The following is a 55,546-nucleotide window of genomic DNA, read 5'->3' on the forward strand; positions in this document are numbered from 1 at the left end:
GGTGGGTGGGGGGGGGCGGGGCTACTTTCTGCTACACTCCGCCCCCCCCCCCCCCCCCCCACCGGGCAGGAAGGCCTGTTTCACGTGAAACCCATCGATCCGCGTCTTCTGCGGTACGCCCGCGCCACCCGGCTCTTCCTTGCGGCCGTCGTCGTCCTGGGAGCCGTCGGCGCCGGACTGCTCGTCGCGCAGGCGATGCTCATCGCCGAGGTGGTGGTGGGCGCCTTCCAACAGGGCATGACCGCAGCCGAACTCCGCACTCCTCTGCTCCTGTTGGTCGCCGTGGCCTGCGGTCGCGCGCTGGTCGGCTGGCTCACCGAGCTGGCCGCCCACCGGGCGAGCGCGGCGGTGAAGTCGGAGCTGCGTGGGCGGCTGCTGGAGCGGGCCACCGCGCTCGGCCCCGGCTGGCTGAGCGGTCAGCGGACCGGTTCGCTGGTCGCCCTGGCCACCCGGGGCGTCGACGCCCTCGACGACTACTTCTCGCGCTATCTGCCGCAGTTGGGTCTCGCGGTGGTCGTACCCGTGGCGGTGCTGGCCCGCATCGTCACCGAGGACTGGGTCTCGGCGGCCATCATCGTCGGGACGCTGCCGCTCATCCCGGTCTTCATGGTGCTGATCGGCTGGGCCACGCAGTCCCGGATGGACCGCCAGTGGCGCCTGCTGTCCCGGCTGTCCGGGCACTTCCTGGACGTGGTCGCGGGGCTGCCGACGCTGAAGGTCTTCGGCCGGGCCAAGGCACAGGCCGAGTCGATCAAGCGCATCACCGGTGAGTACCGGCAGGCGACCATGCGGACGCTGCGGATCGCCTTCCTGTCGTCCTTCGCCCTGGAACTGCTCGCCACCCTGTCCGTGGCCCTCGTGGCGGTCACCATCGGCATGCGGCTCGTCCACGGGGACATGGCCCTGTACGACGGCCTGGTCGTCCTCGTCCTCGCGCCCGAGGCCTATCTGCCCCTGCGGCAGGTGGGGGCGCAGTACCACGCGGCCGCCGAGGGACTCGCCGCCGCCGAGGAGATCTTCGAGGTACTGGAGCGGCCCGTACCGACGTCGGGGACTGACCCGGTTCCGGTGGACGGCGCCCTCTCCTTCGAGGGCGTCACGGTCCGCTATCCTGGACGTTCCGTAGACGCCGTCACGGATGTGAGCCTCACCGTCGAGCCCGGGGAGACGGTCGCGCTCGTCGGTCCGAGCGGAGCGGGCAAGTCGACGCTGCTCAATGCCCTCCTCGGCTTCGTGCCCTCGAGCGCGGGACGGATCCGGATCGGCGGAACCGACCTCTCCTCGCTCGACCCGGCGCGGTGGCACGCCCACGTCGCCTGGGTGCCGCAGCACCCGCACCTGTACGCCGGGACCATAGCCGAGAACGTACGCCTGGCCCGGCCCGACGCCGACGACCTCGCCGTACGCCGGGCGTTGCGGGACGCGGGCGCGCTGGAGTTCGTGGACGCGCTGCCCGACGGCACGGGGACCGTCCTCGGCGAGGACGGAACGGGGCTGTCCGCCGGGCAGCGTCAGCGGCTCGCGCTGGCCCGGGCGTTCCTCGCGGACCGGCCGGTGCTGCTGCTCGACGAGCCGACGGCGGCCCTGGACGGGGCCACCGAGGCCGAGGTCGTGGCCGCCGTGCGCAGGCTGGCGGAAGGACGGACGGTGCTGCTGGTCGTGCACCGTCCGGCGCTGCTGGAAGTGGCCGACCGGGTGGTGCTGCTCGCGGAGCCCGCGCCTGCCGCCGTATCCGACGGCACCCCTCCGGTACCGGCCGCGCGCGGCGCCGAGGAGACCGCCGTATCCGCTGCTTCCGTCGCTCCGGACGTCCAGGCGCCCGTGGTGGAGGCCCGGGGCGGTGGCCTCGCCAGGGTCCGTGCCATGTCCGCCGCCCGGCGCGGACGGCTCACCCTCGGGCTGCTGCTCGGCAGCCTGGCGCTGGGCAGCGCCGTGGGCCTGATGGCCACCTCCGGGTACCTCATCTCGCGGGCCTCCGAGCAGCCGCCGGTGCTGTACCTGATGGTGGCCGTCACGGCGACGCGCGCCTTCGGGATCGGGCGGGCCGTGTTCCGCTACGCGGAGCGGCTCGTGACGCACGACGCCGTGCTGCGGATGCTGGCCGACACCCGGGTCGCCGTGTACCGGCGGTTGGAGCGGCTGGCGCCCGCGGGACTGCGCCGCACCCGCCGGGGCGACCTGCTGTCCCGGCTCGTCGCCGATGTCGACGCCTTGCAGGACTACTGGCTGCGGTGGCTGCTGCCCGCCGGTGGCGCGGTCGTCGTCTCCGCCGCCTCGGTCGGGTTCACGGCCTGGCTGCTGCCGGAGGCGGGTGCGGTCCTCGCGGCCGGCCTGCTGGCGGCCGGGGCCGGTGTCCCGCTGGTGACCGGGGCCGTGGCACGGCGGGCCGAGCGCAGGCTCGCCCCCGCTCGGGGCGTGCTCGCCACCCGGGTCGCCGACCTGCTGACCGGAACCGCCGAGCTGACCGTCGCCGGAGCCCTGCCCGGCCGGGCCGCGGAGGCTCGCCGGGCCGACGGCACGCTCACCCGGATCGCCTCGCGCGCCGCGACCGCCACCGCGCTGGGCGACGGGCTGACCGCGCTGATCTCCGGCCTGACCGTCGCGGGCACAGCCCTCGTCGGGGTACAGGCGGTGGCCGACGGCCGGCTCGCCGGCGTGGCCATGGCCGTCGTCGTCCTCACGCCGCTGGCCGCATTCGAGGCCGTACTCGGGCTCCCGCTGGCCGTGCAGTACCGGCAGCGCGTGCGCAGGAGCGCCGAGCGCGTGTACGAGGTCCTCGATGCCCCCGATCCGGTAGGAGAGCCGGAGACGCCCCGGCAGGCTCCCACCTCGCCGTCCCCGGTCGTCCTCAGGGGACTGGCCGCACGGCACGCCGGGCAGGACCGGGACGCCCTGGCGGGCCTGGACCTCACGCTCGCCGAAGGCCGCCGCATCGCTGTGGTCGGGCCGTCCGGCTCCGGCAAGACGACGCTCGCCCAGGCGCTGCTGCGCTTCCTCGACGCGGACGCCGGTTCCTACACGCTGGCCGGGGTGGACGCGTACGCCCTGGCCGGCGACGACGTGCGGCGCCTCGTCGGGCTGTGCGCCCAGGACGCGCACCTCTTCGACAGTTCGGTACGCGAGAACCTGCTGCTGGCCAGGAAGAACGCCACCGAGGGCGAGCTGCGGGACGCGCTGGCCCGGGCCCGGCTGCTGGAGTGGGCCGACAGCCTGCCCGACGGCCTGGACACTCTGGTCGGCGAGCACGGGGCCCGGCTGTCCGGGGGACAGCGGCAGCGGCTGGCCCTGGCCCGGGCGCTGCTCGCCGACTTCCCGGTCCTCGTGCTCGACGAGCCCGCCGAACACCTCGACCTGCCGACCGCCGACGCGCTCACCGCCGATCTGCTGGCCGCCACCGAGGGCCGGACCACCCTGCTGATCACACATCGGCTGGCGGGTCTGCGGGCCGTGGACGAGGTGCTCGTGCTGGACCGGGGCCGGGTCGTGCAGCGGGGGACGTACGCGGAACTGGCGGCCGTGCCGGGTCCCCTGCGGGAGATGGCCGGGCGCGAGGCGGCGACGGAACTGCTGGTGCCACAGACGCGGCCGTAGGCACGGTCAGGGTCACGGGCAAGGTCAAGGTCACGGTCACGGTCACGGTCACGAAATTCTTCGGTAATCCGACTTTCCTGAACAAAAAGGTCTCATTAGGCTCGGGCCATGCACCCAGCACCGCCTCCCGGCCCTCCGCCGCCCCGCGAGGGTGCCTCCGCCGAGCTCCTGGCACGGGTGCCGAAACTGCTGGACGCGATGCGGTCCGTCGGCAGCGGGCTGGAGCTGCACTCCACGCTGAACCGGATCTGCGAGACGGCCGCCGACCTGGCGAACGCCCGGTACGCGGCCATCGGAGTCGTCGACGAGGACGGGGACGGACTCGCCGACTTCGTGCACCGCGGCCTCGACGAGGCGACCGTCCGGCGCGTCGGCCACCTCCCCGACGGCCGCAAAGGGCTGCTCGGCGCCCTCATACTCGACCCGGAGCCGGTCCGGCTCGCCGACCTGACCGAGGATCCGCGCGCGTGCGGCTTCCCCGAGAACCACCCTCCGATGCGGAGCTTCCTCGGGGTGCCCATCCGGGTGCAGGAGGAGATCTTCGGCAACCTCTACCTGACCGACAAGCACACGGGCGAGCCGTTCAACGACTACGACCTCGCCATGGTCCGGGTCCTGGCCACCGAGGCCGGCATCGCCATCGGCAACGCGCGGCTGTACGAGGCCGCGCAGCAGCGGGAGCGGTGGATCGACGGGTCGGTCGCCGTCACCACCGCGCTGCTGTCCGGCGGTGACACCGACGACGCCCTCCAGACCGTCGCCGAGCAGGCCCGCCGGCTCTCCGGAGCGGCCGCCGGCATCGTGCTGCTGCCTGCCGACGGGGGCGGCCTGGAGATCGTGGCGGTCGCCGCACCGCACCGCACGAACGCCCTCGGCAAGGTCATTCCCCCGGAGAACGGCATCGTCGCCGAACTCCTCGCCGGCCGTCCCGTGTTCGTGGACGATGCCGCCACCGACCCGCGCCTGGACGCCGGACCTGTGCGCGCCTACGGGCCGATCATGCTGCTGCCGCTGTGCCGGGACGGGCGAATCCTCGGCGGCCTCGTCATGCCCCGCGCCCGGGGGGAGCGCCCGTTCACGCGGACGGAGCGCGCGCTCGGCGACCAGTTCGCCGCACAGGCCGCGCTGGCGCTGATGATGGCCGACGCCCAGCGCGACCGGGAACGGCTCGCCGTGTACGAGGACCGCGACCGTATCGCCCGGGACCTGCACGACCTCGTCATCCAGCGGCTGTTCGCGACGGGGATGATGCTGGAGAGCGCCCGGCGCAGGGCGCCGGCGCCCGAGGTGCGCGACGGGGTCGGCGGGGCCGTCGACGAACTCGACGTCACCATCCAGGAGATCCGCTCGGCGATCTTCGCCCTGCAGCAGCCTGCCGAGGCACCCGCGGGCCTGCGCACCCGCATGCTGCGCGAGATCACCATGGCCGCCGTACCGCTTGGCTTCACGCCCGCGCACCGGTTCGTCGGGCCGGTCGACACCGCCGTCGGCGAGCTGACCGGCAAGAACCTCATCGCCGCGCTGCGCGAGACCCTGTCCAACGCCTTCCGGCACGCCCACGCCACCCGGATCGAGGTGGCCGTGGACGCGACGGCGACCCTGCCGGACGGCCGGCGCGGCGTGCGGCTGACCGTCGCGGACGACGGTGTCGGCATCCCCGAGGGCGGGCGGCGCAGCGGCCTGCACAATCTGGAGCGCCGCGCCGAGACCGTCGGCGGGACCAGCCGGCTCGGACCGGGCATCGGGGCGGACGGCGGTGGCACGACGGTGTGCTGGGAGGCGCCGTACTGAGCGGTGCCGAGGCGCCGTTGCCCCGGTTGCAGCAGTCGCACTGAGCCGTGTGCAGCAACGGTTCCCCCACTCGTACGACGTGAACGAGACCGGACGGCCCTCCACGGTCCACGATCGCTGACATGCGCTCATCCCGCCGGCACCCGCTGCTCGTTCCGGTGTTGCTGTGCGCGCTCGCCGTGCTCGCGGCCCGCCCCACCGACGGCACGGACGCCGACGCCGGATCCGGTGCCGGCCTCGGCCCGGAGGTGGCACGCCTGTACGAGGACGCGGCCAAAGCGACGCAGCGGTACGAGGAGGGGCGGCGCGAGGCCGAGGCACAGCGGTCGAAGGCGCTGGAGTACGAGAAGCGGCTGGACGAGCAGCGGCAGAAGATCGACGCCATGCACGAGGACCTGGGCCGGATCGCCCGCGCCCAGTACCGCGGTGGCGGCGGACTCCCCCTCACCGCACGGATGTTCCTCGCGGACGACCCGGACGAGCTGATGCGCCGTCAGCGAGCGTTCACCCGCGCGGACCTGGCGGTCAACAAGGCCATCGGCAAGAGTCTGCGGGCCGAGGCCCGGCTCGCGGCCGACGAGGCGAAGGCGCAGGTGGCCTGGCAGGCCCTGGAGAAGCGCAACGCCGATCTGGCGGCGCTGAAGACCAGGATCGAGGGCAAGCTGGAGGCGGCGCGTGTGCGGCTGGAGGGACGGGCGGACGCCTCCGTCGCGGCCGGCTCGTGCCCCGGCGCGGTCCGCCTCGACCAGCAGGACCTGCCCGTCGGCCGGTCCTGGGTGGCGCCGGTGGAGGCGTACGAGCTGTCGGCGTCCTTCGGCAGCGGCGGCTCGCGGTGGGCGAACCGGCACACCGGCCAGGACTTCGCGGTGCCGGTCGGGACGCCGGTGGGGTCGGTCGGTACGGGCCGGGTGGTGCAGGTGTCCTGCGGCGGCGCCTTCGGCATCCAGGTCGTCGTCCAGCACGCGGGCGGCTACTACACGCAGTACGCCCATCTCGCCTCGGTCGCCGTCGACCAGGGCGACCGGGTCCGTCCGGGCCAGTGGATCGGGCAGTCGGGCAGTACCGGCAACTCCACCGGGCCGCACCTGCACTTCGAGGTACGGGTGACGCCGGAGATGGGCTCGGCGCTGGACCCGGTGCCGTGGCTGTCGCAGCGCGGAGTGCCCCTCTGACCTGAGGCGGGAGCGGCCGTCAGTCCAGGTCGGCCAGCATCCGCTCGATGACGACCGCCACCCCGTCGTCGTTGTTGGCGACCGTCCGCCCCGACGCGGCGGCGATCACGTCCGGGTGCGCGTTGCCCATCGCGTACGACTGGCCCGCCCAGGTCAGCATCTCCACGTCGTTCGGCATGTCGCCGAAGGCGACGACCTCTTCGTGCGAGATGCCGCGTTCGGCACAGCACAGGGCGAGCGTGCTGGCCTTGGACACCTCCGGCCCGCTGATCTCCAGCAGGGCGCTGGGGCTGGAGCGGGTGACGTTGGCGCGGTCGCCGATGGCGAGGCGGGCCACGGTGAGGAAGCCGTCGGGGTCCAGATCGGGGTGGAAGGCCAGGATCTTGAGGACCGGCTCGTCGGCGGCGCGGCCGCCCGGGGCCAGGATCTCCTCGGCGGGCAGGAGGTCGTCGGGCACCTCCATGTGCAGCTTCGGGTACGTGGGCTCCTGGTGGAAGCCGTACGTCTGCTCGACCGCGTACACCGTGCCGGGCGCGGCCTCGCGCAGCAGACGTACGGCGTCCACCGCGTTCTCCCGGGCCAGCTCCCGCACCTTCACGAAGCGGTGGGCGCCGGGGCCGCCGTGCAGGTCGACCACGGCGGCGCCGTTGCCGCAGATGGCGAGCCCGTGACCGTGGACGTGGGCGCTGACGGCGTCCATCCAGCGGGCGGGGCGGCCGGTGACGAAGAAGACCTCGATGCCCGCCTTCTCCGCGGCGGCCAGTGCGGCGACCGTGCGCGGGGAGACCGACTTGTCGTCGCGCAGCAGTGTGCCGTCGAGGTCGGTGGCGATGAGCCGCGGGCGGGTGGCGGCGGCCGGGGGCTCGGGCTGTCGGGTCGCTGAGGTCACCGGGTCATTGTCACGCATATGCGTGCACGCCCGTGCGGCGGTCCGCACATCTGTGAGCTACGGCTCTCACTGCTTCAGCTGTGCCGGTGCCTCCATGGCGATCCGCTCGAAGATCTTCTCGTCGGCGGTGAAGTCCGAGTCGGCGATCGGCCAGTGGACGACCAGCTCGCTGAAGCCCAGATCGCGGTGGCGGCCGGCGAAGTCCACGAACGCGTCGACGGACTCCAGCGGCCGGCTGCGGTCCGGGGTGAAGCCGGTGAGCAGGACCCGGTCCAGTTCGCTCACGTCGCGGCCGATCGCGGCGCAGGCGTCGGCCAGCTTGTCGCTCTGCTGCCGCAGGGCCCGGTCTGACTGCTCGGGGGTGCCGTTCTCGTACAGCTTCGGGTCGCCGGTGGTCACCCACGCCTGTCCGTACTGTGCCGCGAGTCGCAGCCCGCGCGGACCGGTCGCGGCCACCGCGAACGGCAGCCGGGGCCGCTGCACACAACCGGGGATGTTGCGCGCCTCGTGGGCCGAGTAGAAGTCGCCCTCGTACGAGACGGCGTCCTCCGTCAGCAGCCGGTCGAGCAGGGGCAGGAACTCGCCGAACCGGTCGGCCCGCTCACGCGGCGTCCACGGCTCCTGGCCGAGCGCGGTGGCGTCGAAGCCGGTGCCGCCCGCTCCTATGCCCAGCGTGATCCGGCCGCCGGAGATGTCGTCGAGGGAGATCAGCTCCTTGGCGAGCGTCACCGGGTGCCGGAAGTTCGGGGAGGTCACCAGGGTCCCCAGCCGCAGCCGCTCGGTGACCGACGCGGCGGCGGTGAGCGTCGGCACGGCGCCGAACCACGGGCCGTCCCGGAAGCTCCGCCAGGACAGGTGGTCGTAGGTGTACGCGGTGTGGAAACCGAGTTGCTCGGCACGCGTCCAGGACGAACGTCCGCCTTCGTGCCAGCGGCGGTACGGAAGGATCACGGTGCTCAGACGCAGACTCATGCCCCCGAGCCTAAGCGGCCGACCCCGTTTCACGTGAAACATCACCCGCCGTCACCGCATGCGACCGCTCAGCCACGGGGTGAGGAGGATCACCGGCACGACTTCCTTGTGCGTGCGGTCCCCAGGCAGCGGCACGATCAGACGGTAGCCGGGAGGGAAACGGCGCCCCTTCACGAAGGCGAGTCCGGCATCGGTGGTCACGTCGGCAGCGCTGCGGCGCGAGGTCTGGTCGGCCCCGATGTCGTCGGTGACCTCGACCTCCAGCGCGTACTGCGCGGCGATGGCGCGGAGCGCGGTGACGACGGCCTGGGTGGTCGGCAGGTGCTCCATGCCACCGATCATGCGGGGTCAGTGTCCGGCAGGAAAGCGCAGGTAGCGCGGGGGCACGGTCCGTGTCAGCCAGACGCCGTTCGCGCTGACGTGGAAGGCATGGCCGTCGCGGTGCATGGCGGCGGTGTCCACCGAGAGTACGATCGGCCGGCCGCGGCGGGACCCGACCCGGGTGGCGGTCTCTCGGTCCTGCGAGAGGTGCACGTCGTGCCGGTTCATCTGCCGCAGTCCCTCGGCCCGGATCGCGTCCAGGTGGCGGGCCACGGTCCCGTGGTAGAGGTACGGCGGCGGGGTCGCCGCGGGCAGTCCGAGATCCACGTCGACGCTGTGCCCCTGGCTGGCGCGGATCCGGGTGCCCTCAATGGCGAAGCGCCGCTTGTCGTTCGTGGCCACCACGTGGTCGAGCTCTTCGCGGGTGAAGCGGAAGCCGTGCGCGGCCGCCGCGGCGATCAGTGTGTCGATCTCGGTCCAGCCGGCCTCGTCGAGGGTGAGCCCGATGCGCTCCGGCTGGTGGCGCAGATGCTTCGACAGATACTTGGACACCCTCACGGCGCGTCTGTCGTCCATGTGTTCGCGTCCGTGTTCGCGTCTGTGTTCGCGTCTGTGTTCGTGTTGCATGGAGCCAGCCTGCCGACAGAGACACGCTTCACGCGATCGATTTTGCCGCCGAGGTTTGATTCACAGTCAAGTCAGGTTATCCACAGGATGGTTGGAGGCCCCTGTGGAAACTAGAGCGGCGGATTCACCCGTGCGAGGCGCCTCAACACCCGCGGGGCGAAGCGGGACATGAGGTGTGCTCCGCGGGCCTCCGGCGTCACGGGGACGACCGCCTTGTCGTGCACGACCGCCTCCAGGACCGCGTCGGCCACCTTCTCCGGCGGGTAGTTGCGCATCCCGTACAACCGCGCACTGCGCCGCTGACGCCGTCTCTCCTCCTCGGCGTCCACGCCCGCGAAGTGCGCCGTCGAGGTGATGTTGGTGTTGACGAGGCCGGGACAGATCGCCGTGACCCCGATCCCCTGCCCGGCCAGTTCGGCCCGCAGGCACTCGCTCAGCATCAGCACGGCCGCCTTGGACGTGCTGTACGCGGGCAGTGCCCGGGAGGGCTGGAAGGCGGCCGCCGACGCGGTGTTGACGATGTGGCCGCCCTGCCCGCGGTCGGCCATCTGCCGGCCGAACAGACGGCAGCCGTGGATCACGCCCCACAGGTTGACGTCGAGGACCTTCCGCCAGTCCTCCGCGGTGGTGTCGAAGAAGGAGCCCGACAGTCCGATACCGGCGTTGTTCACGAGCACGTCCACCACGCCGTACTCGGCGGCGACCCTGGCCGCGAGCTTCTCCATGGCCTGCTCGTCGGAGACGTCGACGGTCTCGGCCCAGGCGTCCGGCGCGCCGATCAGCCGGGACAGCTCCGCGGTGCGGGCGGCGGCCTCGGCGTCCCGGTCGACGGCCACCACACGTGCTCCGGCCTCGGCGAACGCGAACGCCGTCGCCCGCCCGATGCCGTTGCCCGCCCCGGTGACCAGCACCAGCTGTCCGCCGAAGCGGTCGGCGTGCCTGCCCTTCGGCGCCGTCTCGGGCCGTCCGTCCTCGGTGGAGGTGACGAACTCCGTGATCCAGTGCGCCAGCCGGTCCGGCCGGGTGCGCGGCACCCAGTGCTTGGCGGGCAGCGTACGGCGGGTCAGCCGGGGCGCCCACAGCTCCAGTCCGTCGTAGAGCCGCTCCGACAGGAAGGCGTCGCCGAGGGGCGTGATGAGCTGCACGGGCGCGTGCGCGTAGGCGTCGTCGCGCGGATGCCGCAGCCGGGGCCGGACGTTGTCCCGGTACAGCCACGCCCCGTGCGCCGCGTCCGTCGGCAGGGACGCGGTCGGGTAGTCGCCACCGGGCACCTTCTCGACGCGCTCCAGGATGCGCGGCCAGCGCTTGCCGAGGGGGCCGCGCCAGGCCAGTTCGGGCAGCACGGGCGTGTGCAGCAGGTAGACGTACCAGGACTTGGCGCCCTGGCCGAGGAGCTGCCCGACCCGGCGCGGGGTGGGGCGCCTGAGCCGTGTGTTGATCCAGTGCCCGAAGTGGTCGAGGGACGGCCCGGACATCGAGGTGAAGGAGGCGATGCGCCCCTCGGCGCGTCCGACCGTGACGAACTCCCAGGACTGCACCGAGCCCCAGTCGTGGCCCACCAGGTGCACGGGCCGGTCCGGGCTGACCGCGTCCGCCACGGCCAGGAAGTCGTCGGTCAGCTTCTCCAGGGTGAACCCGCCGCGCAGCGGGCTCGGCGCCGTGGACCGGCCGTGGCCCCGGACGTCGTAGAGCACCACGTGGAAGCGGTCGGCGAGGCGGCCGGCGACCTCGGACCAGACCTCCTTGCTGTCCGGATAGCCGTGCACCAGGACCACCGTGGGCTGCCGCGGATCGCCCAGCTCGGCCACGCACAGCTCGACCCCGCCCGTGCGCACCCAGCGTTCCCGCGCTCCGTCCAGCACCGTCATTTCGCCTCCGCCCAGCGCCGCACGTGCGGCAGATCGTCGTCCAGCCAGAAGGCGCTCTCCTCGGGATCCGTGGAGTCGGTGACGACCAGGATCTCCTCGAACTTCGCGCCGGTACCCCGGAAGCCGAGGTGGGGTTCGACCGCCCACAGCCCCGGGCGGGGCGGGTGGTCGGAGAAGCGGTAGGGCGACCACAGCGGGGACCAGCCCTCGCGGTGGCCGTGCAGCGCGTCGCCCGCCAGCCCTTTGAGCGACTGCGTGCCGAAGCCGAACAGGCGTGGCGACAGCCGCCGTTCCCGGACTCGGTCCATCTTGTGGGCGATGACGCCGAAGGGATAGGCGCGATGCCGGTTGGCGTAGCCCTGACGGACCATGAGCCGGTCCACGTCCTCGTAGATCTCCCGCAGCGACCGGCGTGCGCGCACCTCGCGCAGGATCAGCTCGCGGTGCGCCGCCAGGTCGGCCGCCAGCCGGTGCCGGACCGGGTTGGGGCCGAGCGCTCCGGAGTAGCCGATGTCGGCGGTGAAGCCGCGGTACACCGGGGCCATGTCCAGGATGAAGGGCATCCCCGGCTCCAGTCGGCGGCCGGTGGGGAAGAACTGGAGCGGCACGCGGAAGTCCGTGAACGCCGTGCGGTCGCCGAACCAGGCGAAGGGCAGGTGGAACCAGTCCCGCACGCCCCGCTCCCGCAGCCACTCGCGCTGCATCCGGGCCGCCTCGCGCTCGGTCACCCCCGGCGTCAGCCGGGCCGCCACCGCCTCGGCGCACTCGTAGGCGAGACGCTGCACCTCCCGGAATCCCCGCAGCTCCGCACGGAGTTCCGCCGCCACTGCCGTCGCCATGCCACCCCGTTCCAGCCGTCCGGACGCGGTCCGCGCCGACGGTGCTACTCGCTCGTAACGTGACGCCGCCGAATCTCCCAGTTGTTAGACCCAACGTCAATAGGGTGGTGGGCGCGGGCCCTCGGAGCCCCGTTCCGTGGCTCTCAGGTACGGCATCCCCTACGGGCCCGTACTACTCGAGTCTGACTCCAAGACGGCTCTGCGGTCTGACGACCTCAGTGGCGCGCGTCACTACTGTCATGGATGTGACTGTGATCGCGACCGAAAGCCTGAGCAAGCGGTTCCCCCGGGTGACCGCGCTCGACCGGCTCTCCGTGGATGTCGGACCCGGTGTGACCGGACTCGTCGGTGCCAATGGCGCCGGCAAGTCCACTCTGATCAAGATCCTTCTGGGTCTGTCTCCCGCCACCGAGGGCCGGGCCGAAGTGCTCGGACTCGATGTCGCCACCAAGGGCGCCACCATCCGCGAGCGGGTCGGCTACATGCCGGAACACGACTGCCTGCCACCCGACGTCTCGGCCACCGAGTTCGTCGTCCACATGGCACGCATGTCCGGCCTGCCGCCCACCGCCGCGCGCGAGCGTACGGCCGACACCCTGCGCCACGTCGGTCTGTACGAGGAGCGATACCGGCCCATAGGCGGCTACTCGACCGGCATGAAGCAGCGCGTGAAGCTCGCGCAGGCCCTGGTGCACGACCCCCAGCTGGTCTTCCTCGACGAGCCGACCAACGGCCTCGACCCGGTCGGCCGCGACGAGATGCTCGGCCTCATCCGCCGCATCCACACCGACTTCGGCATCTCCGTCCTGGTCACCTCACACCTGCTGGGCGAGTTGGAACGCACCTGCGACCACGTCGTCGTCGTGGACGGCGGCAAGCTGCTGCGCTCCAGCTCCACCACGGACTTCACGCAGAACACGACGACCCTCGCCATCGAGGTCACCGACACCGACGAACACCCCGACGGCACCCGCGCGGTGCGCGACGCGCTCGACGCGCGTGGAGTGACCGTCCAGGACGGCAGCGGCCTGCCCGGCGCCGGCCATGTCCTGCTGCTCACCGCCTCCGGCGAGGAGACCTACGACCTGGTCCGGGACGTCATCGCCGACCTCGGCCTCGGCCTGGTCCGGATGGAACAGCGCCGGCACCACATCTCGGAGGTCTTCAAGGACAGCGACGAAGCACGGAAGGAGGCGGTCGGCCATGGCAGCTGAACAGCCCACAGCCACGGTCCCGGGTGACCAGACCCGCATCCACAACATCGGCTACCGCAACTACGACGGCCCCCGCCTCGGCCGCGCCTACGCCCGCCGCTCGCTGTACTCGCAGTCCCTGCGTGGCTCCTACGGCCTCGGCCGCTCGGCCAAGTCCAAGGTGCTGCCGATGCTGCTGTTCGTGGTGATGTGCCTGCCCGCGGCCATCATGGTCGCCGTCGCCGTGGCGACCAAGGCGAACGACCTGCCCGTGGACTACACGCGCTACGCGATCGTCCTCCAGGCCGTCATCAGCCTCTACGTCGCCTCGCAGGCCCCCCAGTCCGTCTCGCGCGACCTGCGCTTCAAGACCGTGCCGCTGTACTTCTCCCGGCCGATCGAGACCGCCGACTACGTCCGCGCGAAGTACGCGGCGCTGTCCTCGGCCCTGTTCATCCTCACCGCGGCACCCCTGCTGGTGCTCTATGTGGGCGCGCTGCTCGCCAAACTCGACTTCGCGGACCAGACCAAGGGGTTCGCACAGGGACTCGTCTCCGTGGCACTGCTCTCACTGCTCTTCGCCGGTCTCGGCCTGGTCGTCGCCTCGGTCACCCCGCGCCGCGGCTTCGGCATCGCGGCCGTCATCGCCGTCCTGACCATCACCTACGGCGCGGTCTCCACGCTCCAGGCGATCGCCGACGTCCAGGGCAGCTCCGGGGCCGTCTCCTGGATCGGCCTGTTCTCGCCCATCACCCTCATCGACGGGGTGCAGTCCGCGTTCCTGGGCGCCACCTCGGCCTTCCCCGGCGGGGTCGGCCCGAGCAACGGGGAGGGCCTGGTCTTCGTCCTCGTCACCCTGGGCCTGATCGCCGGCTCCTACGGCCTGCTGATGCGCCGCTACAAGAAGGTGGGACTGTGAGCACCCTCAGCATCGACCACGTCTCCCGCTGGTTCGGCAACGTGGTCGCCGTCAACGACATCACCATGACGATCGGCCCCGGTGTCACCGGCCTCCTCGGCCCCAACGGCGCGGGAAAGTCCACCCTCATCAACATGATGGGCGGCTTCCTCGCCCCCTCCACCGGCAGCGTCACCCTCGACGGACGGCCGGTCTGGCGCAACGAGGCCATCTACAAGCACATCGGCATCGTCCCCGAGCGGGAGGCGATGTACGACTTCCTCACCGGCCGCGAGTTCGTCCTGGCCAACGCCGAACTGCACGGCCTGGGCGCCAAGGCGGCCCAGGAGGCGCTCTCCACCGTGGAGATGGAGTACGCACAGGACCGCAAGATCGCCACGTACTCCAAGGGCATGCGGCAGCGCGTGAAGATGGCCTCCGCCCTCGTCCACCAGCCGTCCCTGCTGCTGCTCGACGAGCCGTTCAACGGCATGGACCCGCGCCAGCGCATGCAGCTGATGAACCTGCTGCGGCGCATGGGCGACGAGGGTCGCACGGTGCTGTTCTCCTCGCACATCCTCGAAGAGGTCGAACAGCTCGCCTGGCACATCGAGGTGATCGTCGCCGGACGCCACGCGGCCAGCGGCGACTTCCGCAAGATCCGCCGCCTGATGACCGACCGTCCGCACCGCTACCTGGTGCGCTCCAGCGACGACCGGGCTCTCGCGGCCGCGCTGATCGCCGACCCGTCGACGTCCGGCATCGAGGTCGACCTCGCCGAGGGCGCGCTGCGCGTCCAGGCCGTCGACTTCGGGCGGTTCACGGCCCTGCTGCCCAAGGTCGCCCGCGACCACGGCATCCGGCTGCTCACGGTCTCGCCGTCCGACGAGTCCCTCGAGTCCGTCTTCTCGTACCTCGTCGCGGCGTAGGAGGCCGAAAAAATGTACGACCCCACAGTCGCCCGGCTCACCTACCGGGCCCTGCTCGGTCGCCGCCGGGCCCTCATCCTCGGCGCGCTGCCCCTGCTGCTGCTCGTCATCGCCGTCGCGGTGCGCGCGCTCGCCGGAGCCGACGACCAGACCGCGGCGGACGTGCTGGGCGGGTTCGCCCTGGCCACCATGGTGCCGATCATCGGCGTCATCGCCGGCACCGGTGCGATCGGCCCGGAGATCGACGACGGCTCGGTGGTGTACCTGCTGTCCAAGCCGATCAAGCGGCCGACGATCATCTTCACCAAGCTGATCGTCGCCATAGCGGTGACGATGGTCTTCTCCGCCGTACCCACGTTCCTCGCCGGCCTGATCCTGAACGGCAACGGCCAGCAGGTCGCCGTCGCCTACACGATCGCCGCGCTGGTCGCCTCCATCGCCTACGCCGCGCTGTTCCTGCTCCTTGGCACGGTGTCCCGGCACGCGGTGGTCTTCGGGCTCGTCTACGCCCTCGTATGGGAGGCCCTGTTCGGCTCCCTGGTGCCGGGCGCCCGCACGCTGAGCGTCCAGCAGTGGTCCCTGGCGGTCGCCCAGAAGGTCGCCGACGGAAACCTGGTGACCTCCGACGTCGGCCTGCCGACCGCGACGGCGCTGCTGGTGGGCGTGACCGTCCTTGCCACCTGGTACGCGGGCCAGAAGCTGAGGTCGCTGACGCTCGCCGGGGAGGAGTGAGCGGGCCCCGGGCCGACGGGGCCTGACCTGACGTGCCTCGATCTGACGTGCCTCGACCTGACGGGGCCTCGACCCCGGCCCGGGCACACTGGGCCGGGAAGAGAACGGGGAACACACGGGGGACGCGGGGCCGGGAGGACCGGGATGGCGGGCCCAGACACCTCAGCAGGACGGCCACGGCCGGCCGCGGGACGGCGGCGAGGAAGCCGCCAGGGACGGCGCGGGGCACCGCGCCGGTGACGACGCCTGGGACGGCCTCGTCCTGGACGAGGAGTTCGTGCGCGAGGCCGGCACCTCCGAGCCCTCGGCCCGCGCCCGGATGCTCGCCGCGCTGGCGCCGCGAGAAACCGGAGCCGCAGCCGTGGCGCTCCGACGAGCCGCCCGCCGGCTGGCTCTTCAGCAAGGGCAGACGCCGCAGGTGGCGCCGGAACTGACGCGGCGTATGTCCACCTTTATTCGGTGGCGCCCGGCTTTCCGCGGCGGCATTGTGGTGGATGCACGAGGCCGGACGGCGCCGGCGCATCGGGCGGCCGCTTCGAGCACGCGGGACGCCTCGCGTGGGCCGACCGACGGGGACGTCGGCGCCGTCCGGCTCGTGGGCTCCGTACCGGGCGGGTCAGCCCGACAGGCGCTCCAGGACCACCGCGATGCCGTCCTCGTCGTTCGAGGACGTCACCTCGTCGGCCACCGCCTTCAGCTCCTCGTGGGCGTTGGCCATCGCCACGCTGCGGGCGGCCCAGCCGAACATCGGGACATCGTTGGGCATGTCGCCGAAGGCGATCGTGTCCGCCGCCTTCAGACCGAGCCGGCGGGCCGCCAGCGACAGTCCGGTCGCCTTGGACAGGCCGAGGGGGAGCAGTTCGACGATGCCGGCGCCGGCCATCGTGACCGTGACGAAGCCGCCCGCGGTGCGCCGGGCCGCCTCGGCCAGCTCGTCGTCCGACAGGGTCGGATGCTGGATGTAGATCTTGTTCAGCGGCGCCGACCACAGGGCCGAGGCGTCGGTGAAGGGCACCGCCGGCAGGTCGCCGCCGACCGTGTACCCCGGGCCGACCAGGACGTCGCCGTCCAGGCCGTCGCGGCTCGCCGCCAGATACAGCGGACCGGTCTCCGCCTCGATCTTGGCCAGCGCCACCCCGGCCAGCTGGCGGTCCAGCGTGACCGAGGTCAGCAGCCGGTGCTCACCGGCGTGGTAGACCTGCGCACCCTGGCCGCAGACGGCCAGACCGTCGTAGCCGAGGTCGTCGAGGATGTGCCGGGTCCACGGGACCGCGCGGCCGGTCACCACGATGTGGGCTGCGCCCGCCGAGGTGGCGGCGGCGAGCGCGTCCCGGGTGCGACGCGAGATCGTGTCGTCCCCGCGCAGCAGCGTGCCGTCGAGATCGGTCGCGATCAGCCGGTAAGGGAAAGTCCCGGCTCCACCGGCGTCGGGAGCCGTGGCGGAGGCGGTGTCGCTCACTTGGTCACCGGCTCCAGGACCTCCCGGCCACCCAGGTACGGGCGCAGCACCTCGGGCACGCGCACCGAGCCGTCGGCCTGCTGGTGGTTCTCCAGGATCGCCACGATCGTGCGCGGGACGGCGCACAGCGTGCCGTTGAGCGTGGCGAGCGGGCGCACCTTCCTGTCCTCGCGGACCCGGATCGACAGCCGGCGGGACTGGAACTCGGTGCAGTCCGAGGTCGAGGTCAGCTCGCGGTACTTGCCCTGGGTCGGGATCCACGCCTCGCAGTCGTACTTGCGCGCCGCCGAGGAGCCCAGGTCGGCGGAGGCGACGTCGATGACGCGGAACGGCAGCTCCAGCGACGTCAGCCACTGCTTCTCCCACTCCAGCAGGCGCTGGTGCTCGGCCTGCGAGTCCTCGGGGAGGACGTAGGAGAACATCTCGACCTTGTCGAACTGGTGTACGCGGAAGATGCCCCGGGTGTCCTTGCCGTGCGAGCCCGCCTCGCGGCGGAAGCAGGGCGAGAAGCCGGCGTAGCGCAGCGGCAGGCGGTCGGCGTCGAGGATCTCGTCCATGTGGTACGCGGCGAGGGGGACCTCGGAGGTGCCGACCAGGTACAGGTCGTCCTTGTCGAGGTGGTAGACGTCCTGGGCGGCCTGGCCGAGGAAGCCGGTGCCGGCCATCGACTGGGGGCGGACCAGCGCCGGGGTCAGCATCGGCGTGAAGCCCGCGGCCGTGGCCTGGGCGATCGCCGCGTTGACCAGGGCGAGCTCCAGCAGCGCGCCGACGCCGGTCAGGAAGTAGAAGCGCGAGCCGGAGACCTTGGCGCCGCGTTCGACGTCGATGGCGCCGAGCAGCTGGCCCAGCTCCAGGTGGTCGCGGGGCTCGAAGCCCTCGGCCGCGAAGTCGCGGTGCGTGCCGTGGGTCTCCAGCGTGACGAAGTCCTCCTCGCCTCCGACGGGTACGTCGGGGTGGACGAGGTTGCCGAGCCGCTGGAGCAGCTCCTGGGTCTCGGCGTCGGCCGCGTCGCGCTCGGCGTCGGCGGCCTTGACGTCGGTCTTCAGCTGTTCGGCGCGCTGCAGCAGCTCCGCCTTCTCGTCCCCGGTGGCCTTGCCGATGAGCTTGCCGAGGCCCTTCTGCTCGGCGCGCAGCTCGTCGAAGCGGACGCCGGACGACCTGCGCCGCTCGTCGGCGGACAGGAGGGAGTCGACGAGCGCGACGTCCTCTCCACGGGCACGCTGGGAGGCGCGCGCACGGTCGGGGTCCTCACGGAGCAGGCGAAGGTCAATCACGCGGTCAAGGCTACCGGTGTGCGGTGACGGGTCTCGACCCACTATTGCCGAACGCGCGTCTCACGTTCCGTGCGACTGGTCAATGAAAAGCTACGGCATCCCTGGAACGAGGCACCGCAGGGGCGACGGGTTGACCGGATTTCCTTGTGGGGAACGGGACTTGAGGCGTGACTGTCCACAGGAACCCACAGCCCGGAAAAGTTATCCACAGGCTGTGCGAAAGATCTGTGGACTCACGGAAGTGATCATTCCCAATTCCTGGAGGCGGGCCGTCCAAACCCTCCATGCCCCCACTTACGAGTGGAAACAGGGCACTCGGCGTCACTCCGGAGGATGGGGTGCAAGAAACAGGTGGACGAAGGGTGACCTGGGGCTCTGTGGACGAAGAAGGGGGCTGTAGGGGGGATATGTCGACTGAATACCGCTACGTTGTCGACTTGTCCCCAGGTCGAGAGGCAGACCTGTGGAAAACTCGGAAAACTCCTGTGGACAACGAAAATCAGCAGGTAGGACCGGTCGGCCGGGGCCGTCGGAACCGGCGGTCAGAACCGGCCGTCCTGGCAGCGGGCCACCCAGTCCGCGGCCGCCACGAACGCCTCGTCCGAGGTGCCCGGCCGTAGCGCGTCCACGTCCGCGATCCCGACTTCCGCGCGCGGATACGAGCCCAGGTAGCGCACCTGGAGGCAGGTCCGCTTCAGGCCCATCAGTGCGTCGGCCACCCGGCGGTCGGAGATATGCCCCTCCGCGTCGATGCAGAAGCAGTAGTTGCCGATGCCCGCGCCGGTGGGCCGGGACTGGAGCAGCATCAGGTTGATGCCCCGGGTGGCGAACTCGCCCAGCAGATCACGCAGGCCACCGGGGTGGTCGTCCCGCTGCCAGAGCACCACGGACGTCTTGTCCGCGCCGGTCGGAGCCGCGGGCCGGGCCGGGCGGCCCACCAGGACGAAGCGCGTCTGCGCGTTCTCCGCGTCGTGGATGTCGGCCTCCAGCACCTCCAGCCCGTAGCGGGCCGCGGCGAACTCGCCGGCGAAGGCGGCGTCGTACCGCCCCTCCTGGACGAGGCGGGCGCCGTCCGCGTTCGACGCGGCGGACTCCCAGGCGACGTCCGGGAGATGCGCCTTGAGCCAGTTGCGCACCTGGGGCTGGGCGGCCGGATGGGCGGTGACCGTCTTGACGTCCGACAGCTTGGTGCCCGGGCGGACCAGCAGCGCGAAGGTGATGGACAGCAGCACCTCGCGGTAGATCATCAGCGGCTGGCCGGCGACCAGCTCGTCGAGGGTGGTGGTGATGCCGCCCTCGACGGAGTTCTCGATCGGCACGAACGCGGCCTCGGCCTCGCCGGTGCGCACCGCGTCGAGCGCGGACTGCACCGAAACGTACGGGACCAGCTCCCGGGTCGCCGTCTCCGGAAGCGTGCGCAGGGCGACTTCGGTGAAGGTGCCTTCAGGGCCGAGATACGCGTAACTGGCTGGCATGTCCTCACCCTAATGCGCCCGGGGAGACGCGGCTCACGTGTCTCATGGCAGCCCCTCGCGCGGGTGAGACCCGGTGACTCCCGGGTCCCGCCGGGGTCACCCCTCCAGCAGCCGCTGGCCCACGTACTCACCCTCCGCGGCCCCGCCCGGCACCGCGAACAGGCCGCTCGCCTCGTGCCGGATGAACTGCGACAGGGCGTCGCCCCGGTCCAGCTTGCGTTGCACGGGCACGAAGCCGCGCAGCGGATCGGCCTGCCAGCAGACGAAGAGCAGGCCCGCGTCCGGGACACCGTCGGCGTCGAAGCCGTCGTGGTACGAGAAGGGGCGGCGGACCATGGCCGCGCCGCCGTTCTGGTCGGGCCGGGTGATGCGGGCGTGGGCGTTGATCGGAACGACGAGGTTCCCTGCCTTGTCCGTCTTCTCCAGGTCCATCTCGGTCGTCTCGCCGCCCCCGGACAGCGGCGCCCCGTCCGACTTGCGGCGGCCGATGACATCCTCCTGGCCCTTGAGCGAGAGCTTCTCCCAGTCGTCGAGGAGCATGCGGATCCGGCGTACGACGGCGTAGGAGCCGTTCGCCATCCAGGTCCGCTCGTTCTTCCCCGGCTGTTCGGGGACGAAGATCCGCCGGTCGAAGTCCGCCTCGGACGGCTTCGGATTGCGGGTGCCGTCGACCTGGCCCATGAGGTTGCGTGCCGTCATGGGGCGGGCGGTGGCGCCCGGTGACCGGTTGAAGCCGTTCATCTGCCAGCGGACGCGGGCGGCCGCCCCGGCGTCCCGCTGGATCGCGCGCAGGGCGTGGAAGGCCACCAGGGAGTCGTCCGCCCCGATCTGCACCCAGAGGTCGCCGTTGCTGCGGTTCTTGTCGAGGTGGTCGGAGGAGAAGTCGGGGAGCGGGTCGAGGGCGACCGGGCGTTGTCCGCCCAGGCCGGTCCGGCCGAAGAAGCTGTACCCGAAGCCGAAGGTGACGGTCAGCGAGGAGGGCCCCGAGTCCCGGGCCACGTCCGTGTCACGGGTTCCGGCCGGCTCGCCCGCCATCAGCCGTCGTGCCGTGTTGGACCAGCGGCGCAGCAGCGCGGCGGCCTCCTTGCGGCCGGCGCCCGCCGCCAGGTCGAAGGCCACGAGATGGCCGCAGGCCTGCATGGGGTCGGTGATGCCGGCCTGATGTTTCCCGTGAAACATCGCCCGCTCGCTGCCCAGCGAGGTGAGCGGGGCAGCCGCGGAGGAGGGGGCGGCGGCGTAGCCGGTGGCGCCGCCGGCCGCGCCGAGTACGAGCCCCGTGGCACCGGCGGTGCCGAGCAGCCGCCGGCGCGAGATGCCCTCGCGGGCGGCGGTCTCGGGGTTCGGGGCTTGCGGAGTGGACTGGTCAGACATGGTGCGGTTCAGCCGATCTGCGCGTTCTTGGAGACGGTCACCTGGTCGATGTCGGAGGTCCGCACGGTCACGGAGACTTCCCAGTCGCCGCCGATCGGGATCTGCACTCCGCTCGCCGACCAGTGGCCGGTGGTGATGTGGTCCGGGGCGACGGGCAGCGGCCCGATGTCCTTGGCCTCCTGGGTCAGGGCGACCTTCACCTCGGGTATGTCGAAGGCGGTCCCGTCCGGGCGCTCGACGTAGAGGTGCAGGTCGTTGGCGCCGACCCTGGCGGGGTCCAGCTCGACCCGTACGACGCCCTTGCCGTTCTGGGAGCCGGTGTCGAAGGGCATGTCCAGGGTCACCGCGCCGGTGGACGGGGCGGGGGCGTCGGCGGAGGAGGCGCCGGTGGCCTTGGCCTCCTGCTCCGTCCGGCCCGGCTCGGTCTGGGTCAGCACGGTGGTGACGGCCAGCAGGACGACGGCGACGCCGGCCTCGGCGAGCACGGAGCGGCGCAGTCCGAAGCGGTGCGGGTCGGCGTCCCGTTGCCGCTTCTGCCGGGCGGCGTCCACGGCCGCGCGCTGCCGGGCCAGCTGAGCGGAGCGCTGGGAGGCGCCGTTGCCCTTCGCGGACCCGTTGCCCTTCGCGGACCCGGCGTCCTTCCCGGCCGCGGAGCCCTTCGCAGCGCCGGCCCCCTTGGAGTCGGTACCGGCCCCCTTCGCGCCCGTACCGGACCCCTTGGCGCCCCCGGAGCCCTTAGAGCCACCGACCGCCTTCTCGGAAGCCTTCGCCTTCTCGTTCCCACGGCCGGACGACGCGCCCACCCGCTCCTTCTCCGCCTTCCCCCCCTTCTCGGTCTTCTCGCGCTTCTCCCCCTTCTCCCGCTGCCGGACGACGCCCGAGGCCGCCGCCTCCGCCAGCTGCGCGGTCCACCGCCGCGAGAGGTACGCGATGCCGACCAGCACCGCGACGAGCCCGATCTTGACGAGGAGCAGCTGTCCGTACCGCGTGTCGGTGAAGGCCGTCCAGGAGCCCAGCTGGCGCCAGGACTGATACGTACCGGTCACCACCAGCGCGACCACGCTGCCGAAGGCGACGCGCGAGAACCGGCGTACGGCGACGGCCGGGACCGGTGTGTCCGCGGGGCCGCGGTACAGCGCGACGAGCAGGGCGGTGAGTCCGCCGAGCCAGGTGGCCATGGCGATCAGGTGGACGATGTCGGCCGGCATGGCGAGGCCGGCCTGGAGGCCCACGGAGGCGTGCTCGGACATCGCCCAGGTCGCCGCGAGGCCCGCCGCCACGACGGCCCCGCCGACCGCGAGCCCGAACGTGAGGTCCCGCTTCTCCTCGTCCTCCCGCTTGTCGTAGGCGCCGAAGAGTACGGCGACGAACAGCGCGGCGGCCGCGAGCAGCAGCAGCCGGGAGACCAGCGCGGCGCCGGTCTTGGTCTGCAGCACCTCGCCGAGCAGGTTCAGGTCGAAGATGTCACCGGCCTTCCCGGAACCGGTGTAGGAGCCGCGCAGCAGCAGGAGCATGAGGGTGGCGGCGGTCAGCGCGAGCCACCCGGAGACGACGACCCGCTGTACGACGCGGACCCCGGAGCCGCGCGGCCAGCAGGCCAGCACGAAGGCGGCGCCGCCCACCAGCACGGCGAACCCGGCGTACGACACGTACCGGCCGAAGCCGTAGAGGGCGCCGACGAACCCGCCGCCCGCCCCTTGGGCGGAGACGGAGACCGAGGTGTCGGAGGGGGCTCCGACGGAGAAGGTGTAGGCGCCGGCGACGGGGTGGCTGTCGGCGGAGACCACCTGGTAGGTCACCGTGTACGTGCCGTCGGGCAGCCCGGTGTGCAGCTTCACGGAGTACGTGGTGCCGCCCGTGCCGGACGGTCTGCCGTCGTCGACGCGCTTGCCCTTGGGGTCCAGGACGCGCAGCGAGTCGTCGTCCACGGAGACCGACTCGGAGAAGGTGAGCGACACCTGGGCCGGAGCGCGGTCGACCACCGCCCCCTGCTGGGGATCGCTGACGGTCAGGGCGGCGTGCGCGGAGGCCGGTCCGGCGCCGGCGAGCAGCGCGCAGGCCGCGGCCAGGAGCAGCAGCACCAGGGTCCGGAAGCGCGGGGCGATGGTCTGCGTCAAGGTGGTCCCTCCCTCGGTGTCCGGTCAGTTTCCGGTGTGTGCGGCGTGTCCGTCGGTGGGCTGGTAGGTGGCCGCCTTCACGGGCACCTTGACCGTGACGGGGTCGGACTGGGCGAAGTGGAGTTCGACGGTGATCGACTGGCCCTGCTTCGGCTGCCGCTTCAGCTTCTCGAACATCAGGTGGTTTCCGCCGCTCTTGAACACGAGTTGACCGTGTGCGGGGATCTTGAGGCGGTCCACCTCGTTCATCGTCCCGTCGACGGTTTCGTGCACGGTGACGTCGCCTGCCCCGCTGGTGACCGAGGTCAGTTCGTCGTCCGAGTCGCCCTCGTTGGTGATGGTGAGGAACCCGGCCGCCATCGAGGCGGAGACCGGCTGCGGTATGTAGGCGGCGCCGGCCGAGAGTTCGGCCCCGGAGGCCCCGGAGGCGCCGGAGGCCGCGGAGCCGGAGTCCGAGCCGCCGCAGCCCGCGAGGGCCAGGGTGCCGAGCACCGCGAGGGCGGCGAGGGCGGGGCGGGTGCCGCGGGCGCTCACGGGTTCTCTCCCTTGATGAGCTTGGGGAGGTCCTTGATGTAGTCGTCGACCGTGGCGTCCTCGCCGTAGAGCACGTAGCCCGCGTCGGACTTCGGGGAGAAGGCGACGACCTGGGTGCCGTGGGTCGAGACGATCTTGCCGTTCTTGTCCTTGGTCGGCGGGTCGATCGAGATGCCGAGGGTGCGAGCGCCGGCCTGGATGGTGTCGAAGTCGCCGGTCAGGCCGACGATCTGCGGGTCGATGCCCTTGAGCCACTTGCCCAGCGCGGCCGGGGTGTCCCGTTCCGGGTCGGTGCTGACGAACACGACCCGGAGCTTGTCCTGCTCGGCCTGGGACAGCTGCTTCTTGGCCACGGCGATGTTGTTCATGGTCAGGGGGCAGACGTCGGGGCAGTGCGTGTAGCCGAAGTAGACCAGCGTGGGCCGTCCGGCGGTCTGCTCATGGAAGTCGTACTTCTTGCCCTGGGTGTCGGTGAGGACGAGGTCGGGCTTCTCGAAGGGCTTGTCGAGGACGGTGGCGGCCTGCTGGGCGGTGTCCTCGGAGACCACGGTGACCGGCTTGTCGCTGTCGGCGCCGCTGCCGCAGGCGGACAGGGTCAGGGAGGCGGCGGCGAGCAGGGCCGCCGCGGCGAACGTCTTCTTGCGCATAGAAAAATGTCCCAGCTGTGAGGTGCACCGGTGCGCGCCGGGGTCCGTCGGACAGACGGAACGGCGCGCACCGGACGTGAGGATGCGCCGACGGGGTGGCGTCGGCGCACCGGCGCGGGCGTCGTTACGCCGACGCGCCGGAGTCGCGCCGGCGGCCCGCCAGCACGCCGTAGCCGACGCCCGCCGCGCCGACGACGATGCCGACGATGCCGAGGACCCGGGCGGTGGTGTCGCTGCCGTCACCGGAGCCGTCGTCGGTGGAGGCTGCGGCGGCGGTGTCCTTGGCGGCCGACTCGGCGTCGTCCCCGGCCTTCGCGTCCGACGAGTCCGACGCGCCGTGGGCGTCGTCCTCGGCGGCGGCCAGCTCCAGCACGGGCGCCGGGTTCTCGGGCTCGTCCTGGCCCTCCTGCGGCACCTCGATCCAGCGCACGACCTCCTTGTTGGAGTACGTCTGGATGGCCTTGAACACCATCTGGTCGGCGTCCTCGGGCAGCGTGCCGAGGGAGACCGGGAACTTCTGGAAGTAGCCGGGCTCGACGCCCTTGCCCTCGGCGGTCCAGGTCACCTTGGAGACGGCCTCGGTGAGCTGCTTGCCGTGCGACTCGATCGGCTTGGCCAGCTCGGACGTGGTGACCTCGGCCTTCCAGCCGGGGACCGGCTGCGGCATCACGGAGGCCAGCGGCTGGTCGGTGGGGAAGTTGACCTCCAGCTTGGTCGTGGAGGCGTCGTCCCGCTCGTTGGGGACCTTGAAGTCGACGACCGCGTAACCGCCCTTGGCGGCCGTGCCCTCCGGCTGCACGCTGACGTGCGCGAAGGCGGGGGCGGACAGGGCGAGGACGGCGATGCCGGAGACGGCGCCGGCGGCGGCGATACGGGAAGCCTTCATGGACGGAGCACTCCGCTTCGAGTGGGCACCGGTACTGCACCGGTGACGGGTGAGGAGAGGGATGCGCGCACGCGCGCGTGCCGCACGACGACGGCCTCTCCGTACTCCCTGGGCGGAAGCGGGGTGGTGGTCGTGTCGTGTCAGGCGGCCAGGCCGAACACGTCGCTCGGCGGGCCGCGCCTGATCACCGTGTGCTGGAGTGCGGTGGTACGGGGCCGCGGCGGCGCCAGCAGGGCGGGACGCGGCGGGCGCGGGCCCGTACCGGGGGCGCCGGCGAGCCCGGCGTGCAGGGCGCGCACCAGGGAGAGCGCCGCGCGCAGGGCGCGTACGAACGCCCCCTCGGCCATCGAGTGCGCCGAATGCGCCGACAGTTCGACGAGCCGGGCCAGTGCCAGGTCCCCGCGGCGCAGCAGCCAGCCGGCGGCGAGGGCCGCGAGGACGTGGCCGAGCAGCATCGGCAGGGACGGCAGCAGCGAGGCGGGGTCGCCGACGCCGGCCAGCGCGTCGGCGGGATGGTGTGTGGCACCGGTGGCCCCGGTGGCGGCGTCCGGTGCGATCCGGGCGTCGTCGAGGATCCGCTGGGCCTGGGCCGGGCTGATCGCCGCCGCCGTGGTCCCGCAGACCAGCCGTGCCGCCTGCTGGACCAGAGAGGCGTCGGACAGCCCGCCCGTCGCGCCGGCGGCCGTACCGGATGCCGTGACCGCGGTGGTGCCGTGCTGGCCCAGTCCGAACAGGACGTGCAGCGCGGTCTGTCCGACGGTGAGCAGTGCCACGATGCCGGGCAGCGAGCGCAGCCGGCCGGCGAGGGGCGCGGCGACCAGGACCGCCCCGAGGAATCCGGCGCCCAGCGACCACAGCGGAACGGTGGCGCAGGAGGCGAGGGTGTGCCCCGCCGCGGCCAGCACGACGCAGACCGCGGCGAACACCGCGGCCCGCAGGGTCCGGAGATCGTTCCCGGAGCGCGCCGTTGGCGGGTGGGGGGCAGTCATGGCGGGCTCATCATCGCACTGACGCCCCTCGCGCCGTACGGCGGGTCCACAAGATGCCGTACGACCCGAAGTGAACCGGAAGATCACTCTCTGGGGCGGGCCGTGCCACATACACCGGCGCACGACGGTGACACATCCGCCAGATGAGCGGTGTCACGGCCCGGGCGTGCTTACACCGCGGTGTGAGGGGCAATACGTAACGGTATGTCGAGCCGCGGCCGGGAGGCTGGAGCATGAGCATCTGGTGGTCACTCCATTTGCGGCGCGAGGCTGCGAGCGTGCCCCTGGCCCGCCGCCTGCTGATCGGCACCATGGAGACCGCGGGGGTCGACCCCGACATCTCCTTCGATCTCTCCGTCGCACTGAGCGAGGCCTGCGCCAACGCCGTCGAGCACGGCGGGAGCGGCGGCTCGGGCGGCCCCACGGGGGCCTACCGCGTCACGGCCTACCTCGACGGCGAGCGCTGCCGTATCGAGGTCTCCGACACGGGCCCCGGGTTCCCCGCCTGCGCGCCGGGCCGGCCGGGGAGTGTCGGCCGCCCGGTCTCCGCGGACGCCGAGAGCGGACGCGGCCTGTGTCTCATCCGGGAACTGGCGGACCACGTCCAGATCGGCAACGAGCCGGGGCAGAGCGGCGCCGTGGTGAGCTTCGACAAGATCCTCAAGTGGCGTGCGGACGCGCCTCTGGTGGCGGTCTGACCCGATGGCATGACCAGGCGGTACGACGACGGGGGGGGGGGCGGGGGGGGGGGGGGGGGGGGGGGGGGGGGCAGGCCGTGGCGGCCGCCCGCCCCCCCAGCCCAGGGTCGGGGGGGGGGGGGGGCGGGCGGTGGGGGGGGGTTGCCCCGGCGGGCATCGCCGGGGGGCCCCCCGCCGGCGGGCCCCCGCCCGGGGGCCCCCCCCGTCGTTCGTGCGTCAGCCCTTCAGCGCCGCCATCCACTCCTCGACCTCGTCCGAGCGGCGCGGCAGCCCGGCGGACAGGTTCCGGTTGCCGTCCGCGGTGACGAGAATGTCGTCCTCGATGCGGACGCCGACGCCCCGGTACTCCTCGGGCACGGTCAGGTCGTCGGCCTGGAAGTACAGGCCGGGCTCGACGGTGAGCACCATGCCGGGCTCCAGGGTGCCGTCGACGTAGGACTCCACCCGCGCGGCGGCGCAGTCGTGGACGTCGAGGCCGAGCATGTGACCGGTGCCGTGCAGCGTCCAGCGGCGCTGCAGGCCCAGCTCAAGAACCCGCTCGACCGGACCCTCGACCAGGCCCCACTCGACCAGCCGCTCGGCCAGCACGCGCTGGGACGCGTCGTGGAAGTCGCGGTACTTGGCGCCCGGCTTGACGGCCGCGATGCCGGCCTCCTGGGCGTCATACACCGCGTCGTAGATCTTCTTCTGCAGCTCGCTGTAGCGGCCGTTGACCGGCAGCGTGCGCGTGACGTCCGCCGTGTAGTACGTGTGCGTCTCCACGCCCGCGTCGAGCAGCAGCAGGTCGCCGGAGCGGACCGGGCCGTCGTTGCGGACCCAGTGCAGGGTGCAGGCGTGCGGGCCCGCGGCGCAGATGGAGCCGTAGCCGACGTCGTTGCCCTCCACGCGCGCACGGAGGAAGAACGTGCCCTCGATGTAGCGCTCGCTGGTCGCCTCCGCCTTGTCGAGGACCTTCACGACGTCCTCGAAGCCGCGCACGGTGGAGTCGACGGCCTTCTGCAGCTCGCCGATCTCGAACTCGTCCTTGACGAGGCGGGCCTCGGAGAGGAAGACGCGCAGTTCCTCGTCGCGCTCGGCGGTGACCTTGTCGGTGAGGGCGGCCTCGATGCCGGCGTCGTGGCCGCGGACGACGCGGACGGGGCCGGTGGCCTCGCGCAGGCTGTCCGCCAGCTCGCGGACGTCGGAGGCGGGGATGCCGAACAGCTTCCCGGCCTCGGTGAGGGAGTGGCGGCGGCCGACCCACAGCTCGCCCTGGCCGCTGAGCCAGAACTCGCCGTTCTCGCGGTCGGAGCGGGGCAGGAGGTAGATCGTCGCGGTGTGGCCGTCGCCCCTGGGCTCCAGGACCAGGACGCCGTCCTCCGTCTGGTTTCCGGTCAGGTACGCGTACTCGACCGAGGCGCGGAAGACGTACTCCGTGTCGTTCGACCGGGTCTTCAGGTTGCCCGCGGGGATCACCAGGCGCTCGCCCGGGAAGCGGGCGGACAGCGCGGCGCGGCGGGTGGCGGTCTCGGCTGCCTGGGCGATCGGCTCCAGGTCGTACAGCTCCGTGTCGGCCCAGCCGGACTTCATGTTCTCGGCCAGCTCGTCGGACACGCCCGGGTACAGGCCGTTCTTGCGCTGCTTGACCGGCTCGTCGCCGTCCGCGTCAGCGGCGTCCTCAAGCACGGCTTCCGGGGTCTCCGGGGTCTCCGGGTTCTCCTGGGTGAGCTCCTCCGACACGGTCATCCTCCTCGATACGGCACTGGACCACCCCCCATCGTACGGCCGTACGGAAGGGGGCCCAGGGCCGAAGGGCCTGTTACCGGGAGGTCGCTACCGTCCGTTATCCATGGCCTTCGAGGCGTCAGTGTCCGTTATTCGAACCGTACGGCCAGCAGGACGACGTCCTCCTCGGAGTCCGCCTCGGCCTTCCCGTCCGGCAGCACGGTGCGCAGGACGTGGTCGGCGACCGCGTCCGGATCGCGGCGCGCGGCCCTCGGTACGCCGGCGGCGGCCGCGTGCAGCCGGGCGAAGGCACGGTCGGCCCGGTCTCCCGTGCGGTGCAGCAGCCCGTCCGTGTACAGCAGAACCGTCTCTCCCGCTTCGGCCTGCAGCTCCACGCTGGGCGCCTCCCAGCAGGCGAGCATGCCGAGCGGCGCCGAGACGGAGGTCTCGACGTACTCCGTGCGCCGCTCCCCGATCAGCAGCGGCGGGCTGTGCCCGGCGCCGGCCAGGGTGATCCGGCGCAGCGCGGGCTCGCAGTAGCCGAACAGCGCGGTGGCCGAACGGGCGGGCTCGGTCAGGCGCAGCAGCAACTCCAGGTCGGACAGGACCGCGACCGGGTCCTCGCCCTCCATCACGGCGTACGCCCGCAGCGAGGCGCGCAGCCGCCCCATCGCGGCGACCGCGCTGGGCCCGGCCCCGGTGACGGAGCCGACGGAGAGGCCGAGCGCGGCGTCCGGCAGCGGCAGCGCGTCGTACCAGTCGCCGCCGCCGAGCGGGCCGGTGCGGTGCCGGGCGGCGAGCTGGACGCCGGGCACCCGGGGCAGGCGGGAGGGCAGCAGCTCCTCGGCCATCGTCGCCATGCACGCGCGCGTGCGCTCGACCTCCAGGAGGCGGGTCAGGTGGTGCGCGGCGTACCGGACGTAGAGGCCGGCCAGGTGGCGCTGGTGCTCGTCCGGTTCGGCGGGTTCGTCGTAGAGCCACGCGGCGGCGCCGAGACGTCCGGTGCCCTCGGCGGACAGCGGGAGCGCGTAGCTGGCGGCGTAGCCGAGGCGGGCGGCGACCTCCCGGTGGCGCGGGTCGAGGCCGTTCTCGGCCAACAGGTCGGGCTCGGCGACCCCGTCCTCGCCGACCGGCAGCCCGTCCAGGATCCGCCCGTAGGACAGGGAGTTCCGGGGCACGGTCTCGATGTGGCCGAGGTCGGCGCGGGCCAGCCCGAGGCCGATGGTGGTGTCCGGGCCGAGTCCGTCGGCCGGCTCCAGGATGACGAGACCGCGCCGGGCGCCCACCAGGGCGGCTCCGGCGCGCAGCAACTCCTGGAGGCCGTCGGAGAGGGTGTCCGTGCGGACCAGGCGTTCGGTCAGTTCGTGCAGGGTCGTGAGGTCCGAGACCCAGCCGGCCAGCCGGTCCTGGAGGAGGGTGCCGGGGGCAGAGCCTTTGGCCGGGGCGTCGTCCGTGGCGGCGGCATCCGTGGTGTCCGGCGGGGCGGCCGGGGAGGCGCCGGGGGTGGCGGGCGCGACAGTGTGTGCGGGGGACGGAACCGCTGAATCGATTCCGGCCACTTTCGGAGGGTGCGGGGCGTTCATGGTGTCTGGCTTTCCGACCGGCGCTTACTGCTCAAAAGCATCGCAAACCCCCATGTCATTCTGCGCCGCTAGCAGTGTCTCCACATGTACACGCACTCGTAAGGGGATGTCCAGCATTGTCCTGCCGGGATTCCTGGTGTCCGTGGGGTGCGAGCGGCCTCCTTCCCGACTCTTGCAGAAAAGCCAGATTGGCTTGAAACTGCCCCAGAGGACGGCTTGTTGCGGTCGACTGGGGGTGCTTCACGGAGCGTCACAGCGGTCGTGATGGGTACGTACTCGGAGAAGGCCGGGGGTGGTTGGGGGCCACCCGGAACCTGGCGACGGACCCGGGCGTCCTATCCACCGACGACCGTGCCCCATCCTCCCGTGGCGGAGGCGGAGAGAAATACGCGGAACGGCAAACGCCAGACTTCGCCACCCCCGCGCCACGCCCATGCTCTTGCCAGACGCAGTGTGGACGGAACCGTCACGGACGCAGTCAGTGCTCGACCCACAGGGGTTTCCCCTGCCCTTGGGCAGAGGTGTTCCCCGGCGGGGTGCCGCTCGGGGGAGCGCGCCCTGGTGTGGGGGTCGTCCCGCGGCACGGATGTGATGCGCCACCAAGCTACGCACAGCGAATGCTCGACACATGGTGTGAGTGACCACGGTGTTGCCAGGCGTGCAACGGAAAGGAACGAGCGCTCATGCGCGAGATCCTCGGAAGGCGACGCAGGCTCCTGTCCCGGCACGACGACGGGCGGCCTGAGCTGATCGGCGCGGCCCTGACCTACGCGACGCAATGGCAGTGGCCCGTACTCCCGGGCGTGGCGGCGGACCCGCAGGCGCAGTCCCGCTGCGGCTGCCCCGATCCCGAGTGCACGGTGCCGGGCGCGCATCCCTTCGACCCCGGCCTCCTCGCGGCCACCACCGACGCGCGCATGGTGCGCTGGTGGTGGGGCAACCGGCCCTCCGCGCCGATCGTCCTGGCCACCGGCGGCGGCGCCCCGTGCGCGGTCTCGCTGCCCGCCCTCCCGGCCGCTCATGCCCTGGCCGCGCTGGACCGCGCCGGCCTGCGGATCGGCCCGGTCGTCGCCTCGCCCACCCGCTGGTCGCTGCTGGTGCGGCCCTACTCCATGGAACAGCTGGGCGAGCTGCTCTACGCCAAGGACTTCGTCCCCGGATCCCTGCGTTTCCACGGCGAGGGCGGCTATCTCGCGCTGCCGCCGTCCGAGAGCGGCGGCGGCGCCGTCCGCTGGGAGCGGGCACCGCTGCCCGGCTCCGCCTCGCCCTGGGTGCCCGACGTGGAGGCCGTGGTGGACGCGGCCGTCGACGCCCTCACTCGTACGGGTGTGAGCGCGCCCGAGTTGTAGGGGTGTCCGGCGCGCGCGGAGGGTGTGCCCGGCCTTCGTCGTTATCGTCCGGACCATGCCGCTTCATGCAGGGGAGCACCGTGCCGTCGCGCCGCGCCGCGCCGGCCTGCACCGCGCCGGGCCGCGCCGTGGGGGGCCGGACCGCCGGCGTGTACGTCTGTACGGCCTCGTCGGCGTCGTGGTCTGCGTGGCGGTGCTGCCGTTCGCCGTGGCGTCCGCGGGGCCGCCGCCCGACCCCGCGACCGTCCGGATCCTCTCGCAGGGCGGTGACTCCAAGGCGTCCGACGGCGCCGGCCGCGCCCCGGCACCGAGTGGGGCCGCCTCCCCCCGTTCGCCGCTGCCGCCCGGTCCGGCCACGGCCGTGCGCTGCGGGCCCGAACTCACCTCGCCCGAAGGTGTCGAGGCGCAGACCTGCGTCCTGGCACAGGGGGCGGAGACCTGGGCGCGGACCTACTACCGCAACGCCACCGGCGACCGGCTCGAAGCCGTGCTGAGCCTCATGGGGCCTGACGGGCGCAGCCTGCGGATGCGGTGCGCCGTGAGCGCCGAGGACACCCCGGGCACCTGCGAGACACCCCGGGAACGCGCTCGGGGAGGATTGGCCGGATACACCGCGGTCGCGGAGTTCGCGAGCCGGGCCGGGTACGGGCCACTGCTGCTGCGCACCGGCAGCAACAGGGATACCGGGCGCGGCGCCAAGAGCGAGGGTGGCGCGGGCGCCGGGAGTAACGGAAGCAACGGCTTCGTCGGGAATCCCGACCGCGTTGAAAGCAACTCACCTGCGGGAACGGGGAGTTGAGGGCCGGTTGCGGTGCGTGCGCGACCGGAGACATGGAAAGACCCGGTTGCTGGCGACGGGGGATGCACCAGCAACCGGGCTACTCGAACGGTAACAAGAGATCGGCTGTTAGCAAATTCGATCTCCTGTTTTCCGGTCACCGACTGGCCTGTCCGCGCCGTGAGTTGTGACCGGAGTCACCCACTCCACGGCGGGCGCTCCGGCTGACCGGTCGGTCAGCCGGGCCGGCCCGTGCCGCCGCGCGTCAGCTGAGGGTCACCTGCCGGTTGGTCAGCCCGCCGCGCGCCCTGCGCTCGTCGTGCGTGAGCGGTGCGTCCGCGGCCAGTGCCTCGGCGAGCCGCTCGCCGAACTCGGCGGCGGGCTTCTCGATGTCCTGCGCGGTGACCTCGCTCGGCAGGTCCCACACCGGCACGGTGAGCCCATGGGCGCGGAAGGAGCCGACGAGGCGGGTGCCCTCGCCGAGCGAGGACCGGCCGGCCGCGTGCAGCCGCGCGAGAGCGTCCAGAAGCCGCTCCTCCTCGTGCGGCATGACCCAGCGCAGGTGGTTCTTGTCCGGCGTCTCGCACCAGTACGCGGCGTCCACGCTCTGGAGCCGGACGGTCGGGATGGCCGCGGCGTTGGCCCGCTCCAGGGAGGCGGTCACCTCCGGCGTGGCGTTCTCCGGGTCCGGCACCCAGAACTCGAAGCCCGCGTGCACCTCCGGCTCGAACGCCCCCTCGGGTGCGAGCAGGTCCTGCAGCCGGGGGCCCTCGGCCGGCGCGCGGCGGCCCTGCACCGGTGTGCCCGGCGCGGCCTCCAGCGCCTGCTGGAGGGTGTCGGCGAGGTCGCGGCTGATGTCGCCGGACGCCGTGTCGTTCTGCAGGCCGAGCAGGACCGAGCCGTCGTCGCGGCGCAGGGCGGGCCAGGCCATCGGGAGCACCGTGGCCAGAGTGACGGAGGGGACGCCCTCGGGCAGGCCGTCCTTAAGGGTCAGCTCCACCGTGGCCGCCGGGACCAGCTCCCGCAGGGCCACCCAGTCGCACTCGCCGGCCAGCTCCTCGAAGGGGCGGTGCACCAGAGCGGTCGTGGCATGCGCGGCGGCTCGGCCGTGGCACGCCTTGTAGCGGCGGCCGCTGCCGCAGGGGCAGGGCTCGCGGGCACCGACGACCGGGATCTCTCCGGCGGTGGCCTGCGGGCGCTTGGCCTTCGTCTGGGGTCGCTTCTTGGCCATCGTGGGTGTCTCCCGGTTGCGGCTCATCTCGTACGGCGCGAGCCTAGCCGCTCGCGCGGTGACCTACGGGACCCTGTGGACAACGGGGCGTCTGTGGACAGTGGGTGGGGTGGGCCTGGGTGGGGGTGGCCGACGGGCGGCTGCGCGAAGCCCGGGACACCTGAGAGGCCCGACGGCGGGAGTCGGCCCGCCGCGTCCCGGCTCGCCGCCTCTGCGCCCACCCACCTCCGCGCCTCCACGCCTCGCAGGGGCGAAAGGCGCCGTGCCGGGGTCAGCGGGGTCAGCCCGCCTCTTCGACGGCGTCCGCGAAGTCCAGGCCGGGGATCTCCGACACCGCCGGTGCCGTGATCCGGGTGGCGAAGTCGTCGCGCCGATGTCCGGCGTCCGGGTCGTGCACGTCGTCGTGGACGACGACCCAGACCGTGACCTCGCCGCGCGCGTCGTCCCGTACGCCCCAGTCGTCGGCCAGCGCGGTGATGATGTTCAGCCCGCGGCCGCCGTGCGCGGTGACCGACGGGGTCGCCGGCGTCGGACGGGTCGGGCCGCCGCCGTCCGTGACCTCCACGACCAGCCGGCCGCCCGGGTCCACCTGCCACGCGGCGCGCACGTCGCCGTCGCCGGACAGGGCGTCGCCCAGCGGGCGGCCGTGCTTGCACGCATTGCTCAAGAGTTCGGAAAGGACCAGTACGGCGTCGTCGATGACCGGCTCCGCCACACCGCTGCTGCGCAACTGCTCGCGCATCCGGTGCCTCGCTCTCCCCACGCCCGCAGGGCCATGGGGAACGGCCATGCTCGACGACGTGGGCACTTCCTGTGCCACCACCAACGCCACCCCCGAGACCTCCTTCGCCCCACGCCACGGTGTGGATGCCCCTCTGGCCTGAACCGGAAACCGGCCCGTCCTCGCCCAGTGACGCATTCGACACGGTCGAACACGCACCGAACGCGCCGGAGCACTCCCTGTAATCACATGGCTGGATTTCGTCGGTGTGGCCGGGACCGGAGAATGCGGCAGACGGGCCGCCGGGTCAAGACCTCCGGACGAATCAGCGCCCCAGGTGGTCCCGTACCGCGCGCGGCCGGTTGGTGATGATGGCGTCGACGCCCAGGTCGGCGCAGAGATCCACGTCGTCGGTGTCGTTCACGGTCCAGACGTGCACCTGGTGGCCGGCGCGCTTCAGGCGCTCGATGTAGGCGGGGTGGTTGCGCACGATCCGGATCGAGGGGCCCGCGATCCGGACACCCGCGGGCAGCCGCCCGTCGCGCAGCCTGGGTGAGACGAACTGCATCAGATAGACCGTCGGGAGCGTCGGCGAGGCGGCCCGCACCCGGTGCAGCGAGCGGGCCGAGAAGCTCATCACGCGCACCGGGGAACCCGCGGCCGAGGCCGGGGCGTCGAGTCCGAACCGCTTCAGGAGCAGCAGCAGCCGCTCCTCCACCTGCCCCGCCCACCGCGTGGGGTGCTTGGTCTCGATCGCCAGCTCCACCCGCCGTCCGGCGTCGGCCACCAGCTGGAGCAGCCGCTCCAGGGTCAGGACGGAGGTCTCCTCCCGGTCCTCGGGCCGGTGCTCCCAGTCCGGCTGCTCGTCGCGCGTGCGCCAGAACTCGCGGGTGCGGCGGGCCCCGAAGTCCAGCTCGGCCAGATCGGCGAGCTCCAGCGCGGATACCGCGCCCCGGCCGTTCGACGTACGGTTGACGCGCCAGTCGTGAACACAGACGAGATGACCGTCCGCCGTCAGGCGCACATCGCACTCGAGGGCGTCCGCCCCGTCCTCGATCGCCTTCCGGTACGCGGCCAGGGTGTGCTCGGGGGCCTCCTCGGAGGCTCCACGGTGGGCGACGACCTGAATCCGGTGCTGTCGTGCGTGGGTCACCGCGTCATGGTGCCACCGCGGGCGGGTAGACGTGCCATCGGGTCGAATCGGCAACGCGTCCGTTTAGCCTTGAATATCCCATATAAAGGACGGTCCAGGACCCACAGGAACCGCTTATGGTGCTCTGACGGCCTGTGGGAAAAGCTGATGGCATACAAAAACGCCAGCACATCCGCATCGCGCCGGACCGTGGACCACCGCGTGAGCGTGGCTGAGCGCGACCAGGGTGACCGACACACTGCCGTGGAACGAGGAGAGAAGCTGTGAGCACCGAGAACGAGGGCACCGCGGTACCCCCGGCCCCGTCCGCACCACCCGTGCCGGTGGACGCTCCCGCTGCCTCCGCCCAGCCCCCCGCCCCGCACCAGCCCCCTGCCCCGCAACAGGCTTCGGCCCCCACCTCCCAGGACCCGGCCCCTACTCCCCAGGACCCGGCCGCCGCTCCGCCCGCCCAGTCGCCGGCCGCGGCGGCGCCCCAGGGACACACACCGCCCGACGCCTCCTGGCCCCCGCCCCCGCCGCCCGGCACCCCGTCGTACGGCGGAGGCGGCGGTGACGGCGGTCATGGCGGTCACGGCGGTCATGGCTTCGGCGAAGGCTCGGGCGGCGACGGTGCGGGAGGTGCGGGAGGCGGCGGCTGGGGAGCCTCGTACCAGCCGCCCCCCGCGCCCAAGACGGGCCGCGGCCGAGGTGGCGTGCTCGCCGGAATCCTGATCGCGGCGCTGGTCGCGGGCGGTCTGGGCGGCGGCCTCGGCTACACCCTGGCCAAGAACAACGACGACAGCGGCTCCACCACGGTCTCCGCCTCCGACACCGGCGGTTCCGTCAAGCGTGAGGCCGGCACGGTGGCCGGCGTGGCCAACAAGGCGCTGCCCAGCACGGTCACCATCCAGGCCGAGGGCAGCAACGGCGAGGGCGGCACCGGCACCGGCTTCGTCTTCGACAAGCAGGGCCACATCGTCACCAACAACCACGTCGTGGCGGAGGCGGTCGACGGCGGCAAGCTCAGCGCGACCTTCCCCGACGGCAAGAAGTACGACGCGGAGGTGGTCGGCAACGCGCAGGGCTACGACGTCGCGGTCATCAAGCTGGAGAACGCTCCCTCCGACCTGAACCCGCTCCCTCTCGGTGACTCCGACAAGGTGGCCGTGGGCGACTCGACGATCGCCATCGGCGCCCCCTTCGGCCTGTCCAACACGGTCACCACGGGCATCATCAGCGCCAAGAACCGCCCCGTGGCCTCCAGTGACGGCAGCGCGGACAGCAAGGCGTCCTACATGAGCGCCCTCCAGACCGACGCGTCGATCAACCCGGGCAACTCCGGCGGCCCGCTGCTGGACGCCCAGGGCAACGTCATCGGGATCAACTCCGCGATCCAGTCCACGAGCAACGGCGGCTTCGGCACCGGCCAGGCCGGCTCCATCGGCCTGGGCTTCGCGATCCCGGTCAACCAGGCCAAGTTCGTCGCCCAGCAGCTGATCAAGACCGGTAAGCCGGTCTACGCGAAGATCGGCGCCTCGGTCTCCCTGGAGGAGACGACGAACGGCGCGAAGCTCACCGAGCAGGGCGTGGGCGGCTCCGACCCCGTCGAGGCGGGCGGCCCCGCGGCCGACGCGGGCCTCAAGCCCGGCGACGTCATCACCAAGCTCGACGACCGGGTGATCGACAGCGGCCCGACCCTGATCGGCGAGATCTGGACCCACAAGCCCGGCGACGAGGTCACGGTCACCTACGAGCGCGGCGGCAAGCAGCACACCACCGAACTCACCCTCGGCTCCAAGCTGGGCGACGGCTGACCCACACCCCCGGACCGACCCGCTACCCTGGTCCCGCGCCACAGATCACGACCGGCGCGGGGTGGGTTGCCCGAGCGGCCTAAGGGAACGGTCTTGAAAACCGTCGTGGCGCAAGCCACCGTGGGTTCAAATCCCACACCCACCGCAGTGCTACGGCCCCTGACCAGGCTTTACGGTCGGGGGCCGTTGGCGTGTGCGCTGCCCGTCGTACACCGCCGTTCCCCGCGACTTCCCGGCCGATCGGGCACGGAAGGGGCACGGCTGGGGCATGCCCTGACGGGCCTGCCGCCTGGTCGCCTACGCTCGGCTGATCGGAATCTCGTACACGATCTCGCAGTGCGCCGCGGGCACCACGATGTCCGCAGTCTCGACCGGCCGCCCTTGGTCGCTGTAGTACGTCCGCCGGATGTGCGTGACGAGCGCGGCCTTCTGAATCCCCAGTAGCGACGCTTCCTCGGCGGTCGCCTGCGTGGGCTCGGGCTGCTCCACGGCATGGCTGACGGTGATCCCGATGGCGGCCATCCGGTTCACGACACCTGCCCCCGCGTGCGGCCCTCCCTCGGGGAGGACGACGAGACTGCCGGCGGTGAGGTCGTACGGCTCCCAACTGGTCGAGAGCTGCACGGGCCTGCCGTCGGCCAGAAACTCGTAAGCGGTCCGGACGCACAGCTCGCCCTCGGCGATACCGAGTCGGGCGGCGATCTCCGCCGGGGCCGGCACCTTGGCGTCGGTCCTGCTCTCCCAGTCGCCCTGCCTGCCGACGGCCTTCATGTCCGCCCGGAACGGCGACCCTTCGGGCTGCTCGCGGGCGGACGACCGCACCACGCGCACGCGCTGCCGGGGCTCGGCGACGTAGGTGCCCGACCCGGCTCGACCCTCCAGCACGCCCTGGGAGATCAGCAGCTCCTGAGCCCTGCGGACGACGTTCTCGCCCACGCCGCACTCCTGGCCGATCTGCGCGCGGGAGGGAAGCCGGTCCCCCGGTTCCCACACGTGCTCCGCAATCCGCTGCCGTAGCTCGTCGGCGATGCGGAGATAGGGCGGCTGCTCAGGCATATGGAAAATCTAGTCCACTAGCCCTAACCTAGTTAACTAGCTTCACTCAAAGTGATCGCCGAGTGACGGAGGCTCCCCTGTGCCCGCTTCGCGAGTGAGCGCGGAAGCCATCGCCGCCCAGTTATCGGCGGTCGGGCTCACCACACGCGTGGAAGAGCACGACCGGTGCACGTCGGTCGAGGCGGAGGTACCGGAAGCGCTCTCCGTCGAGTCATGGCGGGAGGTCCTGGAAGTCCTGGCGGAGGCCGATCGCTTCGGGCTTCACGCCACCAGCTTGAACGGCCGCACCCTTTGGGCGGTCGTACGCAAAGCGGCCCCACGACGGGCGATGTCGGGGGACCGAGCCATCAGCGATAGGAGCTGAGCAGCGTGCTCAACCGTATCCGCCGTGCCGTCTCGCTCGCCAGAGCGCGGTACTTCCCCAAGGGCAGGCACCGCCGAGCCTTAACGCCGTCCCGGACGGCTGTAGCGACGCCTCCCGCGCTCGCCGTAGAACCGCCGGCCGTCCCGGACTGGATGCCGGACACCGCTGACCGCCTTCACCTGCTCCTGGGCGAGGACAACGCGCTCGTCCGCCCGTACGTGCTGGCCTGGGAGCGGCAGCGTGCACGCCAGCGCTCGGTGGTCGTGGCGCCGCGACTGTCGGCTGAGGCGTTCTCGGCTCTGGCAGGTGTTCGCTGATGCCTCCTCGCCAACGTCCCCATGTTTCGGAAACCGCGGCTGCTGCTTACCGGTCGACCGCATGCCGGGTCGGCACTCACGCAGCCTGTGCGGAAGCGTCGCCATCCCTTGCGCCGGTCGACCTGCCGGTGATTTACGAGACGTGCGCCTGCCCCTGCCACTCTGCGCCGGACCACTCCACACGACCGGCGGTGAAGGCGGTGAGCAACTGGGCCCCCGGGGGTGCGCTGGCATCCAACGTCGAGATCACGGCCGCTACCGTCCTGCGCGGCGACATCATCCAAGTCGGCGGTCGGGCATGCCGGGTGAGTGACCTCTTCCAGTTGCCCCAGGGCGCGAAGCAACTCCTGTTCGAGTCGGGAGAGCTGCTGACCATAAACGGGCGGACCCGGCTCGTGGCCGTGCGTATGACGAGAAGGCGGTGACGCAGTCCATGACGTCTCGCCGCCTCGTCGTCGCTGACGACCTGAGACGCCAGGTCACGACCGGTCGCATCGGACCTGGTGACCGGCTCCCGTCTGAGTCCGCCTTGGCCGACCGGTACAAGGTCAGCACGGCGACACTTCGAAGCGCCCTCGCTGTTCTCCAGGGCGAAGGCCTCGTCGAGAAGATCCACGGCAAGGGCAACTTCGTCCGCCGTCCTCTGCGAAAGATCACGTACGTCGGTGGGTGGGGCACGCTGGATCCTCGGACTGCCGCAGACGTGGACCTGCGCGTGACAGTCCGCACTACGGCACTGCCCGCGCGGGGGTACCTGACAGCGCTTCTGAAGGTGGATGACGGAAGCCCACTAACCGAATTCCTCCGACTCAGCTACGAGGGAGAGTCCCCCCACAGCCTGGCCCGCGTCTACGTACCGCGAGACCTGACACCGACCACGGCGCTCGGCGACCGGTCCTCAAGGGCGTGGGCGGAGGCCAGTTTCTCTGTGCCGGACCCGCTGCCGGCCGAGGTGCACGAGACGGTGTCCGCCCGACTCCCAACGCCGGATGAGGCATCGACCCTGCGGATCAACACAGCCTTGGCCGTCCTCGCGATCACTCGCGTAGCGGCAGACAACGCCGGACGAGTCATTGAGGCGGCACTACTGGTGTTCCCTGGGGATCGTGTCGACGCCGTCTTCAGCACCCACCACGTGATCGAAGAAAGGCAGGCGCACAGATGACGCCGCAGAACGAACTGAGACTCCTCCCGTGGTCGGGCCCGGACGGCAAGCCCTGCTACCTGAGCACCGATGACAGCGGCGGCTACATGTCCCGCCTGGCAGACAACATCGAGGCGGTACAGCTCGGGATGGCGGCTGACCTCGTAGAGCAGGTTTCGGCAGTACTCGGCGACCGGGATGCTGGCCCGGAGGATCTGCACCGCATGCTGACCGAACTGACCGGAGCACTGCGAGACGTGCTCCGGGTAGCTACCAGCCGCGGTCACCTCCTGGCCGTGAGCCAACCCCAGTCAGGGGCGCTCCTGACGTGAACCTCCTGTCAGCATTCGGCGACCCGGGGGTGCGATGGCTGGCCGGGGTCCCGCAGAGAAGCGGTGTCGTAGGGGGCGGCTATGTTGCACGGATGACTAATCCGGATCCGCTTGTGCCGGCACTCACCGGCCTGCTCGTTGACATCGTTCGGTGGCTGGAGAGTGCCGGGGACGAGGAAGTGGATCCGGACTCCGCGGTGAAGATGATGGAGAGCGTGGGCTGGACGCTGCTGCAACTGCCCTCAGAGCAACGCGAACGACTCTTGCAGGGGCTCGCAAGCTTGGCCGGAGCGGAGCAAGACCCCGCACGGCGTCAGTTCCTGGAGTCATTTCCCGTCGCCATCGGTATGGTCGAGGACGGGGAGAGCTGAGGTGAGTTGGGCTGATGACACCCAGTTCAGCCACAACTGATCACAGGCGGCCGTGACCTGCGGCCGCCTCATCGATCAACGCCGTGACCTGCTGCTGAGCTGTCGGTAGCTGTCGACGTTGGTCAACGCTGAGCGCCCTTCCACGGCCCTAGGACGGCCCGGGAGGGCGCTCTCGTTCGTGCGCTCGCCCCCTTAAACCGGATCGGCGCACGTCTCGCAATGGACGCAGTCGTCTTCCCGAATCCGCTTGTTGAGATGTGAAAAACCTGTAATGATTACAGTTCGCGAGAGAGGGGGATCCTTGAAGCTATCGCAAATTACTGCTCAAAAGTTCATGTCGTTTGATGAACTCAACCTGGATCTAGACGGTGAATCGGTAGTAATTACGGGGCCAAATTCAGCAGGAAAATCCAATGTAGGCCGAGTGGTGGATGTAATTCGCTCGGTTATATCTGCTCACGCCGGAGACGCAGCAGGGGATCGGCTTCACTTGTATGCCCGTGCTCCTCGGTTTGGTGGCCGTCGATTTACTGTATCCATGCAAGTCGAATTCGATCAGCCGTGGGAAAAGGCTCTGATAAGTACATTCATCCGGGCTGCTTACGTATCGAGTGTCGGCGAGTCTACCGGGCGAGTAATCTCAAGGCTGCGTCGAGATGAAGATGTACGTCGACGACTCGATGCTGAGTCTCTGTGGCCGCTACTTAGTGGAACTATCCGTATGCATTATGATGCGGGATCGCGACAACCGTGGAGGGTCTTTTGGGTGTCAGAAAGAGGTGACCTATCTTGCCGTATCGACGTGCTAAACGGGTCTCGAATGACCAAACGATTTCGTCTCCACGAAGTTCCTATCGTTCCGCTGGGTGAAGCATGGGTGCAAACATTTCCCGATCGTGATCTCGCATACAAGCCGCGAGAGGAAGCCCCTCGAATTGACTTCTCTCAGCTACTCAATCACGACAATGAAATTTCTCTGCAGACTACTGCTCCTATTGATGGTTCTCCCTTTCCTGATAGTCTCCGGGACCTAGCACTTCTGCTTGGTAAAAATGATCCAGATAGTCAGGTCTTTAATTTCACGCAGGTGTTGAATGTGATACTTCAGCGGGGAGTGGTGCTCACCGACAATAGACGCCTTCCTCTCGCTCGGGGCTACGAACTCGGCAATCTTCGGGTTGCCGCTGATCTGCAGGATGGTAGCCAAGTTCCAGGTGAGCTTTACCGCCTAAAGAACGGAACTCTGGAGCAGCGGAGTCGTTACGAGAACATTCGGGCGCTTTTCACCCACCTTGTGGGATGTCCGTTTGAAGTACAAGCCATACCCGATCCTGTCAAAGCTGACGGGTTGCTTATTGACGTGACGCTGCCAGAAGGCGGACTTGAGTATCCGATTGCGTTCGCGGGTGCTGGGCGGCAGGAGGCTCTCGTGCTAAGTACGCTCGTAGCTGGAGATCCTGGCAGGGTCCTTATTCTGGACGAGCCCGCTGTTCACATTGAGCCCACATTGCAGCGGCGTCTTGTCTATGCTCTTCAGGATCGCGCACAATGCGTCATCATCACGCACAGCGCGGACTTGGTCCCTGTTAGTAGAGCTTCCGATTTGTTGCGTATTGTTCGGCTTTCACCGGGCGTGCACGGCAGTGAGGTCCGACGTGTGTCCAGCGCACTTGATGAAAAGCGGCAAGCTCGATGGCTTCAGCGTCTAGGCGCAAACGATGCTCGCAGCCTACTTTTTTCTGCTGGAGCCGTCCTGTGTGAAGGTCCCACAGAGGTTGGTGCTTTGAGTGCATGGTGGGAGGAGAATGCAGGCCCTGGGTGGGTGCCGCCTAGTGGGGCCAATATCTCCCTCATAGATGTAGGAGGAGATCATGGGTTCGGAACCTATATTGAGTTCCTGACCGTTTTTGGTATCCCGTGGGCAGTGATTGCTGACGGTCCGGCACTTGCTCCAGGTAGTAAACTGCACAAGCACCTCGAAGTAGAGGGTCTTTTGCCGGTTGGCCATCCGAAAGATGCACAAGACTTTCACGCATGGAAAGAATATTGGAAGAATGTCGGCGTATTTAGTGTTGCCGACACATTTGGTACTGACGGCTCCAAGTCTGGTGAGTTTGAGGCGTATCTTGAACGCCTTGACAGCTCGCTATATCGGCAAGTCGGCCAAGATATAGGAAAGCGCAGTAAACCTCGAATCGGGGCCGCGTTTGCCGCTGATCACTCGCCTCCGCGAGAGGTTGTTGATGTCTATCATCTGATCCGGCAACACCTTGGTTGGTGACGAAAGATGGCGACAATAGCAAGGTCGGTGGAGCGGCTTTGGGCTGGAGCTGCTTTGGGGCGAGTGATCTTGGCCCCGTAAGCTGATGGCGAGTCGGGCAGTCTGTGGACCTGCCCGTTAAAGCACGACGTTGGGGCCAAGATCTTAGAGGCTCGCCCCAAAGTGGCTGCCTAAAGCCGTGGAGCCGACCGCCCCAGCCACAGAGGGTGTCTTCCCACTTCATGCCCGCAGCCGCCGAGCGCGCCGCCGGGCGCGGCCAGCCGGGGCGAAGACAGGAGGCGGGCCGCGCCGTAGAGGCGGCGCGCGCCCGCGCCGTGCGCGGGCCTTGATGAAGTAGGGAAAGTCTTATCCCGCCGGGATGAGGTGCTTGCCGTCGTGGCTTCGTACGTGAGGGCCGTTGCCGTCCAGGGCATCCAGGAGTCGGATCGCGTAGACCTCGGACATGCGGTCGCCGACCTCGTCGGGTGTGAGCCAGGAGACGGCTGTGGACTCGCTTGAGGTGCGTTCGGTGCCGCCGGAGGGTTTGCAGCGGAAGACGAGGGCGACGATGCCTCGGGTGGTGTTCTTGTAGACGCCGGTGAGTTCGTCGACCTCGACGTGGATGCCTGTCTCTTCCCGGACTTCGCGGGCTACGCCGGCCTCTGGGGTCTCGGTGAGTTCGAGTACGCCGCCGGGGAGTTCCCAGGTGCCGTTGTCGGCTCTGCGGATCGCCAGGAGGCGGCCGTCTTCGCGCACCACGACTCCGGCTACGGATACGGAGTGCAGGGGCGGTGACGTTGCTTCCTGTGGTTGACTCATGTACAGGAGCATAGGAGGCAGAGAAGGACTATGGGAACTGCGGTAGAGGGGGGCAGGTCCGGGCCTCGGTACGTGCAGATCGCGGACGACATCGTGCAGCAGATCCGGGCGGGTGTGCTCAAGCCCGGTGACATGGTGCCGAGTGAATCGGAGCTGGTGGAGCGCTACGGCGTGTCCGGGGGCACGATCCGCAAGGCCATGGTCGAGGTGCGGGCGAGTGGGCTCGTCGAGACCCGGCACGGCAAGGGCTCGATCGTGAAGGACCGGCCGCCGGTGCGGCACCGTTCCTCCGACCGCTTCCGGCGCTCGCTCCGCCAGGGCGGTAAGGCCGCGTACCTCGCGGAGTCCGCGCAGTCCGGCGCCACGGCTAAGGTGAGCGTCCTCTACATCGGACCCATGGACGCGCCCGCCGATGTCGCTCAGCGGCTCGGTGTTCCCGCCGGCACTCAGGTGCTCGCCCGGCGGCGCCTCTACTTCCGCAACGGCACCCCGGTCGAGACCGCCTCCTCCTACCTTCCGTGGGACGTCGTCAAGGACATCCCCGAGCTGTTCGCCGAGAATCCTGGCGGCGGTGGGATCTACGCCCGGCTCGAAGACCACGGGCATGAGTTCGCGGAGTTTGTCGAGACGTTGCAAGCTCGGCCGGCCTCGAAGGCGGAAGCTTCCGAGCTGGTGCTGAGTCCGGGTGCGCCGGTGGTTCATCTGATCCGTGAGGCGCGTACGACGGCCGGGGTCGTGGTGGAGGTCTGCGACACGCTCATGGCTGCTGACCAGTTCGTTTTCGAGTACCGAATCCCTGCCGCCGACTGACGCTCGCTCAACTTCTCGCAACCCGTCGTGACTTCGATGTCGCGGCGGGTTGACTCATGTACAGGAGTGATGCACTCTTCTTCATGTCACTCATGTACATGAGTGGCGGAGTTCAGCATCTGTAGAGGAGTGTTCTGCTGTGCGTCAGATTCCCGTCGACACCTCCGCCGCGACCGTGATGGTCGCCAAGACCCCGCAGCCCAAGGTGCGTGACCGCCGTACCGGCGAGATCGCCACCGACGCCGAGACCGGCGCGAAGCTGATGACCGTGGACGTGATGTTCGCGGCCAACGACGAAGTCGAGATCCTGTCCGTCACCGTCCCGGAGACCGGCATCTCCGGTGACCTGACCATGGGCACCCCGGCCGCGCTCACGGGGCTGGTCGCCCGGCCGTGGGAGAACGAGTTCAACGGCCAGAAGCGGCACGGCATCGCCTTCCGCGCGGTCGCCGTCACCTCGCTGGCCACCACGGGCACGGGCTCGAAGGCGGCCTGAGCCATGACGTGGCCGACGGTCTTACTGCTGGTGGTCGTCGCCGCTGCGGGTCTCCTGCGGTGGCGGCGTCCCGCCTGGTACTGGATGACCTTCGGGGTCACTTTCGCTGTCGTGCGCGTCCTGGTCCGCTACGCCTCCGTCATGGAGGCCTGCGGGCTGACGGTCCCGCCCTCGCGCTGGCGCCTCATGCTGGCCCGGATGACCAACCGCCCGGCACCGGGGTCCCGCGCGCCGCGCATCCTGAGACTGCGGCCCACCCACACCGGCCTGGTCCTCCGGCTCAAACTCCGCCCGGGACAGGACGCCTTCGACGTCGCCGCCGCCTCGGACCGGCTGCGCCACTCCTTCGGGATGTACGGCGTCACCTCCCGTGAGCTGCGTTCCGGTGTGGTCGAGATCCGGATGACCGGCTACGACGTGCTCAAGCGGGTGCAGATGCCGGCCAAGACCGACACCCGGCCGATGCGTGTCCCGGTCGCGCTGCGGGAGGACGGCTCGGTGCACTACCGCGACTACCGGGCCGTCCCGCACGGCTTGACCCTCGGCGCCACGGAGTCCGGCAAGTCCGTCTATCAACGCAACCTCGTCGCCGGGCTCGCCCCGCAGCACGTCGCGCTGGTCGGCGTCGACTGCAAGCAAGGAGTCGAGCTGTTCCCGCTGGCCCGCCGGTTCTCCGCGCTCGCCGACAACCCGGACACCGCGCTGGAACTGCTGGAAGCGCTGGTGTCCCACATGCAGGACGTGTATCAGCTCATCCGCGCCGAACAGCGGATCAGCGTCGCCGTTCCGGATGCGGAGATCGCCGCCGACATCTGGGACCTGCCCGAGGACCTGCGGCCGGTGCCGGTCGTCGTTCTGGTCGACGAGGTCGCCGAACTCGCGCTCTTCGCCAGCAAGGAGGAGGAGAAGCGCCGGGACCGGATCATCACCGCCCTGGTCCGCCTCGCCCAGCTCGGCCGCGCGGCCGGCGTCTACCTGGAGATCTGCGGGCAGCGCTTCGGCTCCGAACTCGGCAAGGGCATCACCATGCTCCGCGCCCAGCTCACCGGCCGCACCGCCCACCGCGTCAACGACGAGACGTCCGCGAACATGGCCTTCGGCGACATCGCCCCGGACGCCGTCCTCGCCGCCATCCAGATCCCCGCCGAGACACGCGGCATCGCCATAGCCGGAGACTCCACCGGCGGCTGGCACCGCATCCGCGCCCCGCACACCACGCTGCGCCAGGCCGTTAACGTCTGCAACAAGCACGCCGACCGCACACCCGAGCTGCCCGCGCTCGCGCCCTTCCGGCCCGCAGTCGCACCGCTGCCCTCGGCCCGCGTGCCGCTGTCCAAGACAACGCCAGCCACCGCCTGACTCCTCCCCCTCCCACGGTCGGCGCGACCGTCCTTCGCGCCGGGTCCCTACCCCCGCCATGCCTGATCACAGGAAGGAGCCGTGATGGCCCGCCCCGCTCTCCGCATCGACGCCGTACTCGTTCAGGCCGTCATCGCCGGGGCGCTGTCCTTCGCCCACCTCCACGACCTCGCCGCCGCTGCCGGACAGACCGGCTGGAAGGCCTGGGCCTATCCCGTCTCGGTCGACCTGCTCCTGGTCGCCGCCTGGCGTCGACTGCGTGCCGACGGGCCGTCCCGGCTGGCCTGGTGCTGGTTCGTCATCGCCCTGGTCGCCTCGCTCGGCGCCAACGTTGCCACCGCCGGGCTTCTCGACCTTGGCGACGTTCCGGCCTGGCTGCGGATTCTCGTTGCCGCCTGGCCCGCCCTGGCCTTCATGGGCGGCACCCTCCTCGCCCACTCGCCTGCGGCACCTTCCCCGGCTCCGCCGGCACCTTCCGACCCGGGTCCGGACCCCGTGCCCGAAACGGCCGCCGCTGAACCAGACGCGGCGCCTGAACCCCCCGTCGCCCCGCAGATCGAGGAAGCCCCTGCTCGGCTCACGGCCGTGCCGGTTCCGGCCGCGCTCGTCGACCACGCTCGCAAAGTCGCCGACGACCACCACGCCCGCACCGGCGCCCGGATCGACACCGACACCCTCCGCGCCCGCCTCGGCGTCCCGCCTCACCTCGCCGACGCCATCGCCGCCCAACTCGAATGACATGACCGCGACACGAGAGGAGATCGACTGACATGCCCGCCCGCGACTTCTTCCACTCCGTTATGCGGATCGGCCCCGTGCAGATCGGCACTCACCGCGACCGCCGGGGCCAGACCAAACACGCCGCCGTGTGCACCAACGACCGTTGCGGCTGGTCCGCCGACTACTCCAGCCAGTCCGCCGCACAGCTCGCCGCCCGCACCCACCGCTGCCGCGTCAGCTAGGAGGCCATCCGATGGACGTCCCGCTCTGGCTCGCGCTCCTGGTCGTCGGCTACCTCGGCGTCAAGCTCATCCGCCCGCCCTGGTGGCTCATCGCCGTACTCCTCCTCGGCGGCTTCCTCATTGCCGACAGCGTGCTGGCCCCCGTCGTCAACGGCTTCGTCAAGTAGCCCGACCTGAAGGGAGAACACCGATGCTCCGCCCGAAGATCCCGACCAATCCCACGCCCGCCGGCCACCTCACGCCGCCCGTAGTCGTGGAGCCGACCGCCGTCGTGCCGAGTGCGCAGGTTCCGCCTCCTGCTCCGGTCGCTTCCGCGCCGTCCCGGCCCACGGTGCAGCTCACCCCCGGCACCGCCCTCGCCCTCGTCGGCGGCGGAACGGCCGTCGTCCTGGTCGTCGGCGCCGTACTCGTCTCGATGCTCCTGGCCGTCGCCATCACCGGCGCCTCGGTCGCCGTTTGCGCCCTGGTGATCCGCTCCCTCGTCCACGCGGACGCCAAGCGACGCTGACCGGCCCCCGGGCGGCCTCGATACCGCCAAGCATCCGCCGCCCGGGCGCCGTCCCCAACCGATCTCACAGCCGGAAGGAAGCACCCAGCATGGCGCACCGCGCCCCGACCGCGCATGCCCCGCTGCTCGACCCGACGACCCTCGGCGACCTCCTCCGCGTCGCCTCGGCCCCCGACTACCCCCGCTGGGAAGACCAGATCCGTCGCACCGGCGGCTGCTCCGACCCGGTCCACCTCACCGGCTGGACCCTCCACAAGGACAAGACCACCGGCGAGACCCTGCACCACTACACGACCGCTGTTGAGCCCGGCGGGCGCCTCCGCCTCGCCTGCGGCAACCGCCGCGCCTCTCGCTGCCCGTCCTGTGCTTGGACCTACGCGGGCGACACCTACCACCTCATCCGCGCGGGTCTGGCCGGAGACGACCGCCGAGACGTCCCCGCCACGGTCCGGGATCACCCGCGCGTGTTCGCCACGCTCACCGCTCCCTCCTTCGGTCCGGTCCACAACCGGCCCGACCACGGCACCTGCCGCTGCGGTACCCAGCACGCCCCGGACGCCCCGGAACTGGGGACTGCCCTCGACCCGGCGACGTACGACTACGCGGGCGCCGTCCTGTTCAACAACCACGCCGGGCAGCTCTGGCAGCGCTTCACCACTCGCCTGCGTCGCGAACTCGCCGCCCGCGCCGGCCTCACCCGCCGAGAACTCGCCGACCGCGTTCGTGTCTCATACGGCAAGGTCGCCGAGTTTCAGAAGCGCGGTGCACTGCACTTCCATGCGGTGATCCGGCTCGACGGACCGGACGGACCAGGAACACCGCCGCCTGCCTGGGCAACGGTCGGCCTCCTCGCCGACGCCATCCATGCCGCTGCGGCGCACTCCTACACATCCGTCTCCGTCCCGGCCGCCGGGGACCAACCGGCCCGGTCCTTCCGCTGGGGCACACAGCTCGACGTGCGCCCGGTGAAGACCTTCGGCGACAGCTCCGACATCACCGAACAGGCCGTCGCCTCCTACGTCGCCAAGTACTCCACCAAAGCCGCCGAGAACACCGGCACCCTTGACCGCCGCATCGGCGAGCTCGCCGAACTCGACCGCCACCAGGTCCCGGACCACACCCGCCGACTCATCACCGCATGCCGCGACCTAGACCACCTCTACCCGGACCGGCGGCTCTGGGCCTGGGCCCACATGCTCGGCTTCCGCGGCCACTTCTCCTCCAAGTCCCGCCGCTACTCCACCACCCTCGGCGCCCTGCGCCAGACACGCGCCGACTACCGCGCAGCACAGGAACACGCCGCCCTCGCCCTGGCCGACCGCGAGCCGGACACCGTCCTCGTCCTCACCGACTGGCAGTACGCCGGACACGGCCACAGCCCTGGTGAATCCGTCCTCGCCGACACCATCGCGCGCGGGCTCCAGACCAATCGTGAAACTGCCCGCGACGTGTTGGCCGGACTGGCCGCAGACGAGGGGGAGTGGTGACCATGGACCGGCTTCTCACCGTGGACCAGGTCGCCGAACGCCTCGGCACGGGGGTCCGCTTCCCCCGGCGCCTCATCGAGGAGCGCCGCATCACCTTCGTGAAGGTCGGCCGGCACGTCCGGATCCCTGAGACCGCCGTAGAGGCGTACGTGAGCGCCAACACCGTGGAACCGATCCTCCTGCGGCCCACGGGACTCAGGAGGGCTGCCTGATGGCTGGCAAGCGCAAGTCTCGCCGGGGATTCGGCCGTGTCCGCAAGCTGCCGTCCGGCCGGTTCCAAGTCCGCTACCCGGGGCCTGACGGTGTGCTGCGCCCTGCGGATCGGACGTTCGCCACGACCACGGACGCCGACCGCTGGCTCACGCGGAAGCGCATTGAGATCGAAGAGGGGCGCTGGCTCGACCCGGCGGAGGGACAGACGACGGTCCGTGACTGGGCGGCTCGCTGGCTTGCTGCCGTATCGCCGCAGCTCAAGCACAAGACTCAGGCGTCGTACCGGTCTCTGATCAACTCGCTGATCAATCCGGCCCTTGGTGATCGTGAACTCTCCAGCCTTCGACCCATCACGATCACCGAGTGGGTCGGCGCGATGCGGACCAAGGGACTCAGCGCCTCGCGCATCAGGCAGGCGTACCGGGTGCTGTCGCAGATCATGCGCTCTGCCGTCGACAACGACATGATCCCGCAGACACCGTGCAGGGGCGTGAGGCTCCCTCGGATGCCGCAGACCGAACCGCACATCCTCACGCCACTGGAAGCATCGCGGATCGTCAAGGGCGCGACCAAGCCGCATGACCTGCTGATCGCCCTCCTCGCGTACGCGGGTCTGCGGGTGGGTGAGGCGTTCGCTCTCCGACGCGTCGACATCGACGTCTCCGGCGGCTTCGTCCTGGTCGACGAGAACCTGGCGGAAGCCAACGGCGCGTTGGTCTTCGACACCCCGAAGTCTCATCAGAAGCGGCTGCTCCGCGTCGGCCCGTCCCTCGCCAAGCGGCTCGGCCGGCATCTGGAGACGCTGCCCGGTGGGGAGGATGCGCTTCTCTTCACGACCCCCGGCGGCAAGCCCCTGCGCTACAACCAGTGGCGCAAGGCGTACTTCGACCCCGCCGTGTCGGCGGCCGGACTGACCGACGTGACTCCGCACGATCTGCGGGCCTCGCACGGCACGTGGGTCGCCGACCGGTACGGCGTCATGACCGCCGCGCACCGGCTCGGCCACTCGAACGCGAGCGTCACCACCCGCCACTACGCTCGTCCCGTCGCCGGTCGTGACGACCAGGTGGCCGACGCGGCCGACTCCTGGCTCAGCGGGCATGACCCCGCCCCTGGGGCACGTAGCGGGCACGGCGACGATGGCGACGGCTCCTCTGGGGCTCTCGTACCCGTCTGACCTGCGGTGGAGCGACGCACCCGCCAAACCCCCGAAAGGTCTTGAAAACCGTCGTGGCAGCGATGCCACCGTGGGTTCAAATCCCACACCCACCGCGGTGATACGGCCCCTGACCAGGCTTTACGGTCGGGGGCCGTTGTCATGGGCGGGCCTCACGGCTGCACCTCGTGGTCACGGGCCAGGGTGAGCCAGTCCAGGTCCCGCAATGCCGGGGCCGTGTCGTGCGGGGTCGGGATGTGAGGGGTGGGCTGGAACCAGAGGACTGTGAGGGTGGAGTGGTAGAGGAGGGGGTCCTTGGAGGGGTTGAGGGGTGGGGAGGAGAGGCGGGCCACGCAGGCGATGCGGGGGAGGATCTCGACGGGGCCGTAGGGGCCCGTGTAGTGGTCGGGGTATTCGCGGGGTGGGGGGATCAGGTGCACCGGTGTGGTGGGGGACATACGCTCGGCGGTGTGGAGGAGGGTCTTGATGCGCAGGTCGTTGACGGGGCGGCACGGGTAGGCGTCCAGCAGGGTGCCGTAGGTCGGGGTGAGGCGTAGTTCGGCCAGGGCGACGGTGCGGCCGGAGGTCAGGACGAGCCTGGCCAGTGACATGGTCGGCACGCTCGGGCGGTTGTGCATCGGGGTCTTTCGGTTCTTGTGCCGAGTGGGTCAGGGGCGGTGGCCGGTCATGCGGGCGGCCGAGGCGATGGTCGTGCGGGCCTCGCGTTGCGTCAGGCCGGTGGCCTGTGCGGCTTCCAGGAGGGGGCCGATGAGGGCCGGGCCGATGCCGTTCTCGTAGGCGCGGCAGGCCGCCCAGAAGAGGCGGGTGTTGCGCTGGCCCTCGTGCGCGGCGAGGACGAAGTGGATGAGTCCTCGGCCGTCGGGTGCGTCGGGTGTGCCGGGTGTGGGGTGGTGGGGGCGGGGTGGGGGGAGCAGGAGGCGTAGGAGGGCGGGTGGGCAGGGGGCGGGGGGTAGGTGGGACGTGCCGGGGGCGGTTGTGTAGACGCCCTGGCGGGTGCGGGAGCCGGGGCCGACCAGGTAGCCGCCGGCGCCTCGGATGTCGATGCCCGGCGCGAGGCGGCCGGCGGAGTTGGGGACCACGGAGTCGGGTGGGCCGGTGAGCCAGAGGTGGCGGCCGCCGCTGGGGGTCAGGACGACGACCGTGGGCGGGATCGTGAACAGGTGGCGCAGGGCCAGTTCGCGCAGGGCGGCCGAGGAGTCCGTCTCCGACTTCGTGTCCAGGTCCACGCCGACGAGGTGGTGCGGGGGCAGGCCGCAGGCGATGCCGTAGCCCGTGGCCCAGGGGGCGGCGGCGAAGAGGTCGCGGATGCGGGCCGGGTCGGTGGAGGCGTCGTAGACACCGTGGCCGAAGCGGCCGCACTCCCCGTGGCAGGAGAGCGGTTCCGGCGTCGGGCCGGCGCGGTGCGGGGAGCGCAGGGCCGGGAGCTTCGTCCGGGACAGGGGGATGACGGCCAGTCCGCGTTCCGCGGCTGACAGGGCGTGTGCGAGGGCCAGCGTCGTGGCCTGCCGGTCGGTGGTGGCCATGCATCTATGTTCGTACGTATGTTCGAGAAAGGGAAGAGCGGGGGAGTGTGACGCGCCGGGGAGGGGGTGGAGTTCGCGGATGTGGCGGAACGCTTCAGCTGTTGTGGGGCTTGGGGTGGGAGTGTCCGTGGTGCCCTGGGGTGGGCGGTGAAGACGGTCGAAGGGGTTTATCGACTTGTCCTCACGCTTGAGGGCGAATCAGGGCTTCCGGGGTGGTTCGCCGGGGATTCGGTGGGCAACTCTGATCACGCGACGTCGTGCACAGCGTCGAGGCGGTCGGCCAACTGCCTTGGCAATAGCCCAAGTTCAGAGAGCTTCACGCAGCTTCACGCAGCCTCACGCAGGTTCAGTTCTGGAGGAACAAACATGGCAAGCATCCGTACCGCCCGTGTCGTCGCCGCCGTCGCCGCCCTTCCGCTCGCAGCCGCGCTCCTCGGTGGTGTGGCGGCGGCGGACAACGGTGCCTTCGCGGACGACGGATCGAGCGCGACCGCCGCCAGCGCCAACGCCGGCATCCTCGGCAGCGGCGTCGGTGGGGACAACAACGGCAACTCGTCCACCACGCAGCAGCAGGCCGTCGGCTCGGGGGCCTCGAACCAGAGCAACACCGCGCAGGTCGACGGCTCCGCGTTCACGGCGATCAACCAGGGCAACGAGAACGTGGCCGTCAGCTTCTCCCCGCTGTGGTGGTGAGCTGAGGGGCCGGCGCGGGAGCGCTGCCGCGCCGGCCCCTCGATCGCTCGCGGGTGTGCTTCATGGGGTCGTAGTGCGTCTGGGCGGTGGTGCTTCGGTGCCGCCGCCCAGGTGTTTCCCGTCGTCACCGGCCCGGGGTGGGGCCGGGCGGCTGCAGGGGCCCGGGGCCGCCCGCAGGGAAGCCCCCAAGGGGGAACCCGCAGTGTGCCTCCTCCTCTCGTCCACCTACAGGAGGTGCACCTGGCACCACCCCTACAACCTGAGGCGGACTCTGCTTCGGGACCTGCGGCCGATCCGCCGGACGCCCCCTCGCTCATAGCGTTGAGCCATGACCACACCCGTCTGCACCAGCGCTTCCGAAGCCGCCACAGCCACGGCGCCAGCAAGGGCGCAGACCTTCCCGTACCCGTCGTTCTCGTCGTACGTGAAGGCACGCCAGCCGGTGCTGCTGCGTACCGCCCGGTCGCTCACCGCGAACCCGAGCGACGCGGAGGACCTGCTGCAGACCGCGCTCACCAAGACGTACGTGGCCTGGGAACGTATCGAGGACCATCGCGCCCTGGACGGCTACGTGCGCCGGGCCCTGCTGAACACCCGGACGTCGCAGTGGCGCAAGCGCAAGGTCGACGAGTTCGCCTGCGACGAGCTGCCCGAGCCGGAGCCCGTGCCGGCCGGTGACGATCCGGCGGAGCGGCAGGCGCTGCACGACGCGATGTGGCGGGCGATCATGAAGCTGCCCGCCCGGCAGCGTGCGATGGTCGTCCTCAGGTACTACGAGGACCTCAGCGAGGCCCGGACGGCCGAGGTGCTCGGAGTTTCCGTGGGCACCGTGAAGTCGGCGGTGTCCCGAGCGCTCGGTAAGCTCCGCGAGGACCCTGAGCTGGGGATTGTTCGGAAATGAGAGCCAACGGGGCCTTTGGGGGGTGACCCCTGCGGGCGTCCCGCGGGGAACCCGTACTGATCGATCACCCGGGAGTAGTGACATACCGCTCGGTATGTGCGCAGAATCAGCGCACCCCTTACCGCCGCGTAGGCAATGTCGCCCCGGGAGGACACCGTGCTGAGCACGATGCAGGACGTACCGCTGCTGATCTCGAGGATCCTGACCCACGGGTCGACGATCCACGGCAGCTCGCAGGTGACCACCTGGACCGGTGAGGACGAGCCGCACCGCCGCTCCTTCGCCGAGATCGGGGCCCGCGCCGCCCAGCTCGCGCACGCCCTGCGCGAGGACCTCGCGGTCGGCGACGACGAACGGGTCGCGACGCTCGCCTGGAACAACGCCGAGCATGTCGAGGCCTACTTCGCGATCCCCTCCATGGGCGCGGTCCTCCACACCCTCAATCTTCGCCTCCCGCCCGAGCAGCTGGCCTGGATCGTGAACCACGCCGCCGACCGCGTCGTGATCGCCAACGGTTCGCTGCTGCCGCTGCTCGCCCCGCTGCTGCCGCACCTCAAGACGGTCGAGCACGTCGTCGTCACCGGCCCCGGCGACCGCTCCCTGCTGGACGGGGCGTCGGTCCAGGTGCACGAGTACGAGGACCTGATCGCGGGGAAGCCGACCGCGTACGACTGGCCCGAGCTGGACGAGCGGGCCGCCGCCGCCATGTGCTACACCTCCGGCACCACCGGCGACCCCAAGGGCGTGGTCTACAGCCACCGCTCCATCTACCTGCACTCCATGCAGGTCAACATGGCCCAGTCGATGGGCCTGACCGACCAGGACACCTCGCTGGTCGTGGTCCCGCAGTTCCACGTCAACGCCTGGGGACTGCCGCACGCCACCTTCATGACCGGCGTGAACATGCTGATGCCGGACCGCTTCCTGCAGCCCGCCCCGCTCGCCGCGATGATCGAGGGCGAGCGGCCGACGCACGCCGCAGCCGTCCCGACCATCTGGCAGGGGCTGCTCGCGGAGCTGACCGCCAAGCCCCGCGACGTCTCCTCCCTCACGCAGGTCACCATCGGCGGCTCCGCCTGTCCCCCGTCCCTGATGGAGGCGTTCGACTCGCTCGGCATGCGGGTCTGCCACGCCTGGGGCATGACGGAGACCTCCCCGCTCGGCACC

Annotated in this window: 54 protein-coding genes, 2 tRNA genes and 1 pseudogene (1 of these 57 running past the window's edge); 33 read left to right on the plus strand and 24 right to left on the minus strand. The window is 70.9% G+C overall.

Annotated elements, in window-relative coordinates:
• Window positions 1–84 precede the first annotated feature (84 nt).
• The 3 genes from cydD (at window position 85) to ACFWR9_RS05160 (ending at window position 6,554) form a co-directional block, all read left to right on the plus strand.
• Window positions 85–3,591 carry a thiol reductant ABC exporter subunit CydD gene (cydD, locus tag ACFWR9_RS05150; protein WP_383835696.1) on the plus strand — a complete coding sequence of 1,169 codons (3,507 nt, stop codon included), beginning with the start codon at window positions 85–87 and terminating at the stop codon, window positions 3,589–3,591.
• A gap of 108 nt (window positions 3,592–3,699) precedes the next feature.
• Window positions 3,700–5,382: a GAF domain-containing sensor histidine kinase gene (locus tag ACFWR9_RS05155; protein ID WP_383835699.1), complete on the plus strand. Its 1,683-nt coding sequence runs from the start codon at window positions 3,700–3,702 to the stop codon at window positions 5,380–5,382.
• Window positions 5,383–5,504: 122 nt separating this feature from the next.
• Complete coding sequence (locus tag ACFWR9_RS05160) at window positions 5,505–6,554, plus strand: peptidoglycan DD-metalloendopeptidase family protein (protein WP_383835702.1); 1,050 nt, start codon at window positions 5,505–5,507, stop codon at window positions 6,552–6,554.
• 19 nt (window positions 6,555–6,573) lie between these two features.
• On the opposite strand, the gene ACFWR9_RS05165 is transcribed toward ACFWR9_RS05160, so the two are convergent.
• The 6 genes from ACFWR9_RS05165 to ACFWR9_RS05190 form a co-directional block, all read right to left on the minus strand.
• Window positions 6,574–7,461 (minus strand): Cof-type HAD-IIB family hydrolase, encoded by an 888-nt coding sequence (locus ACFWR9_RS05165; protein ID WP_383835705.1) that lies wholly within the window; start codon window positions 7,459–7,461, stop codon window positions 6,574–6,576.
• 48 nt (window positions 7,462–7,509) lie between these two features.
• Window positions 7,510–8,415 carry an LLM class flavin-dependent oxidoreductase gene (locus ACFWR9_RS05170; RefSeq protein WP_383835708.1) on the minus strand — a complete coding sequence of 302 codons (906 nt, stop codon included), beginning with the start codon at window positions 8,413–8,415 and terminating at the stop codon, window positions 7,510–7,512.
• Window positions 8,416–8,466: 51 nt separating this feature from the next.
• On the minus strand, window positions 8,467–8,757 hold the full coding sequence (locus ACFWR9_RS05175; RefSeq protein ID WP_383835711.1) for a hypothetical protein: 291 nt from the start codon (window positions 8,755–8,757) through the stop codon (window positions 8,467–8,469).
• A gap of 6 nt (window positions 8,758–8,763) precedes the next feature.
• Window positions 8,764–9,312 (minus strand): RNA 2'-phosphotransferase, encoded by a 549-nt coding sequence (locus tag ACFWR9_RS05180; protein WP_383835714.1) that lies wholly within the window; start codon window positions 9,310–9,312, stop codon window positions 8,764–8,766.
• Between the two features lie 161 nt (window positions 9,313–9,473).
• Window positions 9,474–11,231 (minus strand): SDR family oxidoreductase, encoded by a 1,758-nt coding sequence (locus ACFWR9_RS05185; protein ID WP_383835717.1) that lies wholly within the window; start codon window positions 11,229–11,231, stop codon window positions 9,474–9,476.
• Window positions 11,228–12,070: a M24 family metallopeptidase gene (locus ACFWR9_RS05190; RefSeq protein ID WP_383835720.1), complete on the minus strand. Its 843-nt coding sequence runs from the start codon at window positions 12,068–12,070 to the stop codon at window positions 11,228–11,230. The genes ACFWR9_RS05185 and ACFWR9_RS05190 overlap by 4 nt, the downstream gene beginning before the upstream one ends.
• Window positions 12,071–12,321: 251 nt before the next feature.
• Here ACFWR9_RS05190 and ACFWR9_RS05195 point away from each other — a divergent pair, with 251 nt between their 5' ends.
• The 4 genes from ACFWR9_RS05195 to ACFWR9_RS05210 are packed head-to-tail and all read left to right on the plus strand — an operon-like array spanning window position 12,322 to window position 15,822.
• Window positions 12,322–13,284: an ABC transporter ATP-binding protein gene (locus tag ACFWR9_RS05195; RefSeq protein WP_234956656.1), complete on the plus strand. Its 963-nt coding sequence runs from the start codon at window positions 12,322–12,324 to the stop codon at window positions 13,282–13,284.
• Window positions 13,274–14,182 carry an ABC transporter permease gene (locus ACFWR9_RS05200; protein WP_383835723.1) on the plus strand — a complete coding sequence of 303 codons (909 nt, stop codon included), beginning with the start codon at window positions 13,274–13,276 and terminating at the stop codon, window positions 14,180–14,182. The genes ACFWR9_RS05195 and ACFWR9_RS05200 overlap by 11 nt, the downstream gene beginning before the upstream one ends.
• On the plus strand, window positions 14,179–15,090 hold the full coding sequence (locus ACFWR9_RS05205; protein ID WP_383835726.1) for an ABC transporter ATP-binding protein: 912 nt from the start codon (window positions 14,179–14,181) through the stop codon (window positions 15,088–15,090). Before ACFWR9_RS05200 ends, ACFWR9_RS05205 begins: the two co-directional genes overlap by 4 nt.
• A 12-nt stretch (window positions 15,091–15,102) precedes the next feature.
• The gene (locus tag ACFWR9_RS05210; protein ID WP_383835729.1) at window positions 15,103–15,822 is read left to right on the plus strand and encodes an ABC transporter permease subunit; all 720 of its coding nucleotides are present in this window, start codon (window positions 15,103–15,105) and stop codon (window positions 15,820–15,822) included.
• A 616-nt stretch (window positions 15,823–16,438) separates the two neighbouring features.
• Here ACFWR9_RS05210 and ACFWR9_RS05215 read toward each other — a convergent pair.
• The 9 genes from ACFWR9_RS05215 to ACFWR9_RS05255 all read right to left on the minus strand — a co-directional run bounded on the left by ACFWR9_RS05215 (window position 16,439) and on the right by ACFWR9_RS05255 (window position 26,574).
• Entirely contained in the window at window positions 16,439–17,281 is an 843-nt protein-coding gene (locus tag ACFWR9_RS05215) for an HAD family hydrolase (RefSeq protein ID WP_383835732.1), read from the minus strand.
• Complete coding sequence (serS, locus tag ACFWR9_RS05220) at window positions 17,278–18,555, minus strand: serine--tRNA ligase (protein ID WP_383835735.1); 1,278 nt, start codon at window positions 18,553–18,555, stop codon at window positions 17,278–17,280. Before serS ends, ACFWR9_RS05215 begins: the two co-directional genes overlap by 4 nt.
• 542 nt (window positions 18,556–19,097) lie before the next feature.
• Window positions 19,098–20,030: a prephenate dehydratase gene (gene pheA, locus ACFWR9_RS05225; protein ID WP_383835738.1), complete on the minus strand. Its 933-nt coding sequence runs from the start codon at window positions 20,028–20,030 to the stop codon at window positions 19,098–19,100.
• A gap of 96 nt (window positions 20,031–20,126) precedes the next feature.
• Window positions 20,127–21,401: an iron uptake transporter deferrochelatase/peroxidase subunit gene (gene efeB / locus ACFWR9_RS05230; protein ID WP_383835741.1), complete on the minus strand. Its 1,275-nt coding sequence runs from the start codon at window positions 21,399–21,401 to the stop codon at window positions 20,127–20,129.
• An 8-nt stretch (window positions 21,402–21,409) separates the two neighbouring features.
• Window positions 21,410–23,518 (minus strand): copper resistance CopC/CopD family protein, encoded by a 2,109-nt coding sequence (locus tag ACFWR9_RS05235; protein ID WP_383835744.1) that lies wholly within the window; start codon window positions 23,516–23,518, stop codon window positions 21,410–21,412.
• Between the two features lie 24 nt (window positions 23,519–23,542).
• Window positions 23,543–24,052, minus strand: a complete 510-nt coding sequence (locus tag ACFWR9_RS05240) for a copper chaperone PCu(A)C (RefSeq protein WP_383835747.1) — start codon at window positions 24,050–24,052, stop codon at window positions 23,543–23,545.
• On the minus strand, window positions 24,049–24,699 hold the full coding sequence (locus tag ACFWR9_RS05245; RefSeq protein WP_383835751.1) for an SCO family protein: 651 nt from the start codon (window positions 24,697–24,699) through the stop codon (window positions 24,049–24,051). Before ACFWR9_RS05245 ends, ACFWR9_RS05240 begins: the two co-directional genes overlap by 4 nt.
• A gap of 124 nt (window positions 24,700–24,823) precedes the next feature.
• A complete protein-coding gene (locus ACFWR9_RS05250; RefSeq protein WP_383835754.1) occupies window positions 24,824–25,585 on the minus strand; it encodes a YcnI family protein in 762 nt (253 codons plus the stop codon).
• Window positions 25,586–25,725: 140 nt separating this feature from the next.
• Window positions 25,726–26,574, minus strand: coding sequence for a hypothetical protein (locus tag ACFWR9_RS05255; RefSeq protein ID WP_383835757.1), 849 nt, complete (start codon window positions 26,572–26,574; stop codon window positions 25,726–25,728).
• 233 nt (window positions 26,575–26,807) lie between these two features.
• Here ACFWR9_RS05255 and ACFWR9_RS05260 point away from each other — a divergent pair, with 233 nt between their 5' ends.
• A complete protein-coding gene (locus ACFWR9_RS05260; protein ID WP_383835760.1) occupies window positions 26,808–27,272 on the plus strand; it encodes an ATP-binding protein in 465 nt (154 codons plus the stop codon).
• A 216-nt stretch (window positions 27,273–27,488) separates the two neighbouring features.
• Here ACFWR9_RS05260 and ACFWR9_RS05265 read toward each other — a convergent pair whose 3' ends face one another.
• Both ACFWR9_RS05265 and ACFWR9_RS05270 read right to left on the minus strand, forming a co-directional pair.
• Window positions 27,489–28,991, minus strand: a complete 1,503-nt coding sequence (locus tag ACFWR9_RS05265; RefSeq protein WP_383835763.1) for an aminopeptidase P family protein — start codon at window positions 28,989–28,991, stop codon at window positions 27,489–27,491.
• A 134-nt stretch (window positions 28,992–29,125) separates the two neighbouring features.
• Window positions 29,126–30,559 carry a PP2C family protein-serine/threonine phosphatase gene (locus tag ACFWR9_RS05270; RefSeq protein ID WP_383835766.1) on the minus strand — a complete coding sequence of 478 codons (1,434 nt, stop codon included), beginning with the start codon at window positions 30,557–30,559 and terminating at the stop codon, window positions 29,126–29,128.
• 683 nt (window positions 30,560–31,242) lie between these two features.
• Between ACFWR9_RS05270 and ACFWR9_RS05275 the strand changes: the two genes are divergently transcribed.
• Both ACFWR9_RS05275 and ACFWR9_RS05280 read left to right on the plus strand, forming a co-directional pair.
• On the plus strand, window positions 31,243–31,908 hold the full coding sequence (locus ACFWR9_RS05275) for a bifunctional DNA primase/polymerase (protein WP_383835769.1): 666 nt from the start codon (window positions 31,243–31,245) through the stop codon (window positions 31,906–31,908).
• Window positions 31,909–31,963: 55 nt separating this feature from the next.
• Complete coding sequence (locus ACFWR9_RS05280; protein ID WP_383835772.1) at window positions 31,964–32,707, plus strand: hypothetical protein; 744 nt, start codon at window positions 31,964–31,966, stop codon at window positions 32,705–32,707.
• Between the two features lie 244 nt (window positions 32,708–32,951).
• Here the strand turns inward: ACFWR9_RS05280 and ACFWR9_RS05285 are convergent, their stop codons facing one another.
• From ACFWR9_RS05285 to ACFWR9_RS05295, 3 genes are all read right to left on the minus strand, one after another.
• A complete protein-coding gene (locus ACFWR9_RS05285; protein ID WP_383835774.1) occupies window positions 32,952–33,917 on the minus strand; it encodes a DUF5926 family protein in 966 nt (321 codons plus the stop codon).
• 280 nt (window positions 33,918–34,197) lie between these two features.
• On the minus strand, window positions 34,198–34,836 hold the full coding sequence (locus ACFWR9_RS05290) for an ATP-binding protein (RefSeq protein WP_383835777.1): 639 nt from the start codon (window positions 34,834–34,836) through the stop codon (window positions 34,198–34,200).
• A gap of 127 nt (window positions 34,837–34,963) precedes the next feature.
• The gene (locus tag ACFWR9_RS05295) at window positions 34,964–35,791 is read right to left on the minus strand and encodes a glycerophosphodiester phosphodiesterase (protein ID WP_383835780.1); all 828 of its coding nucleotides are present in this window, start codon (window positions 35,789–35,791) and stop codon (window positions 34,964–34,966) included.
• Window positions 35,792–36,054: 263 nt separating this feature from the next.
• Here ACFWR9_RS05295 and ACFWR9_RS05300 point away from each other — a divergent pair, with 263 nt between their 5' ends.
• Both ACFWR9_RS05300 and ACFWR9_RS05305 read left to right on the plus strand, forming a co-directional pair.
• Entirely contained in the window at window positions 36,055–37,587 is a 1,533-nt protein-coding gene (locus tag ACFWR9_RS05300; RefSeq protein WP_383835784.1) for a S1C family serine protease, read from the plus strand.
• 60 nt (window positions 37,588–37,647) lie between these two features.
• A tRNA-Ser gene (locus ACFWR9_RS05305) sits at window positions 37,648–37,732 on the plus strand.
• Window positions 37,733–37,884: 152 nt separating this feature from the next.
• On the opposite strand, the gene ACFWR9_RS05310 is transcribed toward ACFWR9_RS05305, so the two are convergent.
• Complete coding sequence (locus ACFWR9_RS05310; protein ID WP_383835788.1) at window positions 37,885–38,643, minus strand: GntR family transcriptional regulator; 759 nt, start codon at window positions 38,641–38,643, stop codon at window positions 37,885–37,887.
• A gap of 79 nt (window positions 38,644–38,722) precedes the next feature.
• Between ACFWR9_RS05310 and ACFWR9_RS05315 the strand changes: the two are divergent.
• The 7 genes and pseudogenes from ACFWR9_RS05315 to ACFWR9_RS05345 all read left to right on the plus strand — a co-directional run bounded on the left by ACFWR9_RS05315 (window position 38,723) and on the right by ACFWR9_RS05345 (window position 43,452).
• Window positions 38,723–39,000, plus strand: a pseudogene (locus ACFWR9_RS05315) (hypothetical protein).
• 159 nt (window positions 39,001–39,159) lie between these two features.
• Window positions 39,160–39,324, plus strand: coding sequence for a hypothetical protein (locus ACFWR9_RS05320; protein ID WP_381770535.1), 165 nt, complete (start codon window positions 39,160–39,162; stop codon window positions 39,322–39,324).
• 200 nt (window positions 39,325–39,524) lie between these two features.
• Window positions 39,525–39,749: a hypothetical protein gene (locus ACFWR9_RS05325; protein ID WP_053637609.1), complete on the plus strand. Its 225-nt coding sequence runs from the start codon at window positions 39,525–39,527 to the stop codon at window positions 39,747–39,749.
• 8 nt (window positions 39,750–39,757) lie between these two features.
• A complete protein-coding gene (locus ACFWR9_RS05330; RefSeq protein WP_383835965.1) occupies window positions 39,758–40,489 on the plus strand; it encodes a GntR family transcriptional regulator in 732 nt (243 codons plus the stop codon).
• Window positions 40,486–40,800, plus strand: a complete 315-nt coding sequence (locus tag ACFWR9_RS05335) for a hypothetical protein (protein WP_383835793.1) — start codon at window positions 40,486–40,488, stop codon at window positions 40,798–40,800. The genes ACFWR9_RS05330 and ACFWR9_RS05335 overlap by 4 nt, the downstream gene beginning before the upstream one ends.
• A gap of 92 nt (window positions 40,801–40,892) precedes the next feature.
• Window positions 40,893–41,171, plus strand: a complete 279-nt coding sequence (locus ACFWR9_RS05340; RefSeq protein ID WP_383835796.1) for a hypothetical protein — start codon at window positions 40,893–40,895, stop codon at window positions 41,169–41,171.
• Window positions 41,172–41,937: 766 nt separating this feature from the next.
• Entirely contained in the window at window positions 41,938–43,452 is a 1,515-nt protein-coding gene (locus tag ACFWR9_RS05345) for an ATP-dependent endonuclease (RefSeq protein WP_383835799.1), read from the plus strand.
• 345 nt (window positions 43,453–43,797) lie between these two features.
• Here the strand turns inward: ACFWR9_RS05345 and ACFWR9_RS05350 are convergent, their stop codons facing one another.
• Window positions 43,798–44,262, minus strand: coding sequence for an NUDIX hydrolase (locus ACFWR9_RS05350; RefSeq protein ID WP_383835802.1), 465 nt, complete (start codon window positions 44,260–44,262; stop codon window positions 43,798–43,800).
• 18 nt (window positions 44,263–44,280) lie between these two features.
• Between ACFWR9_RS05350 and ACFWR9_RS05355 the strand changes: the two genes are divergently transcribed.
• The 11 genes from ACFWR9_RS05355 (at window position 44,281) to ACFWR9_RS05405 (ending at window position 51,359) form a co-directional block, all read left to right on the plus strand.
• Complete coding sequence (locus tag ACFWR9_RS05355; RefSeq protein WP_383835805.1) at window positions 44,281–45,060, plus strand: GntR family transcriptional regulator; 780 nt, start codon at window positions 44,281–44,283, stop codon at window positions 45,058–45,060.
• A gap of 139 nt (window positions 45,061–45,199) precedes the next feature.
• Window positions 45,200–45,556 carry a hypothetical protein gene (locus ACFWR9_RS05360; protein WP_003950171.1) on the plus strand — a complete coding sequence of 119 codons (357 nt, stop codon included), beginning with the start codon at window positions 45,200–45,202 and terminating at the stop codon, window positions 45,554–45,556.
• A 3-nt stretch (window positions 45,557–45,559) separates the two neighbouring features.
• The gene (locus ACFWR9_RS05365) at window positions 45,560–46,915 is read left to right on the plus strand and encodes an FtsK/SpoIIIE domain-containing protein (RefSeq protein WP_383835808.1); all 1,356 of its coding nucleotides are present in this window, start codon (window positions 45,560–45,562) and stop codon (window positions 46,913–46,915) included.
• Window positions 46,916–46,999: 84 nt separating this feature from the next.
• Window positions 47,000–47,653 (plus strand): DUF2637 domain-containing protein, encoded by a 654-nt coding sequence (locus ACFWR9_RS05370; protein ID WP_383835811.1) that lies wholly within the window; start codon window positions 47,000–47,002, stop codon window positions 47,651–47,653.
• A gap of 32 nt (window positions 47,654–47,685) precedes the next feature.
• Window positions 47,686–47,877 carry a mobile element transfer protein gene (locus ACFWR9_RS05375; protein WP_007388789.1) on the plus strand — a complete coding sequence of 64 codons (192 nt, stop codon included), beginning with the start codon at window positions 47,686–47,688 and terminating at the stop codon, window positions 47,875–47,877.
• A gap of 11 nt (window positions 47,878–47,888) precedes the next feature.
• On the plus strand, window positions 47,889–48,044 hold the full coding sequence (locus tag ACFWR9_RS05380; RefSeq protein ID WP_383835814.1) for a hypothetical protein: 156 nt from the start codon (window positions 47,889–47,891) through the stop codon (window positions 48,042–48,044).
• A gap of 23 nt (window positions 48,045–48,067) precedes the next feature.
• Window positions 48,068–48,385, plus strand: a complete 318-nt coding sequence (locus ACFWR9_RS05385; RefSeq protein ID WP_383835817.1) for a SpdD-like protein — start codon at window positions 48,068–48,070, stop codon at window positions 48,383–48,385.
• 89 nt (window positions 48,386–48,474) lie between these two features.
• Window positions 48,475–49,872: a replication initiator protein RepSA gene (gene repSA / locus ACFWR9_RS05390; protein ID WP_383835820.1), complete on the plus strand. Its 1,398-nt coding sequence runs from the start codon at window positions 48,475–48,477 to the stop codon at window positions 49,870–49,872.
• A gap of 2 nt (window positions 49,873–49,874) precedes the next feature.
• Entirely contained in the window at window positions 49,875–50,084 is a 210-nt protein-coding gene (locus tag ACFWR9_RS05395) for a helix-turn-helix domain-containing protein (protein ID WP_011029367.1), read from the plus strand.
• Window positions 50,084–51,262: a tyrosine-type recombinase/integrase gene (locus ACFWR9_RS05400; protein WP_383835824.1), complete on the plus strand. Its 1,179-nt coding sequence runs from the start codon at window positions 50,084–50,086 to the stop codon at window positions 51,260–51,262. The genes ACFWR9_RS05395 and ACFWR9_RS05400 overlap by 1 nt, the downstream gene beginning before the upstream one ends.
• Window positions 51,263–51,265: 3 nt before the next feature.
• Window positions 51,266–51,359, plus strand: a tRNA-Ser gene (locus ACFWR9_RS05405).
• 55 nt (window positions 51,360–51,414) lie between these two features.
• Here ACFWR9_RS05405 and ACFWR9_RS05410 read toward each other — a convergent pair.
• Both ACFWR9_RS05410 and ACFWR9_RS05415 read right to left on the minus strand, forming a co-directional pair.
• Complete coding sequence (locus tag ACFWR9_RS05410) at window positions 51,415–51,879, minus strand: hypothetical protein (RefSeq protein ID WP_383835827.1); 465 nt, start codon at window positions 51,877–51,879, stop codon at window positions 51,415–51,417.
• A gap of 30 nt (window positions 51,880–51,909) precedes the next feature.
• On the minus strand, window positions 51,910–52,785 hold the full coding sequence (locus tag ACFWR9_RS05415) for a bifunctional DNA primase/polymerase (protein WP_383835830.1): 876 nt from the start codon (window positions 52,783–52,785) through the stop codon (window positions 51,910–51,912).
• Between the two features lie 366 nt (window positions 52,786–53,151).
• Here ACFWR9_RS05415 and ACFWR9_RS05420 point away from each other — a divergent pair, with 366 nt between their 5' ends.
• The 3 genes from ACFWR9_RS05420 to ACFWR9_RS05430 all read left to right on the plus strand — a co-directional run.
• Window positions 53,152–53,478 carry a hypothetical protein gene (locus tag ACFWR9_RS05420; RefSeq protein WP_383835833.1) on the plus strand — a complete coding sequence of 109 codons (327 nt, stop codon included), beginning with the start codon at window positions 53,152–53,154 and terminating at the stop codon, window positions 53,476–53,478.
• A 328-nt stretch (window positions 53,479–53,806) separates the two neighbouring features.
• Window positions 53,807–54,379 (plus strand): SigE family RNA polymerase sigma factor, encoded by a 573-nt coding sequence (locus ACFWR9_RS05425; protein ID WP_383835836.1) that lies wholly within the window; start codon window positions 53,807–53,809, stop codon window positions 54,377–54,379.
• A 135-nt stretch (window positions 54,380–54,514) separates the two neighbouring features.
• Window positions 54,515–55,546: the 5' portion of a long-chain fatty acid--CoA ligase gene (locus tag ACFWR9_RS05430; protein WP_383835840.1), read on the plus strand. 645 nt of this gene lie beyond the right edge of the window; the window shows 1,032 of its 1,677 coding nt (coding positions 1–1,032); it begins with the start codon at window positions 54,515–54,517; its stop codon lies beyond the right edge, outside the window.

This window comes from Streptomyces sp. NPDC058534 (assembly GCF_042717365.1).
GTDB lineage: Bacteria > Actinomycetota > Actinomycetes > Streptomycetales > Streptomycetaceae > Streptomyces.

Coding starts and splice junctions, on each gene's coding strand:
- ACFWR9_RS05155 (WP_383835699.1), top strand. CDS start 3,700: ATGCACCCAGCACCGCCTCCCGGCCCTCCGCCGCCCCGCGAGGGTGCC.
- ACFWR9_RS05160 (WP_383835702.1), top strand. CDS start 5,505: ATGCGCTCATCCCGCCGGCACCCGCTGCTCGTTCCGGTGTTGCTGTGC.
- ACFWR9_RS05165 (WP_383835705.1), bottom strand. CDS start 7,461: ATGCGTGACAATGACCCGGTGACCTCAGCGACCCGACAGCCCGAGCCC.
- ACFWR9_RS05170 (WP_383835708.1), bottom strand. CDS start 8,415: ATGAGTCTGCGTCTGAGCACCGTGATCCTTCCGTACCGCCGCTGGCAC.
- ACFWR9_RS05175 (WP_383835711.1), bottom strand. CDS start 8,757: ATGATCGGTGGCATGGAGCACCTGCCGACCACCCAGGCCGTCGTCACC.
- ACFWR9_RS05180 (WP_383835714.1), bottom strand. CDS start 9,312: ATGGACGACAGACGCGCCGTGAGGGTGTCCAAGTATCTGTCGAAGCAT.
- ACFWR9_RS05185 (WP_383835717.1), bottom strand. CDS start 11,231: ATGACGGTGCTGGACGGAGCGCGGGAACGCTGGGTGCGCACGGGCGGG.
- ACFWR9_RS05190 (WP_383835720.1), bottom strand. CDS start 12,070: ATGGCGACGGCAGTGGCGGCGGAACTCCGTGCGGAGCTGCGGGGATTC.
- ACFWR9_RS05200 (WP_383835723.1), top strand. CDS start 13,274: ATGGCAGCTGAACAGCCCACAGCCACGGTCCCGGGTGACCAGACCCGC.
- ACFWR9_RS05210 (WP_383835729.1), top strand. CDS start 15,103: ATGTACGACCCCACAGTCGCCCGGCTCACCTACCGGGCCCTGCTCGGT.
- pheA (WP_383835738.1), bottom strand. CDS start 20,030: ATGCCAGCCAGTTACGCGTATCTCGGCCCTGAAGGCACCTTCACCGAA.
- efeB (WP_383835741.1), bottom strand. CDS start 21,401: ATGTCTGACCAGTCCACTCCGCAAGCCCCGAACCCCGAGACCGCCGCC.
- ACFWR9_RS05245 (WP_383835751.1), bottom strand. CDS start 24,699: ATGCGCAAGAAGACGTTCGCCGCGGCGGCCCTGCTCGCCGCCGCCTCC.
- ACFWR9_RS05250 (WP_383835754.1), bottom strand. CDS start 25,585: ATGAAGGCTTCCCGTATCGCCGCCGCCGGCGCCGTCTCCGGCATCGCC.
- ACFWR9_RS05255 (WP_383835757.1), bottom strand. CDS start 26,574: ATGACTGCCCCCCACCCGCCAACGGCGCGCTCCGGGAACGATCTCCGG.
- ACFWR9_RS05260 (WP_383835760.1), top strand. CDS start 26,808: ATGAGCATCTGGTGGTCACTCCATTTGCGGCGCGAGGCTGCGAGCGTG.
- ACFWR9_RS05270 (WP_383835766.1), bottom strand. CDS start 30,559: ATGAACGCCCCGCACCCTCCGAAAGTGGCCGGAATCGATTCAGCGGTT.
- ACFWR9_RS05275 (WP_383835769.1), top strand. CDS start 31,243: ATGCGCGAGATCCTCGGAAGGCGACGCAGGCTCCTGTCCCGGCACGAC.
- ACFWR9_RS05280 (WP_383835772.1), top strand. CDS start 31,964: ATGCCGCTTCATGCAGGGGAGCACCGTGCCGTCGCGCCGCGCCGCGCC.
- ACFWR9_RS05285 (WP_383835774.1), bottom strand. CDS start 33,917: ATGGCCAAGAAGCGACCCCAGACGAAGGCCAAGCGCCCGCAGGCCACC.
- ACFWR9_RS05290 (WP_383835777.1), bottom strand. CDS start 34,836: ATGCGTCACTGGGCGAGGACGGGCCGGTTTCCGGTTCAGGCCAGAGGG.
- ACFWR9_RS05310 (WP_383835788.1), bottom strand. CDS start 38,643: ATGCCTGAGCAGCCGCCCTATCTCCGCATCGCCGACGAGCTACGGCAG.
- ACFWR9_RS05320 (WP_381770535.1), top strand. CDS start 39,160: ATGCCGGACACCGCTGACCGCCTTCACCTGCTCCTGGGCGAGGACAAC.
- ACFWR9_RS05330 (WP_383835965.1), top strand. CDS start 39,758: ATGACGTCTCGCCGCCTCGTCGTCGCTGACGACCTGAGACGCCAGGTC.
- ACFWR9_RS05335 (WP_383835793.1), top strand. CDS start 40,486: ATGACGCCGCAGAACGAACTGAGACTCCTCCCGTGGTCGGGCCCGGAC.
- ACFWR9_RS05340 (WP_383835796.1), top strand. CDS start 40,893: ATGACTAATCCGGATCCGCTTGTGCCGGCACTCACCGGCCTGCTCGTT.
- ACFWR9_RS05350 (WP_383835802.1), bottom strand. CDS start 44,262: ATGCTCCTGTACATGAGTCAACCACAGGAAGCAACGTCACCGCCCCTG.
- ACFWR9_RS05355 (WP_383835805.1), top strand. CDS start 44,281: ATGGGAACTGCGGTAGAGGGGGGCAGGTCCGGGCCTCGGTACGTGCAG.
- ACFWR9_RS05365 (WP_383835808.1), top strand. CDS start 45,560: ATGACGTGGCCGACGGTCTTACTGCTGGTGGTCGTCGCCGCTGCGGGT.
- ACFWR9_RS05370 (WP_383835811.1), top strand. CDS start 47,000: ATGGCCCGCCCCGCTCTCCGCATCGACGCCGTACTCGTTCAGGCCGTC.
- ACFWR9_RS05375 (WP_007388789.1), top strand. CDS start 47,686: ATGCCCGCCCGCGACTTCTTCCACTCCGTTATGCGGATCGGCCCCGTG.
- ACFWR9_RS05380 (WP_383835814.1), top strand. CDS start 47,889: ATGGACGTCCCGCTCTGGCTCGCGCTCCTGGTCGTCGGCTACCTCGGC.
- ACFWR9_RS05385 (WP_383835817.1), top strand. CDS start 48,068: ATGCTCCGCCCGAAGATCCCGACCAATCCCACGCCCGCCGGCCACCTC.
- repSA (WP_383835820.1), top strand. CDS start 48,475: ATGGCGCACCGCGCCCCGACCGCGCATGCCCCGCTGCTCGACCCGACG.
- ACFWR9_RS05395 (WP_011029367.1), top strand. CDS start 49,875: ATGGACCGGCTTCTCACCGTGGACCAGGTCGCCGAACGCCTCGGCACG.
- ACFWR9_RS05400 (WP_383835824.1), top strand. CDS start 50,084: ATGGCTGGCAAGCGCAAGTCTCGCCGGGGATTCGGCCGTGTCCGCAAG.
- ACFWR9_RS05410 (WP_383835827.1), bottom strand. CDS start 51,879: ATGCACAACCGCCCGAGCGTGCCGACCATGTCACTGGCCAGGCTCGTC.
- ACFWR9_RS05415 (WP_383835830.1), bottom strand. CDS start 52,785: ATGGCCACCACCGACCGGCAGGCCACGACGCTGGCCCTCGCACACGCC.
- ACFWR9_RS05420 (WP_383835833.1), top strand. CDS start 53,152: ATGGCAAGCATCCGTACCGCCCGTGTCGTCGCCGCCGTCGCCGCCCTT.
- ACFWR9_RS05425 (WP_383835836.1), top strand. CDS start 53,807: ATGACCACACCCGTCTGCACCAGCGCTTCCGAAGCCGCCACAGCCACG.